The sequence below is a fragment of the Deltaproteobacteria bacterium IMCC39524 genome, from assembly GCA_029667085.1.
Lineage (GTDB): Bacteria > Desulfobacterota > Desulfuromonadia > Desulfuromonadales > BM103 > M0040.
On sequence record JARUHJ010000005.1, the window covers coordinates 115,344 to 173,014 of the forward strand.

Consider the following 57,671-nt stretch of genomic DNA (forward strand, 5'->3'; position numbering starts at 1 on the left):
CTTCACCACGGGAGGTTTTCTCCGGTGGTGGCGGAGAGTTCTTGGTCAAGGCCTGCTTGATGATCTGATAGGCCGTATAGATCAGAAAGCCGACCAGCAGATAGATAAGGGGTTTTACCAGCATACGATTACCAGCTTGTGCGCAAGGGCACCAGTTCTGCAGCACCGGGGCTGACTGCCGCCAGATCGGTGATGGTTTGGTCAAGCAACGGGTGCCTGAGGTCCGGGGCGATCTCCTTCAGGGGAACAAGCACGAAAGCACGCTCCTGGAGCCTTGGGTGTGGAATGATCAAGTCATCTTCAGCAAGGACCTGGTCTGCGTAAAAAAGGATATCGACATCGAGGGTGCGTGGTGCCCACCGGACCGGTCGCGAGCGGCCGAATTCATTTTCCGCAGCCAGACAGACCTCAAGTAACTGTCTGGGTTCAAGCGAAGTCAGGATCTCCAGGACCGCGTTCAAAAAAAACGGATTATCCGGAGGACCTCCAACAGCCTCGGTTTCATAGACCCCGGAGGCCTGCACCAGCTCAATGGCAGGAGAGTCGGCGAGGATATCGCGTCCTCCGCGCAAGAAGGCCAGACGGTTGCCGAGATTACTGCCAAGGCCAAGGTAGGCTGTGTTCATGATGACTAAAGACTCCCTCTTCTTCGGCTTGAATATAAACATAGTGGCCGATGGGCGTCAACCATACTGATACGCTTTACTGAAAACCGATTTCGCCACAACCTGATATAATTGATTCAGGATCGTCTGTTCATCATTTGCTCACTGTAAGTGCTTGCATCCGGGAGGTTGCAATGAGCAGAGCCGAGGCGAAAGTTGATGTCACAAAGGTTCTCTGGCACGCTCTTGATGACTCCACTGTTCTCGCCAGAACCAACAGCGGTCTGCATGGGCTGACAGCCCTGGAGGCAGAGGAGAGGCTGCATCAATACGGCCCGAACTGTCTGCCATCCAACCCTCCCCCCGGCCTTGGCCTTATCTTCCTGCATCAATTCCTTAGCCCCCTGATCTATATTCTGATCGCAGCAGGCCTGGTCTCCATGGCAATCGGTGAATGGACCGATGCCGGCTTCATCTTTGCGGTTATTTTACTTAACGCCGTGCTCGGTACTTTTCAGGAGTGGAAGGCGGAACGCAGCGCAGCATCGTTACAACAACTGCTGAAAACCTCCTGTCGCGTCAGACGCGACAACCACCTGTTCGACCTGCTCGCTGAAGAACTGGTCCCCGGCGACTTGGTCCTCCTCGAATCAGGCAGCCGGGTTCCGGCCGATCTGCGTCTTCTCGAAGTCCGCAACCTATCGATCGACGAGTCGCTGCTGACAGGCGAATCCCAGGCCGTTGACAAACAGCTGGGCAAGTGCGCAGAGACAACGCCGCTGAGTGAGCGACTGAACATGGCCTTTGCCGGCACAACGGTCACCAGCGGCCGCAGCCTCGGTGTGGTAGTGGCCACGGCACAGCTGACCGAGGTCGGTTCGATCGCGGTGGCGGTGGCAACAACAACTCTGGTCAAGCCGCCGTTGGTCCTGCGCATGGAGCAGTTTGCCCGTCAGGTCAGCTACCTGGTGGTCGGTTTTGTTGTGCTACTGGCGATCGTCGCTGCCGCACAGGGGACTCCTTTCAACGAAGTCTTCCTGCTGGCAGTCGCCCTGGCGGTTTCCGCTATTCCGGAAGGCCTGCCGGTGGCCATGACTGTCGCCTTGTCGATCGCCACGACGAGGATGGCAAGGCGTAATGTCATTGTCCGCAAGCTGACTGCTGTTGAAGGACTGGGCAGTTGCACCTGCATCGCCAGCGACAAGACCGGCACTTTGACCGTCAATCGCCAGACGGTTCGCACCCTCTGGCTGCCTGATGGGGCCAACTACCTGGTGAGCGGTGAAGGCTATGCCGGAACGGGTGAAGTGCTCCGCAGTGACGGCAGGCCAGCGCTGGGCAAGGAACATGACCGTCTATGCGAACTGGCTCTGGCCGGTGTGCTCTGCAACGAAGCCTCGTTACGCCTCGTGCTTGGCGAGTGGCTGCACCAGGGTGATGCCATGGACGTGGCGTTGCTGGCCCTGGCCCATAAACTCGGCCTTGACCCGGAAGTGGAAGCCGCTCAACACGCCGTACTCGGCGAAATCCCCTTTGAATCTGAACAGCGCTATGCCGCCCGTTTCGTGCATCGTGAGCACTCCCAGTGCATCATCAAGGGTGGTGTTGAGCAGGTTCTGGATTTCTGTACGACGATGAGCGGGCAGAATGGTCCAGTGCCCCTCGACATACTGGAGGTCGAAGGCGAAGCGTTAAGATTGGGCCGAGAAGGCTACCGGGTCCTGGCCGTGGCATCAGGACCGCTTCCTGAACAGGGCAAAGCATCCCTGTCATGTTCAGACGATGTACCGGAGCTGATGTTGCTCGGCCTGATCGGTTTTATCGACCCTCTGCGACCGGAAGTGAAGGATGCCCTTGGCATCTGTCGTCGCGCCGGCGTGCGGGTGGTTATGGTCACCGGAGACCATCCGGCAACGGCTCTCGGCATTGCCCGGGAGCTGGGGCTTGCCAAAGACGAGACAGACCTGGTCACCGGCCAGGAACTGACGAAAATCACCGCCGGCGGAGCGGACTGGCACGAAAGACTCGGTCGCACAGCTGTTTTTGCCCGGGTGACGCCACTGCAGAAGCTGGTGATTGTCGATGCCTTGAATCAGCAGGGGCACTTTACCGCTGTTACCGGCGATGGCGTCAACGATGCGCCGGCCTTGCGCAAAGCCCATATCGGTGTTGCCATGGGCACCGGTACCGATGTCGCCAAGGAGACCGCTTCAATCATCGTCGCCGACGACAACTTTGCTTCACTGGTGGCCGGAATCGAGGAAGGCCGCTTTGCCTACGATAACATCCGCAAAGTTGTCTATTTGCTGATCTCCACCGGCGGGGCGGAGATTGTGCTTTTCAGCCTGGCCCTCTGCTCTGGCCTGCCGATCCCCTTAGGGGCGGTACAACTTCTATGGCTGAACCTGGTGACCAACGGCATTCAGGATGTTGCACTCGCCTTTGAGGGCGGCGAACCTGGCGCTATGTCTCACCCTCCGAGGCCTCCCAGGGAAGGCTTGTTCAACCGGCTGATGGTGTCGCAGACGCTGCTCTCGGGGGTCACAATGGGATTGTTGGCCTTCTCGACCTGGGCCTGGCTGCTCGCCCAGGGGGTGGGGGTGCCTGATGCGCGCAACTTTGTGCTATTATTGATGGTATTGTTGGAGAATGTTCAGGTGTTCAACTGTCGATCGGAGCGGGTTTCGGCCTTCAGGATGCCGCTAAAACGCAACCCACTGTTGATCGGCGGGGTGTTCTTTGCCCAGGGGATTCATATCCTGGTCATGCAGTGGCCTTTCATGCAGCGGGTCCTCGGTGTTGCGCCGGTCACCCTGGGCGTATGGTTGAGCCTCTTCAGCCTGGCCGGGCTGCTACTGGTGGTCATGGAAGTCTTCAAAGCAGTTCAAAATCGACTGAAGTAAAGGGCCTTATCGCCCAAGGAGTCAATCAAACATCATGTCAAATGATCCGCGTCTTCCGGTCCTGAATGTCATCGACACTCTCGCCGACCACTATCTCAAAGGCAAGGTCCAGGCCATCAAACTGGCCATGATGTCACTCCTTTCCGGCGGCCATCTGCTGCTCGAGGATATCCCCGGCCTCGGTAAAACCACCCTGGCCCTGGCTCTTGCTCACGCCCTGGGGCTCTCTTTCGGTCGCATCCAGTGCACCAGCGACCTGTTGCCTTCCGATATCACCGGCCTGTCGATTTACGATCGTAACGAAAACCAGTTCAAATTTATTGAGGGACCGGTCTTCAACAACCTGCTTCTGGCCGATGAAATCAACCGGGCCATGCCGAAGACCCAGAGCGCGCTGCTCGAGGCGATGGAGGAGCACCGTGTCACCATCGAGGGGAAAACCTATCGTCTGCCGGACCCCTTTATCGTCATTGCCACACAGAACCCGGTTGAGCAGGTTGGCACCTACCCGCTACCAGAGTCGCAGCTTGATCGCTTTCTGATTACCACGGGCATTGGTTACCCACCGGAGTCGATGGAAAAAACCATTATCCAGACCGGCAGCATCCGCGAAGGCATTCGCGAGATTAAACCTTTGATCACCCGCGAAGAGCTTCTGCGCGCCCGTCAGGCGATCCGCGACGAGGTCCAGCTTTCAGACAAAATTACAGAGTACATCTATCGCCTGGTGGTGGCAACTCGCGAACATCCGATGTTGATGGCGGGGATTTCAACCCGTGGCGCCATCAGCCTGGCTGATACCGCACGCAGCCATGCCTTCCTGGCTGGTCGCGATCATGTCATCCCGGAAGATGTCAAAGCCCTCTACCTGCCGGTTTGCGCACATCGCCTGATTTTGCGTCCGGAGAATGAAACCCTCGATCGCAAGGAGATCCTGCTGTCGCTGCTCGACGAAAATCCGGTTCCTTTGGTCTGAAGCTGACCCGTGCCGGGTTACTCTATATCGTGATTACCCTGTTGCTCGGCTTTGCCGCCGTCAACACCGGTAACAACCTGCTCTACCTGCTGGTTTCCGCCCTGCTCGGGTTCATGTCTGTCTCCGGCGTGCTGGGTAAATGGAACCTGGCCAAGGTCGACTTCCGCTTTCTCTTGCCCGAGGAGATCTATGACGGAGTACCGACCTTGCTCGGCATCGAGCTGGTCAACAGACGTCGCTGGCTGCCGATCTTTCTGATGGAGATCAGCGTCGCCGAACGCACTGTTTTTTTTCCCCTGGTTGACCCCCTGCAGGGGCGGCAGAAAAGTCTTGAGATTACCCTCTCCGGGCGCGGTCGTCAGCAGCTGCCTGAAGCCTCCGTTCGGTCACGCTTTCCGGTTAACTTCTTTATTCGTTCACAAGGCTTGCTCATCGAGCAGGAGGCAACGGTTTTTCCGGCGCCACTGCCCTGTTCCGATCTACGCCAGGTTGATCCCGGCGGCGGGTCGGGCTCGCAGCAGAACTGGCAGAGGGGCTACGAAGGAGACATCAACCGCATCGCCGATTACCAGGGCGGTGAGCCTCTCAAGTCGATACACTGGAAGCTCAGCGCCCGCCATGATCGTCTCAAGGTCAAAGAACTCTCGGCTGCAACCCGTAAGCCCGTCGTGCTTGACCTGATGACTTTGCCCGGCTCAAGCCTCGAGCAGCGCCTGCGCCAGGCAACTTACCTGATTACGCGCTGGCTGCGCGACGGTTGGCCGGTTGGGCTGAAGGCCGGCAAACTGGAGCTTCCACCCGCTGTCGGCAGGCAGCAAAAACTTCTTTTACTGCAGGCATTGGCTCATTATGGTCAGGATCAAAAGACTCCTTGATATACTCTCCGGTGTCGTCGCCCTGCTCTGCATGGGCCCGATCCTGGCATACCTCGATCTGCCGCTGCTGCTAATCGCGCTGATCGCGATCCCGGTCGGCTTCTGGTGTGATCGCCGGGAACGTTATCCCCTGCCGGTCTGGCTGGCAACGCTGATTGCTCTGTGCGGCATGGCTTTGTATGCCATGCAGATCACCCGCGCCGAGGTTGCCATTCCGGTCGTGCACGCCATGCTGGTTCTGCTGGTTGTGCGCCTGTTGACTCCAAAGGAGAGTCGAGATTATCTGCAGATCTTCGTGCTGGCGCTCTTTATCCTCGCCGGAGCGTCCCTGATCAACCTCGAAATAGGTTTCGCCCTCTACCTGGTGCTGCTGGTCTTCGCTGTAACACTCGGTCTGGTGCTTTTAACGGTTCATGTCACCGACCAGAAGTTGCTCATGACACGTCAGGATCTGAAAAAGCTGATCAAGGTTGGCCTCGTTCTGCCGGCGATTTCCCTGCTCCTGATGTTGGTCTTCTTCGTCGTTCTGCCAAGAACCCGACATCCCCTCTGGAATTTTCTCAACCCGTCGAGCAAAGGCCAGGTGGGCCTCGCCGAGACGGTGCAGCCGGGCAGTTTCTCCCAGATTTCAGCAAATAACGCTCTGGCCTTTCGTGCAGAAGGGCCCGAGCTTGCCCCTGAAGACCGCTACTGGCGAGCCCTGGTTCTCAATCAGCCGAAAGAGGGGCGTTGGGTCCGCAGCACACCTCCTAAAACAGGGGGCAGCAGGATTGATGGCCCCGCGCCGCTGACCTTCACCATTTACCCGGAGCCACGTAGCGATCGCTACCTAATGACCCTGGATCGGCCGTTGCTCGTCGATGGCATCCGCAATAACCAGACCGTTGATCAGATGTTTATCGCCCGAAGCGCCATCGATCATCGCTTCCGCTACGAAGTACGAGCCAGCCCGGGGGCTCTGCTGAAAGTCTCCGGTGACGTGGATCGCGATTTTTATCTGCGCCCGCCTCTTGTGGTCTCTCCGCGAATGCGCGCCTTAGCCAGCAGGATTCTCACTCAGGGTGACGATGTGTCCGTGCGAATTGAGGCTTTGGCGGACTTTTTCCGCAATCAGGAGTTGAGCTACGCCCAGGATGACCTGCCGTCCGGACCCGATGCAATCGACTCCTTTCTCTTCGAGAAGAAACGTGGCTATTGCGAATTCTTTGCCTCGGCGTACATTACCCTGGCCCGACTGGCTGGCATTCCGGCACGCCTGGTCGGTGGTTACTACGGCGGTGATTACAACCCGATGGGTGGTTATTACCTGGTGGGAGAAGCAACCGCCCATGTCTGGGTTGAGGTCTTGGCTGCCGACAACAGTTGGCAGCGCATCGACCCCAGCCAATGGGCGATTAATGCCGAGACAACTCTGGGCTTGCGTGACAGGGAGCAGCTGAACCCTTTTCGGCAATTGGCCGACAGCCTTAATTACCACTGGGTGCAGGCGGTCGTTGTCTTCGACCTGAAGCAGCAGATCACGATCTTTCGAGAGACGCGAGCAAAATTACGCAACTTACGTTCAGTGCAGGCACCGGAACAGCTGGGGAAAGTGGTCGTCGCCCTGCTGCTGGGTATAGGGTTGGTTGTGTGTTCCTTTGCCTTGCGGCGAAAGCCCAAAGAGGTGCGCCTGCTGGGTGAGCTTCGCAAGAAGCTTGAACAGCGCTACGGAGCAGATATATTCCAGCCTGGTTCTGGCTTGGCGGAGATTGGTGAACAAGTGGATAGTGATATTTGTCGAGAGTTTGCCAGAATCTATTACGGTGCTATCTTCCGTGACCGCAGCTTGACGGCCCAGGAATTCAGCCAATTGAAAAACTTGTTGAAGAAGCTTTAAGATCTGTTTTAACGGAATTAGGCCGTGGCCGGCTTCTTAGGCCGTCTGCGCCGTGGCCGATGATGGGTCCGGCGGCTCGCTTGCGGCTCGGCATGACTGGCCTGATCGGGGCCTCTATGCAACGCTTTCTGCCAGACTTCCAGCTGCTCTGGATCGCCGTCAATCGCCTGATTCCAGAGGCGAAACAGCACAAAAGCACGCGCTGCTGCCGGATTTTGCAAAAAACGTTTCTGTCCCCGATGACCGAGTCCACGGGTAAAGCGATAGCAACCAACCAGCATTTCTCGCGCCTGATGGCGCAAACCGTGAGCAAGACGAAAGTGTGTGCAGTAGGGTGTTAACAGATGCCCGGCCGAGTGTAAAACTTCATTAATCGGCAGCGCCGACTGTGCCGGGCATTTGTGCCAGAAGCGATCGATAAAGAGAGCAGCCAGAATCATGCTTTCATCGACATGCCCCCCCTTCCTGAAATACTGGTTAAGGAGTTCGAGCAGCTTAAAGGTCGACTCTCCCGGTTGGTAGCCACCCATCATCGGCTGCATCAGCCCGAGATCCTGTGCACGCTTGAGGACTGCTGCCCCGACACCGTGGCGGAAGAGTTCCATCAACTCTTCACGGACCCTGGCCGGAGCGGCCGCAGAGATTAAGGGTGCCTTCTCCGAAATCCCTGCCAAGGTCTCAGCATCAAGAGAAAAATCGAGCCGGGCGCTGAACTCCAGGGCACGCAGCATGCGCACCGGGTCTTCCTCGAAGCGAACCCTCGGATCACCGATCACCCGTAACTGGCGATTCTCGAGATCCTTCAAGCCACCGACATAATCTATAATCGAAAAGTCAGCAATATTGTAGAAGAGCGCATTAATGGTGAAGTCGCGCCGGAAAGCATCCTCACGCGGTGTGCCGAACTGATTCTGAACAAAAAAGCTGTGTTCCCCGGGATCTTCCGGCAGCTCATCGGGGTGGGGGTGGCGCCGGAAGGTGGCGACCTCAATGACCAGGTCGCGACCGAACCGGACATGGGCAAGCCGAAACCTGCGCCCGACCAGGAAACAGTTGCGAAACAGCTTCTTCACCTGCTGTGGTGTCGCGTCGGTGCCGATATCGAAGTCCTTCGGCGTCCTGCCCAGCAGCAGGTCACGAACGCTGCCGCCGACCAGGTAGGCCTGGTAGCCGTGGCGATGCAATCGATAGAGGACTTTAAGCGTATTTTCGTCAATCTGTTTGCGGGAGACGCCGTGGGCTGAACGGGATAATATCACCGGGGGACCGGCTGTTTCGTTTATGTTTGATGGAGAGCCGGCCATGGAGAGTCTGTCTTCCTCGCCGCCTTCAGGAAACTCAAGGCGCAAAATAAAGTTTCCACTGTATAGCAGATTTCCACTCGCGAAGGAAGCTTGCCGGGAATACGCATTGTCATAAGCCGTCGATCCGGTTATAAATAAGCTCCTGAATACTTGTCTGCATCCTCTTCCTTTTTTGGGAGTTATCTCTTAAATGAATCTCCTTGTTCTGCTCGGGCCGACGGCTTCGGGGAAAACTCATCTGGCCGTTCAGGCCGCCCACCAGCTTGATGGCGAGATCATCTCGGCTGACTCGCGGCAGGTTTATCGTGGTCTGGATATTGGCAGCGGCAAGGACCTCGAAGAATACGGATCAACACTCTATCATCTTATCGATATAACCAATCCCGGCTACGAGTTCAGTCTGTTCGACTTTGCCCAGGCTTTCAGCCAGGCGTTTAGCGAGATCAAGAGCCGCAATCATCTACCGATCCTGTGCGGAGGGACGGGTCTCTACCTTGACGCCGTGCTGCAAGGATATGAGTTGGTGAAAGTCGGTGAGAACAAGGTATTACGTCAGGAGCTGGAGCCTCTGCCCCTTGCCTCTTTGCAAGAACGATTACAAGCCCTGCGCCCGGAGCAGCACAACACAACGGACCTCGAGGACCGCTGCCGCTTGATCCGGGCGATTGAAATCGCGGTCGGTGAAGAGCAGGCGACGGCCAGGGCCCTGGAACTTCCTGATTTAAACCCCAGAATTTTCGGCCTGCGCTGGCCACGGGAGCTGTTGAGGAAACGTATCACGCAACGGCTGCGGCAGCGTCTCGAACAGGGCATGATCGAAGAGGTCGAGGGCCTGCATAAGGCTGGCGTCACCTGGGAGACGTTAGACTTTTACGGCCTGGAATACCGTTTCGTCGGCCAGTACCTGCAAGGGCAACTGAACCGCAACGACCTTTTTCAGAAGTTGAACAGCGCCATTCAACAATTTGCCAAACGTCAGGAGACCTGGTTTCGTCGCATGGAACGTCAGGGTGTTGTGATCCACTGGCTGGAGGGTGAAGCCGATCCCGTCGCCGAGATGCTCGCCGCCTGTCAGGATTATGCCAGATGAGCCATTTCCCTGCAGCTGTTCAGCGTTACCTGGACAAGCGTGTCGCCAAAGGCCCCTGGACTGTTACCGGCGCTGAGAACAGCTCTTTTACCGGCGCCGTAGTGATTCCGTCTCTGGCAGAAGCGGACAGTCTCTTTGCCACATTACAAAGTCTGGAGGCGAACCCGGCACAATGGAGAGACTCTTTCCTGGTGCTGGTGGTTGTCAATCATGGCGAGCAGGCTTGCAATGAAGAGAAGCAACAAAACCTTCAGGATTTGACCCGACTTATCGAATACTCTGCAGAGTCCACGCTTCCCCTGGCCTGGATTGACGCCGCCAGTCCAGCCCTTGAAATCCCGGCCAAGCAAGCCGGTGTGGGCTTTGTCAGAAAGCTGGGGATGGATCTTGCCCTAACCTGTCTGGACTGGCAGAAGGAACCACTGTTGGTCTGCCTCGATGCTGACACCCTGGTGGAGCCGAATTACCTGCAGACCATCGTGACTCATTTCCAGCAATCACCCCTGGGTGCGGCTGTCCTGCCCTTTCGCCACCAGAAAGCAGAAGACGCTCTGCAACAGGCAGCGATCGAGCGTTATGAGCTGTTTATGCGCAGCTACGTTTATGGTTTGCGCCTGGCCGGATCACCCTATGCCTTCAACAGCGTAGGGAGTGCTATCGCCTGTCGGGCAGAGGCTTATGTGCGCTGCGGCGGGATGAACAATCGAAAGGCTGGAGAAGATTTCTACTTCTTGCAAAAACTGGCCAAAACCGACGGCGTTGACCGGATGACCGGCACCAGGGTGTTTCCGGAGCCGCGTGTTTCGTCGCGGGTCCCCTTCGGTACCGGCCGCAGCATGGGCCGCCTGCTGGAGGGGGACACAGAAGGCGTGCTCTTTTATCCTGTTGCTGCGTTCGAGGTTCTGTCGGGCTGGTTGCTTAACGTCACGCAGAATCTTGCCGCTGATGCGAACCTGCTGTTCAGCCGTGCCGAAAAGATCTCTGCTGTCCTGGCTGATTATCTTGTGCAGATCGACTGGCATGCAACCTGGCCGAAATTACAGAAAAACCACCCGACTGAAAAAGGGCGCGCAGAAGCTTTCCACTCCTGGTTTGATGGTTTCCGGACCCTGCGACTGATTCACCTGCTTTGCGATGCAGGCTTGTCGCGCGGTGAACCGCAAGAGATGCTGCCTGATTTTTTCACCTGGGATGGTCGCGACTGCCCAAAAACTGTGCCCGCCATGCTGGAAGAGCTGCGCCTTTGCGATCAGCCTTCGTTTACAACCTCAGATAACGACTGACAAGTTTTAAAAAAAATCTAAAAAGCTGTGCTATTATTGATACGAATGACACCAAGCTCTGGCTGAGAGCCCACGGGGAAGAAGAGATGTCGATGAGTGAGTCTGAAAACACCGATTACACCGAGGAACAGAAGAACAAACGCCGGGCCGTAAGGGCACCGTTAATCGTGGAAAAAATCCCCTGTGGAGATGGTTACAAAACCCTCTTCGGCTACGCCAAGAATGTCAGCCGCGGGGGTCTGTTCATCACGACGGTGAAGCCTCGAGAGCCAGGAGATACATTCCTCATCGAGTTGACCTTGCCGACCAAACCGCCATGCAAGGTGCGTTGCCAGTGCGAAGTGGTCTGGAAACGCCTCTTCAAGCGCAAGGACCACCATGAACCTGGAATGGGCCTGCGTTTTCTTGATCTTGCCAAGGGCGATGGTGACAAAATTGAAGCATGGGTCGAGGAACAGACGACGAAGTTTACAGGGTAGTCTGTCACTTGTAGAGCATGAATAACTTTTGCTCGGCATTGTGATTTTCCCTTGAGCGGCCCCCAGGTGCTGCAAAGAAAGGAGAGTGTTATGCCCCAGGAAATGAAAATGATTGAGGCGATCAAGATGGCTATCCAGACCGAAAAAGACGTTATGGATTTTTATCTCAAAGCAGCGGCCTTAACGGAAAACGAACGTGGCAAGAAGGTGTTCGAGCAGTTGGCCAGTGAAGAACGCGAGCATGCCGGACATTTTTTCAAGATCTACACCGGCAGTGATCTTGGTTCCTTTGAAGATTTTATGGCTCAACCGCCTTCAGCCAGCCATTCCATGCTTAAGCAACTGGAGAAAGCTCTTGATGAAAATGTCCATGAGCGCAAAGCGATGGAACTGGCCATGCAGGAAGAGGAGGATCTTCTCAAAAACCTGCGCATGACTGCTTCCCGAATTGTTGACCCCGGCGTACGTGCCGTCTTCGACCGCATGGCCGAGGAAACGGAAAATCACTACGCTATCATTGAATCGGAGTATGCTCACATGATGGGCATGGTCCACGAAACGGATATTGATACCTATGTACGAGAATAATTATTTGCAAAGTCTGCTTTTGCTGGCGGGGCTATTGCTCCTGCCTGTTACCGCTATTGCTGTGCCGGGGGCTGTGCATGATGTACATCGTCTCCCCGCTAATGACGAGTTCCAGAGTACGATAGAGAACCGTTGCACCATCTGCCACACCCGTGGCCGGGTCGACAAGGCCCTTGGGCAGGAGGAAGACCTGGATGTCCTGCTCCAGCGCATGATCGAACGTGGGGCCATTATCAGCGAGCGCGACCGGAATGTGCTTGGGACCTTCTGGGGTTCACCCCTCAAAGAAGAGGAGCCTTCTTCTCCGCCTACACAATAAAACTTTCCTCTTTAACTCCAAGAAACAAAAAAAGTCCGCCTCACATATGAGGCGGACTTTTCGGTTTTTAATTGAAAATCTCAGGCTCTACACCAGACCTCTCTTCTGTGCATAAAGTGTCAGATCAACGCGATTGGTAATGCCCAGTTTACGGTAAATATTGTGGACATGAATCTTAATCGTACCCTCACGGACAATGAGCTTTTCTGCAATCTGCTGGTTACTCAGACCGCCGGCGACACAGCGCATGACCTCAGTCTCCCGGGCCGTGAGAATTGTCGCAAGACGCCTCATCCCCGCCTCTCGATGCAGCATTTTCTCAAAGGCATGACCAATAGACTCTTTCTCCATCCACAAGCCCCCGGCAGCCACTTTTTGCAGACACTGCAACAACAGGTGGGCGGGCATGTCCTTCAGGACCACACCTTTGACCCCATAACGAAGGGCATCAATCGTCTGATCTTCATCCATGGCCGTTGTCAGGATAACGACCATGACCTCAAGCGAGCTGTTTTTCAGCTCGTTTATCAGATCAAGTCCTTTGCGATCAGGCAGGTTGATATCAAGAAGCAGGATATCAGGTTGCTCTTTCCACACCGCCTTAATGGTCTCTGCCGCTGTCGTGCAACTGGCAAGAAGCTCAAGTCCAGGTTCTGATTTCAATAGCTGGGCCAAACCGAGAAGAGAGAGTGGGTGTGGATCCGCAGCAACCAATTTAATGGCCATATAAACTCCAAAGGGACATCGCAGTTAAGGAATCGGCAACCAAGTCTAACTCAATTTCGAGAATTTGACAAAGAGAGAGGGTCGAGAAGCTCAAGCGGGCCATCCCCTCCGCCCCTTTGCGAAGGGCGTTAAAAAACAATAAATTCTTATGTTTCAGGCTCTTTTCAAACAAAAGTATAACCAATGTTATAGGTAATACAATCTATGGATAAATTGTTACTAAACGAAAAAAGGATAAAATTGGTAACCATAAGGAGAAGACTATGACCCATCCCTCAGAAAAAAGAGCTTCGCAGCGTATTCAGGTTGAGGTTCCAGTTTACATCGGACAAGAGAAAGCCGTTACGCGTGACGTCAGTTGGACGGGGATTTTTTTCCTGACTGATCAAGCCTTTGTTCAAGGGGGGTCGTTAAATTTCTCATTGGATCTTAGTTATGCTGTGCCGGGAAAGCCGATCAAGTTGGACTGCCAGGGCGAAGTTATTCGCATAGAGCAGTTCGGCGAAAAGTTTGGCATCGCAGCAAGGATAAATGATTTTCAGTACCTTCACTAAAGACTGCAACAAATATTACCCGCAAGCAGGGTTAAGGGAGATAGAGCCATGGCAAACGAAGACACCACCAATACCCAAGCCGAAACAACAGCAGCCAACACGGTTGTCGTACCGGTCCCCGAACCAGGGCAAGTTCTGACCGTCACGGTAGACGCAGAGCAAATTCCTCAACTCAACTTCGACCCAGGCACAGAGAGCACCCAGGAATTTGTGGGCACTGATCTCGTTTTCACATTGGACAATGGTGCGGTTCTGACCTTCGAAGATTTTGCTGCAAGCATCAACGACGGTGCAGTCACTTCCATCATGCTGGAGGATGGCAGCATCATTCCGATCGATGCATTGATTGCGGCCTGGAACCTCGAGGTTCCGGAGACGGCAGCGGGCGAAGCGGCTGCGAGTGGCGGCGGCAGCGCATACGGCGATGACATGGGTGATGCGCTTGGTGGCATCGATAAGCTTGGTACTCAAAACCCGGACCCGTTTGGTGCGGCAGCCCTGGCTCCTGTTGAGGATGAGCAGACACCTGTATTGGACCCCGTGAACCAGCCACCGGTTGCCCTTGACAACATCTACAGGATTGAAGCCGGGGGAAAGTTCGACATCGATGAATTCATGGGGCTCCTTACCAACGACTACGACCCCGACGGAGACCCTATAAGCATTACCTTTGCCGAGGCCCCGTCTAATGTCATGGTTAATCTTGCAGACGGTTCACTGAAGATCGACGCTAATGGCGCAAGCACTTACGAAGAGCTTGACGAAGGTGACACGGTCGAGATCGAGTTCCCCTACACCATCACTGATCCGAGTGGTGCGACATCCACAGCGACCGTTACCATCATTATTGAAGGCGTGAACGATCCTCCTGTAGCAACCGACAATGTGAATGAAGTCATCGCCGGGAGCACTTTTTATTATGGTGAAGGCAGTGAGCAGTCTTCCGTGGAAATTGCCGAAGCACCATTTGTTGAAGGCGATATGATCGCCGACGATGATGGTTTTGGCGCCGACAGTGACCCTGATGACATCGTTCCTGATGAAGTTCCTGTCACGCAAATCTCTTTTGAAGGAGGCGCAGCAGTTCCTACCTCAACAGGCAGCATTGATGGTAATTTCGGCACATTGACCTGGAACCCGGATGGCTCATATCGATACACCGTTGACCCTGAGAAAGTTGCTGAGTTTGGCGGCAATGACTCAGAGGAAGAAGTATTTACTTATACGATCACTGATGATAATGGTGCGAGCAGTCAAGCGACTCTCGTTATCACAGTCTATGGAAACAACGACCCACCAGCAGTCGACCTGGATGGTTCGGCAGACGGAACAGGATTCTCCACAACCTTCACCGAAGGCAACGGCGCGGTAACCATCGCGGATACCGATTCTGACATCACTGATGTCGACAGTGCCAACCTGACACAGATGACTGTCACTCTGACCAACGCCCTAGATGGCAGCGCAGAGAGCCTCTCCATCGCTGCAGACGACGTGCCAGATGGCATGACAGCCACACCAGCAGTCGACGGTCACAGTATCACTTTCTCCGGTTCCTTTACTCTTGATCAGTACGAGTCTGTTCTTGAAGCAGTCAAGTACGATAACAGCAGCCAAGACCCGGATACGACAACCCGCACAGTCAACGTTCAGGTTACCGACGACACCAACCTGACCTCCAACATCGCCGTCGCCTCCATCGCCATGACACCCGAGAACGACCCACCAGCAGTCGACCTGGATGGTTCGGCAGACGGAACAGGATTCTCCACAACCTTCACCGAAGGCAACGGCGCGGTAACCATCGCGGATACCGATTCTGACATCACTGATGTCGACAGTGCCAACCTGACACAGATGACTGTCACTCTGACCAACGCCCTAGATGGCAGCGCAGAGAGCCTCTCCATCGCTGCAGACGACGTGCCAGATGGCATGACAGCCACACCAGCAGTCGACGGTCACAGTATCACTTTCTCCGGTTCCTTTACTCTTGATCAGTACGAGTCTGTTCTTGAAGCAGTCAAGTACGATAACAGCAGCCAAGACCCGGATACGACAACCCGCACAGTCAACGTTCAGGTTACCGACGACACCAACCTGACCTCCAACATCGCCGTCGCCTCCATCGCCATGACACCCGTTGACGATGTCCCATCAATTATGGCAGACGACACAACTGTCTCAGAAGAAGGACTCGACGGCGGCAACAAGGACACTCTACCAGATGATAACGATCCTCCAGTCTCTGCCAACGACAATATAGACTTGGCAGCCAACTCCGGAACCATCACGGTCACGGATGTTGACACAGCCTATACAGTTGACAACATCACCCTAGCGCTGTCTGCCAACCAATCACTGAAAACCGCAGATGGAGACGATGTCGTCTTCAACTGGGTCGAATCTCAAGATGCACTGATCGGAACCCGGGACGGCACGACAGATGAAATCGTTCGCATATCTATCGACAGTGTACAAACTCCTCAGACGGGTGACGAATATGTCTTTAACTACACCGTAGAGCTCTCTGAACCGGTTTATCACTCCGACTCAAGTGTTGAAGACGAGCTCTCCTTCTCACTTGATGTCACCGCCGGCAGTAAGACCTTCACAGCTGCCGTGTTAATAACCATTGAGGATGACAGCCCGCTGATCGAAGGGACTTTCGACGGATTGATGGCGAATGTTGCCGGCAATAGCCTCACCGCTGATCTCGGCATCGAATATGGGGCCGACGGCCCAGAAAGTGCCCAAATAACTGGCTACAACGACGGAACGAACGATGTTGATCTTACGGGCCTGGTCGATGGAGTAATTTCAGATATCGCTGTACTGGGCAATGATGGAAATCAACTCACCGCCGATGGCATAGGCCTGGTCTACAAGTTGTCAGGTGGCACCCTTCAAGCAGTTATGGATCCGGACTTCACTCCACCAGAAGGCAGTACATATGTCGACACTCACGTTGCCTTCACTGTCTCCCTCGACTCCTCTGTAGGGACCTACTCGGTAAGCATCGTAGACGGCCTCGACGGTGGGCCTGTGACAACGACCGTCGGGTTGGCATCAGGAGGAGTCCCTGGAAACACTTCTTCCGGCGGAGAGTACTACCTTGAATTCAATGACAACAGCGTACTTGTTGTTGCGGGTGACACAGATGGGCAAGACACTGTAAACAGAAACATACATGGGATGGGGGCTGGCAACCCATTCGTAGACGTTGGCGACAAATTAACAGTTGAACTCTATGACACCCCAGGAGGCACAAGGATTGATTTTGGCACCGTTACAGTAGGAACATATAAACTGCTTGCCGGTGAGGAAGGATTTTACCAGCTTTACAATGATGGTGTTGCCGTTACAGGTGAGATCGCATTCTCTCACTCAACCGCGAATTTCACACAGGACCCGAATGACTCCAACTTGGGAGAACTGACCATAACTAACAGCGGTGACTTCGACGGAATAGTGTTCGGCAGCACTATTGGTGAATACACACTTTCGACCTTTAGCGCGACCGACACCTCTGCGGCTTATGACAATTCTGTTACGTATAACTTCTCCGCAACTGACAGCGACGAAGACTCTACAACCGGAACCTTCGATGTAACCTTTGATGGCGATGGCACCCTAGAACTCCCAACTGGGGCCGACTCCTTGGCTCTCAGCAACGGAGACGACGTTATCGACCTTGGCGACATTGCCGGTGCAAGCATCACGATAGATGGTGGCGCTGGTTTCGACACTGTCGCTTTTGATAATGATCTCGATTTAGGTGACGGACCGCTGTCGCTGACCAACATTGAAGCTCTCGATTTCACCGGAACGGCTGGCAACACCTTAACAATAAACTACCAAGACGTTTTGGATGCCACGGAGGAAGGAGATACGAGCTTAGAAATCTATGGCAATGCCGACGACATTGTAAACTTGGTCGATCCAGAGGAAGGGGATCTCGGAACATGGGTCGAAGGTGACCCAGTCGACAACGGAACGGCCTGGCACTATGAGAGTGGCAACGACGTGTTAGCGACGGTGGTTATCGATGACGCTATCCTGAGTATTAACACCGACAACATCCCATAAAAAACCGTAAAAGAAGCAGGGGCAACAAAGGTTGCCCCTGCATGTGCTCTACTAGAGCAAGCTATTACCAACAAGCAGACCCTGTTGGCAATAGCTGCACAATAGTTTCACTGAAGCTAACAGCAAGGTATAACGGCAAGGCAGAAAACAACCCAGAGGGAAAGAAATGGTTAACAATCCTCATGGACCTGTTCAAGCTGAGGCAGAGACAACTGGAGACTATACCCTGAGAAGCTCACAAGGTTATTGTCACCACCCGTCACACGCTACGTGTTATTAGTATTTCACCTCAACCCGATAACTCAGCACTGAATCGCCTTTAGCAGGAACCTTAATCTTCCAAAGCGCCGTACCTGCCGAAGGCTTGCTGTGCTTATGGCTCTCACTGAGCATACGCCAATCACCAGGCACCGGTTCAGCAACAGTCACCGTCACCTCTTCATCCTTGGCATTTTTGAGCGTAATCTCATAGGCACTCTCAAATTGATAATTGTAACGACTATCACCACCCAACTTACGAAAGTCCGTCTGCTTGCGATCTGCAGTCACATCAAAAGCATCACCAAGTTTGAGGCGCACCGTTTCGTTTTCCGGGGTGTGGTCGATATGGTCTTCGCCAACAAACTGAGGACTGCCTGACTTATCCTGCTTGTAGACCCGCACGATGCCCTTTGGTAGCGGCATGCCGAGGTTATCCTCTTTACGATTGTCAACTTCGACAAAAACCCCGACTTTGAGTTTCTGCCCCAAATCACCTTGCTTGCCACGATAGTAATAAGGGCTGCCCTGGAGACGGAATTCTTTGTGCACAGGAACGCTGGAAGCATTTAGGAGGGAGACCTGCTTGGTTTGGTTATTACGAATTGTGGTCGGTCGCTGCAGTGAGTAAAGATGATATTCGAAGAGACTTTCTTCCCGCATCGGCGCTAACGCCGCCATGGAGACAGCATCCTCCATCATCACCGCCTTGCGAACCCGCATTTGCTCCTGCACGCGATTGACATCACCGGCAACCAGTTGCAGTAAGGCGTTGCCATAAGTTGTGCCGCTCTGATTCGTCAAGGTAACCCAACCGGACAGATCCAGTGCGGTATCTTCAGCATTCAGTTCGGCAACATAGTCCGCCCGCCAACCCAGACCGCTGGTCAGGTAGCTGAGCTCCAGTGTCTGCTGACCGGCCTGTTCATTATCGAGCGAAACGACCAGGGTCGGACGATCACGCAGATTTTTCGGCACATCAGGAAAAACCAGTCGACCAGGGGCTCCCGTCTCGATACGATCGCCAACCTGCAGAACGACACCACTATTTGCTGAGAGAACACGGGCCGTTTCAAAAATATCCTTGCCCGTCTCGGGGTGCGTACGGACCAGTTGCACGTCTTTACCGACATATTTTTCCAGTAGTTTTCCTGGTGTCAACAAGTCAAAATCAAAGTTCTGCTCCAGAATCGTCAAGCCACCGGGGCGCGTCAGACTACTCAAAAGAGCCGTCTCCGGACGAATACGGGCACTGACTTCACGCAGCGCCAGGTCAATAGTTCCTTCCGGTATATCAACTTGACGTTGATCACGAACCAATGCCAGGTCCTCGTTGTAAATGGTGACCGCCACTTCCTTCTGGTCAACCATGGCGCTGACAATTTCATCGGCAAAAACGACTGCGCCTGTCAGAAAAATTGATAGACAAGTCATCGCAATAGTACAGATCCACTTCGACATAACGACCTCCAAAATAGTTGATCAGCTTATTTTAACGCAAAGACGCAAGGGTTAAAGAAAAAGACGCAAAGAAAAAGTTTATCTCAAAAAAGATTTACCCTTTGCGCCTTTACTGGCTTTTCTTAGCATCTTTGCGTTACGCAATTGCTTTAAACTTCAGGCAGGCTCAAGTCCGGCAAACTTGACAAGGAGTTTCTTCGGACCAAAACGGTGGAAATAAATCGTGACCTTCTGGTTGTCGCCCTCTCCCTCGATGCGACGAACGGCACCGACACCAAACTTGATGTGTCGAACCTGCAAGCCGATACGCAGTCCCTCTTCGGCATCAGGCACGATACGAACGTCATCGTCATCGATAAAGGGGTCTTCTTCTGAAAAATCAGGTTCAGACTGGTCGAAAAGGGAGGCAAGGTTGTGGCTGGCCGGCTTCTGCAAGCCGCTTAAGGCAGGCTGAGCAAGCAATTGATCAGGGATTTCAGCCAGAAAACGACTGGGTGGGTTGAACTGGTAATCACCAAAGATCCGTCGGCGACGGGCGTGGGTCAGGTAGAGCTTCTCCATGGCACGGGTCATGCCGACGTAGCAGAGGCGGCGCTCTTCTTCGAGCTCTTCCGGGCCATTGGCGGAACGGCTATGGGGGAAGAGGTCCTCTTCCATGCCAACCATGAAGACCAGGGGAAACTCAAGGCCTTTAGCCGCATGCAAGGTCATCAAGGTCACCCGGTCGAGACTCTGATCATAAGCATCGAGATCGGTAATCAACGCGACCTGCTCGAGGTAATCCTGCAAGGTGCCTTCTTTGGCAAAGTGTTCTTCCATGCCCGCCAGAAGTTGCTGCAGGTTGTCCATGCGGTTGCGCGATTCTTCGGTTTTCTCCGTGCGCAACTGCGGACCGTAACCCGTCTCTTCGATCAATTCAGCGGTGAGCTGCGGATAGGGGGTTTCGATGGCGCGTTGTTGAAAGTCGTCGATCAGGTCAACAAAAGCTTTGACCTTGGTTGCGGCAGCGCCTTTTAAAGCACTGCGCTCCAAAGCCTTTTTGCAGGCAGGCAAAAAGCCTCCGGCTTCTGTTTCAAAGGGAGCGATCTTATTGACGGTAACACCACCGATGCCACGCGCGGGAACATTGATGATGCGCCGGGCCGAGACCGAATCCGCCGGGTTACTGATAATCCTCAGGAAAGCGAGGATATCCTTGATCTCCATGCGCGAGTAGAACTTCACCCCGCCAAACATCACGTAAGGAATCCGCTCGTTGCGCAACGACTCCTCGATCACCCGCGACTGGGCATTGGTGCGATAGAAGACAGCGATGTCGCGCAAGTGCCTGCCGTTGAGCTTAAGGCGATTGATTTCACCGGCCAGGTAACGCCCTTCTTCGAGGTCGTCAGGCAGGGTTTCGAGGGTCACACCTTCTCCGACATCATTCTCGGTCCAGAGCTTCTTTATCTTGCGGCCGGTGTTATTGGCAACCACGGCATCAGCAGCATCAAGAATCGTCTTGGTTGAGCGGTAATTCTGTTCGAGGCGGATCGTTTCACAACCTGGATAATCGCGTTCAAAACCGAGGATGTTGCCGACTTCGGCGCCACGCCAGCGATAGATCGACTGATCATCATCACCGACCACGCAGAGATTGCCGTGTCCTGAGGCGAGCAGATGCACCAACCGGTACTGCACCTGGTTGGTGTCCTGGAATTCGTCAACGAGGATATAGTGGAAACGCTGGCGATATTTTTCCAACACCTCGGGATGATCTTCGAAGAGCCGGACCACCTGCATCAACAGATCACCAAAGTCGAGCGCATTGGCCTGCTTCAGGCGCTCCTGGTAAAGAGCGTAGATGCGAGTGATCTGCTCCGCCTGGTAATCACCGTCATCCAACTGATCCGGCCAGACGCCACGGTTTTTGGCCCGGTCGATGGCGGCAGCGACCGCCCGCGGCTTGAGGGCCTTATCGTCGATGCCGAGTTCCTGCAGCAGGGTTTTCAGCAGACGTTCCTGATCCTGATCATCGTAGATCGTGAAATTACGCTTGAAACCGAGAACCTCGATCTCCTGGCGCAAAATCCGCACACAGGTCGCATGAAAGGTGCTGACCCAGAGTCCCTTGGGATCACCGAGCAGTTCTTCGAGACGCTCCCTCATCTCACCCGCGGCCTTGTTGGTAAAGGTCACGGCGAGGATCTGCCAGGGGTCAACCTTGTATTGGGTAATCAACCAGGCGATCCGGTGCGTGAGGGCACGGGTTTTACCGGAACCGGCCCCGGCCAGCAACAGCAGCGGGCCGGTATCGTGTTTGACCGCCAGCTGCTGCATCGGGTTGAGTTGGGCGAGAAGATCTGTCACTTTGCTAGCCTGTAAAGCATAACGTTTGCTGCCTATTTTTCCTCAAAGGTACGGGACATCAGAGCCCGGTTATACGCGGCGACAATGTCGCGCCGTGAGATAATCCCCACCAGCTTGCGGTGAGTTTCGCGGTCGACCACCGGCACCTGTTCAATATTGCGGTAACCGATCTTGCGCATGGTCTGATCAAGATCCTCATCGGCATGGGCCGTGATCACCTTGGTCGTGGCCAACTCCTTGACCACGACCAGATCCATCAGGTCGTGCTCAAAAACCACACCCATAAAATCCTGCACCGAAATGATGCCGGTCAGTTCACCCTGGGTATTCACCAGGGGGAAATTGGTGTGCTTGGTCTGCTCTATAAAGCTGGCAAACTGGCCCAGCGTCATATGCTCAGGGATGGTCTCTACTTCACGAACCATGACGTCGCCAACCTGCAGCGATTTCATAATATTTCGTTCTTTACCTGCCTCAAGATCAATTCCAAGCCTGGAGAGCTCAACGGTTTCCAGGCTGTCCTTTATGAAATGCCGCGCAACAGCTGTGCCAATCACACAGGTCAGCATGATCGGCACGATAACTTCGTAGGAGTCGGTAATCTCAAAGAGGAGGAAGATCGCCGTCATCGGTGCGTGGGTCGCTGCCGCAAGGAACGCCCCCATGCCGACCAGGGCGTAGGCCCCCGGGGTAATACTAGCGGCCGGAAACAATTTGGCAGCGATATGTCCGAAGGCGCCACCGGTGACCGCACCCAGATAAAGGCAGGGCGCGAAGAGTCCGCCCGGCAGCCCTGAGCCGAGGGTAATCGAGGTTGCAATTGCTTTGGCGACAACCAATCCTGCCAGCAGGTACCAGGTCTCCTTGCCAAAGAGGACATCCCCCATAAATTCGTAGCCGTTGCCGAAGACCTGGGGGAAACCAAGACCGATAATACCGACCAGCAGGCCGCCGATGGCCGGCTTGGCCAATCGGTGGATTTTCAGTGCTGCGAAGCGGTCCTTGATCTTGAAATGGGTATCAATGAACAGCGCCGCCAGGGCGCCGATCAAAAGCCCAAGCAGAACATAGAGAACCAGCTCCCAATAGTTTCGCACCATGTAAGCCGGGGCGAGGAGTTCCGGCACGTTCCCCAGCAACGCCCGGGAAACAACCGTCGCCATACCGCTGGCGATAACAATCGAGGTAAAACTGGAGAGTTCAAAAGAAGAGAGCAGGACGATTTCCTGGGCAAAGAAGACCCCGGCGATCGGCGCGTTAAAGGTGGCCGCAACACCGGCCGCGGCACCGCAAGCGACCAACACCTTGAGACGGTCACCGCTCATCTTGAAGAGCTGTCCGAACTGAGAACCGATCGCACCACCGATCATGGCTATCGGGCCCTCCTGTCCAGCCGAACCACCGCTGCCGATGGTCACAGCAGCGCCGAGGCCACGGGTAAAGATAGGCCGCAGACGCAATTTGGCACCACGCAGGTTGACACGCTCGAGAAAAGCCGAGAAGCCCCCTTTAAGATCTTCACCAAACCAGTACCAGATCGGGATAACCAGCAAACCACCGATCAATGGGCAAAAGATCACAGCCAGGCGTGACCAGCTCCATTCCTCGAGGGAATAGCCGAAAAAGTGCTCACTCTGTTCGAAAACCCCCCAGTGAATCAGTTCAATGGTTTTACGGAAAGCATAGTTTCCCAGACCACCCAGAAGGCCGATCATAACGGCCAGAATGATCAGGAAAGTATTTTCGCTGATGCGAAAAGAACGTTGCAACGCGATCAGGCGAAGGCGCAAACGTTCAAAAAGTTTTTTCTTGTAAGTCAACAGCTACTCCACGGTAACGCTTTTGGCGAGGTTACGGGGTTGGTCAACGTCGGTGCCCTTAAGAACGGCGACGTGATAGGAAAGCAACTGCAGAGGAATTGTGGTCAACACCGGCATCAGGTCATCGATAGTCTGTGGAACGACCAGAACGGTTTCTGCTTTGTCCGCCAGACCGGTTTCCGCCTGATCGGTAATCGCCACAACACGGCCACCGCGTGCCTGCACTTCTTCCATGTTGGCGGCCACTTTCTCAAAAGTTTCATTGTGTGGAGCAATCACCACCACCGGCAGCTGTTCATCGATCAGGGCAATTGGACCATGCTTCATCTCACCCGCAGGATAACCTTCAGCATGGATGTAGGAAATTTCCTTGAGCTTGAGCGCCCCCTCCAGAGCAATCGGATATTGGTTGCCGCGACCAAGATAAAGGAAATCTTGAACATGCATAAGTCCGTGTGAAGCTTTCTCTATGGCTTCGTCCAACTCGAGACATTGCTCGACCTTGCGCGGCAGGCTGATCAGTTCATCAAGCATCTGGCGGCAGGCTTCCTGATCCAGCAGACCACGAACGCGCCCGATATGGAGAGTAAAGAGATAAAGAGCAATCAACTGGGTGGTAAAGGCCTTGGTCGAGGCGACCCCGATTTCCGGCCCGGCGTGGGTATAGATGACGCCATCACTCTCACGGGCAATTGAAGACTCGACCACATTGCAGATAGCCAGAACCTTGCCGGCCTTGCCATGGGCTTCACGTAGAGCAGCCAGAGTGTCAGCCGTTTCACCACTCTGACTGATCAGGATCGTCAGAGTCCGTTCGTTGACCAGAGGGTCGCGGTAACGGAACTCGCTGGCAATATCGACTTCGACGGGAATCCGGGCATGCTTTTCGATCATGAACTTTCCAACCAGGGCCGCATGCCAGGAGGTGCCGCAAGCTACGATATAGATGCGCTCCAGACCTTTCAGGGTGGCATCATCGAGGTTGAGGCCTTCGAGAAAGACTTCGCCATGGTCTTCACGGATACGCCCGGCAATGGTGTCGGCAATCGCCCGCGGTTGCTCATAAATTTCCTTGAGCATAAAGTGCCGATAGCCGTCTTTTTCGGCCATGACCGGACTCCAGGTGATGGTCTTCGGGGTTTTCTCAACCGGGATCCCATCCAGGGTCGTAATTTCCATCCGCTCGGCGGTAAACACCACCAGCTCGCCATCTTCGAGAAAAATCATCTCTCGGGTATGCGAGAGCATGGCCGGAATATCAGAGGCCACAAAGTATTCACCCTGGCCTTGTCCGACCACCAGGGGTGAGCCCTGCTTGGCGGCGATCAACTTGCCGGGTTCTTTTTCAGAGAGAATCGCGACGGCATAAGCCCCCCGAACGTCAGAGAGTGCATTACGCACAGCCGCTTCAAAATCACCACAGTCCTGATAATGTTGCTCCACCAGGTGAGCAATAATCTCTGTATCCGTCTCAGAACTGAAATTATGACCCTGCTCACGCAGTCTGCTTTTAAGGTCAAGATAGTTTTCAATGATGCCATTATGGACAACGACAAAACCACCGGCATAGTGAGGATGGGCATTGATCTCAGAAGGGCGCCCATGGGTCGCCCAACGGGTATGACCGATACCGGTCTGCCCGGTCAGGGGCTTCTCGCGCAACTTCTTTTCCAGGTTGATCAGCTTGCCCTCGGCACGAGAGATATTAATTTTACCCCGATCGAGGGTTGCGATTCCGGCGGAATCATAACCACGATATTCAAGCTTGCGCAGACCGTCCAGAACGATGGGGGTTGCTTCCTGGGGACCTATATAACCAACAATGCCACACATAAAAACCTCGTTATGATGAATGTGAAGAGACGTCTATTTTTTCTGCTTCTGTAATTTTTGACGATTCCGAATCGCCCAACCGGCGACGTTTTTCTGCTCAGCCCGGGTAATCGCAAGAGCATCCTCGGGGACATCCTTGGTAATCGTCGATCCGGCGCCGATCAAGCTGCCGCGACCGATAGTAACCGGGGCAACAAACTGGGTGTCACTGCCAACGAAAACATCATCACCGATAATCGTCTGATGTTTGTTAACACCATCGTAGTTGCAGGTAATTGTGCCACAGCCGATATTGACATTTTTACCAAGGCTGGCATCGCCGATGTAGGTTAAGTGACTGGCCTGCGACTTCTCGCCAAACACGGCCTTCTTGGTTTCGACAAAGTTGCCGATCTTGTTATTGCCGTTCAGAACCGTTCCCGGACGCAGGTGCGCCATCGGCCCCACGGCACAGGAGTCACCCAGGGAAGATTCACTGAGTACGGAACCCGGCTTTAAGTGGACCTGATCTGCAATGCTGCAATCGGTCACCACAACGCCAGGCTCGATTTCACAACCGCTGCCGATGGTCGTCTTGCCACGGAGATGAACATTGGGGTGCAGCAGGGTGTCAGGGCCGATCACCACATCCGGCTCGATGTAGGTCGTCGCCGGATCAACCAGCGTCACACCAGCCCGTTGATGCCCCTCGTTGATCCTCTGCCGCATGATGGCTCCGGCTTCGGCCAACTGCACACGATCATTGATACCCATGGCTTCCGCGGCATATTCAATCAGCAGAGCTTCAATCCGCTCGCCGGCTTTGCGGGCCGCAGCGACGATATCGGTTAGATAATATTCCCCCTGGGCATTGCTGTTATCCAGACCCCGCAAGAATTCAAACGCTTCCGGTGCACGAAAGACGTAGATGCCGGTGTTGATCTCATCAACCTGGCGCTCGCTTCTCGATGCATCCTTCTCCTCAACGATCCGCTCAACCCCGTTCTCGCCGCGGATAATGCGTCCGTAACCGGTGGGGTCTTGCATTTGAGCCGTCAAGATGGTGACACTGGCAGCCGTTTTTTGATGATGCTGCAGAAGCTCCCGCAAGGTGGTTTCGCGCAACAATGGGACATCACCACAGAGCAGGAGCAGGTCTCCTGTAAAGCCTTGCAGAGAGTCTTCCGCGCAGAGTAAGGCGTGCCCCGTTCCCAACTGTTCTTCCTGCAAGGCAAAGGTCAGTGGCTCTTCGGCAAGAACCTGTCTCACCTGCTCAGCGCCATGACCAATCACCGGGACAATCGGCGTAGCACCAAGGGAGCCGGCCGTTTTGACCACGTGGCTCAGCATCGGCCTGCCGGCAACAGGATGAAGAACCTTTGGAAGTTGCGATTTCATACGAGTTCCCTGGCCTGCAGCCAGGATTACAGCAGCGAGTTTTTTTGACATTTGTTCCCTCCATTATCTCAACTCGCCATTATTTCGAAATGCCTCGTAAAGGTCAAGCTGAGACAAGGTGAAATCACAGTATTTCAAAGGAAAATGCAGCTTAACAGAGATTTAAGGTTTCTCTTTACCTTCCCGCACGGCCTCCAGTATATTGGTCGGGCAAATTCACAAGGAGGTCGAACTGAGAAAATGGGCAGCCGGGAACAAATAACCGAACTTCTAAATCAGCTGACGCATGACTTAAAGACCCTTGAAATTGCTTATGAGAAGTATTTTCTCGGCACGGAAAAACGTGCCCCCGAAAAGGAACGGCAGAAGATCACTTTGCGGATGCGCAAAATGATCACGCACTATATTCCGCAAACTGACCTGCGCTACAAGCTGCAAAGTATTGCCAGTCGATTCAACAGTTACTGCGGCTACTGGGATCGCATCCTGCGTCTGATTGACGAAGGCAGGTACGAACGCCACACCTCACGGATCCATCGCTCTGAAAGCTTTAAGCCGCCGACAGATACCGTTTCAGCAGAAAAAATCGGCAACCCCGTGGACAACCTCTACGAAGAGCTGGTGACTGCTCACAGGGATTGCGAGCTTCGTCCTCCCAACAGAGAACAGGTTGCCAGTTTCCTGTCCAAGCAGAAAGAAGCCATCCAGAAACGCTTTGGTGATAAAGAGGTCGACTTTGTGGTCGTCACAGAGGCGGGTAAACCCAAGATCAAGGTACGCGCCAAACGGTGAGTTAAGATCATGAACGAGCAACGCAGCAAAACAGCTATGGTTCTGGCCGGCGGCGGCATCATGGGCGCTGCGTACGAGATCGGTTGCCTGTCCGCCCTCGACCGTCTTTTCAACCCGGGCTTTTCCACCCGCCGCTTCGACACCTACATCGGCATCAGCGCCGGTTCTGTGATCGCCGCCCTGGTCGCCAATCGCATTGATCCCGGCGGACTTTTCAGAACAATCGCCCGCAATGAAAGCACGGTTTTCAACTGGCGGCGACGTGATGTTTATCGCGTTGACTGGTGGGCAACGATTCATTCTCTCGCAGGCTTGCCATTCAATATTCTGCGGGTCCTCAAGCACTATCGAAAAAATAACTGGCAAGTTAGTCTGAGTGATTTGCCACATCTCATCCATGAACAGTTTCCAGCGGGGCTCTTTTCTCTGGAGCCTCTACAATCCTACCTTTGTAAAGCCTTTCACGATGAAGGCCTCTGCGACGACTTCAAAGAACTCTCCTGTGAGCTCTTTATCCCGGCTTACGATCTTGATTCCGGAGAGCGCATCATCTTCGGCAAGCCCGGGCACCAGGAGATGCACATCTGTCAGGCCATCACAGCATCCAGCGCTATTCCTTTCTTCTTTCAGCCACACCGGATTAACCAGCGCGCTTACCTTGATGGCTCGACAGGCAAAATGACCCATATTGACATCGCCATCGAGAATGGCGCTAAACTGATTGTTCTGATCAATCCCCGGGTCCCTTTCTGCAACGATCAGATCACGACCTGCCTACCATCTCTATCCTACGGCAAATGCTCACAGATTGATGAGCTTGGCGTGCTCTTTACATGGGAACAGGCAAAACGGATCGAGAGCCGCGAGAAAATGATTATGGCTCTCGAGCACTATCGCCATAAACATCCCGATGTCGATATTCTGCTCTTCGAACCTGCGGCTGACGAAGCACTCCTTTTCTTCCAGGGACCCATGTCGATTACGGCGCGCAACCAGGTGATGCAACGCGGTTACCAGTTGACCCTCGAAGGCCTGAAGAACAACTACGACGAGCTTTCCGGAATCTTCTCCAGGCATGGTATTCAGACAACAAGCAAGAATCTTGGACAGGCGTCCCCCTCTTGATTTCAATCAGGCCTGGGCTGTGCGCTGGTTGACGAAGGCAAGGCTGGCCGGTAAAGTTAATTCACGGCGGGATCTTTATGAAAATTGTATTTTGCACCCTCCACGTTCGCCGCTCCACTCAGGCTATTTCACTGGCAGCCGGCTGTCTGGCCTCCGCCCTGCCTGAACCCTTATCTCAAACCAGCACCCTGGTTGACGCTTTTCCTGACCAGTCCGACCAGGAAATTCTCACCATGATTTTACAGACACAGCCGGACGTCGTCGCCTTCCCGGTTTATGTCTGGAACCGTTTGCGGCTCATCGTAATCGCTAAAAAGCTGCATAAACAGGCACCCCATATTCGCCTGATCGCCGGCGGCCCTGAAGCAACCGGCGATGCCAACGGCCTGCTTGCGGCAGCCCCCTGGACGGCGCTCGTCCACGGTGAAGGGGAAGCCGCATTTAGTGGACTGATTAATGCCCTGGCAGAAAACCTGCCTGCGCAACCGTTACCCGGTGTTAGCTGGGTGTCGCAAGAAAACATCTTTTCCGGCCCGGAGTGTTGTCCGCACGACCTCGACAAAGCTCCCTCGCCCTGGCTCACCGGCGCCCTCAAGCCTGAAGCCTCTGGTGGCGTTCTCTGGGAGGTTGCCCGGGGCTGCGCTTTCTCTTGCGATTACTGCTTCGAAGCACGCGGCCATGGCGGAGTCCGTGGCATCGAACGAAAACGCCTGGAAGAGGAGCTTGCTCTCTTTGTCGCTGCCGGAGTCACCCAGGTCTGGGTTCTTGACTCAACCTTTAATCACCCTCCGCAGCGCGGCATTGCCCTGCTGGAACTCCTGCTCGAACATGCACCACATATGCACTATCACCTGGAAGCCAAGGCGGACTTTATAGATCGCCGCACCGTGGCCCTGTTAAGCCAGCTGAACTGTTCCGTGCAACTGGGTTTGCAATCGATACATGAGCAGGTCCTGAAAGCAGTCCATCGCCCCCTTGGCCTGGACACTCTGACCGAGAAGGTCCGCCTCCTTGCAGCAGAAGGGATCATCTACGGCTTCGATCTTATCTATGGCCTGCCACAGGACAATTACGCAGGCTTCCGTGACAGCCTTGATACCGTGCTCAGCTTTGCACCAAACCACATTCACATTTTCCCTCTGTCGATACTGCCTGGAACCCGCCTGGCACAACAGCGTGACCGTTACGGCATCGAAGCTCAGTCGGAGCCTCCCTATGAGCTGACTTCATCAAGCAACTGGACAGTCGAAGAGATGGAGCTCTGTCGCCGGCTTTCTGCAGCCGTCGACCTCTTCTATAATTCCGGGCGAGCCGTCGCTTTCTTCCCGGCGATCATGCACGCCCTGCAAATTCCACCCAGCGAACTCTTCGAGGATTTTTTCAAGTGGGTTTTACAGCAAGAAGGTGTCGAATACCATGACCTGATGCTCACCGATCGGTGGGCCGCCGATGATGTCTATCGCATGCTGCAGGGCTATCTCTGCAGTCAGCTGGAAAGAACCGGACAAGGTCACCTGACCAGTGTTTTTCTTGACCTGCTCTGCTATCACTTTCATTACGCAGAGACGATCCTTGGGGAAGAGCTGCTCCCGCCCCAGGAGCCGTTCGAGCCACAAACAAACCTCTGGGAAACCCCCTGGCAGCGTTCCAGCAAATGCCGCCTGGTACCCTTTGCATATGAGATTCTGGATCTGCTGGAAGTCGAAGAGATGCAACTGGACGAATTCGCCAGCCTGTTCCGTCCGGTTGGCTCGGTGGCTCTATTTATGCGGCGTGACAATGAAGTTTTTTGTGAATCATTGAGCGAAGAGATGTTGAAATTACTGCGAGAGAGCAACAGCGGGCTCAGCCCGAAAGACATTTTCGCCGGCAGCCTGTCGCAGGCAACCGGGGAAGAACTGGTCGAGTTTGCGGTTTATGAAGGATTGTTACAGCCGGTTCAATAGTCGATCAAGACCGACAACCAAAACAACAGTAAGAGCTAAAATCAAAAGCCCAACGCAAAGACGCTAAGAAAAGCCAGGAAAGGCGCAAAGGGTGTCTATTCTCGCTTTTTGAAGTTGTTTTCTTTGCGGGCCTTCTCTACCCATCTGCGTTCCTTGCGCCTCTGCGTTAAACAATTTTTTTTGGATTATAGAACATAAACGAAAGGGGTCCTGCAGAACAGGACCCCTGATTAGGTAAATGGTTGTAAGATTTTAGAGGGTTTAGGCAACCTCTTTCATGCGCTCAACATAGCGAGGCCGTTCAACAATAAATGACTTGATTTCATTGACCTCGGGAACCCTTCCGGCAATACGAACGATATCGTCAATCACCAGGGCAGGAGCAACATAAACACGATTATCGACCAGCTTGCGACGGTCGCAAAATAGATGAACTTCAGCACGCACATCCAGCTCGTTAAGAACTTCACGGACATTGGCAAGAACAAGTTCACAGCGTTGACCGCCGTCTGGGTTACAAAGAATATCTATTCGCATGGTGACTTCCTTTCTGTTAATTGTGACTCTTTTGGTCAATTATATAATTCTAAATAAAAAAGGCAAGCATTTTCTGCTTGCCTTAAATTTATTGGATTGGATGAACAGGAGGTTAACGGGGAGGAGGACTGGTCCCGTAAATAATCCGCAAAGCGTGCCTGATACGCGCCACCAGGCGAACCGGGTTGATCGGCTTGGCAATGAAATCGAAGTAGCCCATCTCGAGCAACTTGGCTTCTTCCTCTGCCGTGGATTTTGAAGAGAGGGCAATGACGGGAATATGCTTGATCTCAAGGTTGGCTTGAATCGCCCGGAACATTTCATAACCGTCCATACGCGGCATAACCGTGTCGGCAATCACCAGGTGAGGTTTCTCCTGTAAAGTCACCTTAAGGCCATCAGCGCCATTGGCGGCTTCAAGCAGATTATAGCCTTCCCGTTTCAGGGCTGCAACAGCCGCAGAGCGAACCAGGGCCTGATCATCAACGACCAGGATTGTCCACCATGCTTCCGGCTCATGACTCTGCTCAACGATCTTCAGATAATGCCGGTTAACAGCAGATTGAATCTCCGAAGGTGTCGTGACACAGGGAATAACCCGCAGGCCATTCTTGAACGAAAGGTTTTCGATGACTTCTATATCGAGGGGGTTGACCATGGCCAGGAAGAGAGTTTTCCCTTCCTTTTTCAGCGGAAAGAGCATCTTGTTTGAGGCCGTGTCGCTGTCGAAAAGACCAAGGAGTTCGGCGCTGAAGCTGGCACGGGCAATGTTGGTAACGGTTTTGAAGCCGAATTGACGGGCTAGCGCCGCTGCGATATCACGCTCGGTGACGACACCCATCTGCTCCAGAACCTCGCCAAGGCGACGGCCCGTCCCTTTCTGCTTTTCCAGGGCACGATCCAGCTGCTGCTCATCGACAACTTTGGCGTCAACAAGAATTTCACCGAAACGTTTACGCTTAGCCATAAAACCTCACCTGCGCAGAAGACACCCCTCACTTTTTCAAACCATCTGGCATGTTAGCAAGGTTTAAACAAAAATCCTACTATTTCAGGAAATTGTACCATTTCCACGGTTCGAGAGTACGGTCTTTTTTTAGCGGTTCTATAACACCAAAAAATGTTTAACGCAGAGGAAAAACTCTTAAAACTTTTAAGATATGGTTCGATTTTGACTATTGCTCTCTGCGTCTTTGCGTTAAAAATAGCCTGAGTTTGCATTTTGGTTATAGGGCCGTTTTTTAACCAGAACAGACCCGCCTCAAGGAGTTGCGAATTGAACGCTTAGAGCTCCAGCCTCCTCGGTCACATTGATCATTCCTCCATCAACCACCTCTGCAGCAATCATGGCACGCCCGATCCTGGTTTCCAGATGATGCTGAAGATAACGCTTCAGCGGCCTCGCGCCATACACAGGGTCATAGGCCGCCCTGGCCACAAAACGGCGGGCTTCCGGAGTCAAATTCAGAGACAAACCACGAGCGGCCAATCGAGATCGCAACTCTTCAACCTGCAGCTCGACAATCTGTTCCGTCTCCTCCAAGGTCAGTGGCTTGAAGAGGATGATGTCATCAACCCGGTTGAGGAACTCGGGACGAAAGCCACTGCGCAATTCACGCATGACCGCTGCACGTGCACCTTCGACGATCTCTCCTTGGTCAGTGACGCCTTCAAGAAGGTGCTGAGAACCGACGTTGGAGGTCATGATAATCACCGTGTTCTTGAAATCAACGGTGCGGCCGTGGCTATCGGTGATACGCCCGTCATCAAGAACCTGAAGCAGGACATTAAACACGTCGGGATGGGCTTTTTCGATCTCATCAAAAAGCACCACACTGTAAGGACGACGGCGAACGGCCTCGGAGAGCTGCCCCCCCTCTTCGAACCCAACATATCCCGGTGGCGCCCCGATCAGACGACTGACCGCATGCTTCTCCATATATTCGGACATGTCGATGCGCACCATGTTCTCTTCACTATCAAAGAGGGCTTCAGCCAAAGTTCTGGCCAGCTCGGTTTTACCGACCCCGGTCGGACCAAGGAAGATAAAGGAACCGATCGGGCGGCGAGGATCCTTGATCCCTGCCCGGGCACGGATCACCGCGTCAGCAACCAGCTGTACGGCTTCATCCTGACCGATCACACGCTGGTGCAAGAGTTTGTCAATCTTGAGCAGCTTCTCCTTTTCACCTTCAACCAGCCGGGAGACGGGGATACCGGTCCAGTTTGCGATAATGCTGGCGATCTCATCTTCCGTCACTTCCTCGCGCAACAGACGCGAACCTTCATCAGCATCATTCAGCCTGCGATCTTCCGCCTGAAGTTGTTGTTCAAGCTCAGGCAGCTGACCGTGCTTAAGCTCTGCGGCGCGATTCAGGTCATATTCGCGCTCTGCTATGGCAATCTGCTGACGGACTTTTTCAATCTCTTCGCGCAAAGACTGAATTTTTTTAATCTCCTCTTTTTCCGTCTCCCACTGAGCTCGGTAAGTATCCGATTGATGACGCAGATCTGCCAACTCCTTGCGCAGTTGCTCCAGGCGAAGCTGGCTCGGCTTGTCTTTCTCCTTCTTCAACGCAGCCTCTTCAATCTCCAACTGCATCACCCGTCTCGACACCTCATCAAGTTCGGCAGGCAAGGAGTCGATTTCGGTGCGGATCATTGCGCAGGCCTCATCAATCAGGTCAATGGCCTTGTCGGGCAGGAACCGATCAGCAATATAGCGATGGCTCAAAGTTGCTGCGGCAACCAGAGAATTATCCTGGATACGCACGCCATGATGAACTTCAAAGCGCTCTTTCAGACCGCGCAGAATACTAATGGTATCCTCGACCGTTGGCTGCTCAACCAGGACCGGTTGGAAACGTCGCTCGAGGGCAGCGTCCTTCTCTATATACTGACGATATTCATCAAGGGTTGTCGCACCGAGACAATGCAGCTCGCCCCGCGCCAACATCGGCTTGAGCATATTGCCGGCATCAATGGCCCCTTCTGCCTTGCCCGTACCGACGATCGTATGGAGTTCATCAATAAAGAGTAGAATCCGGCCATCACTCTCACGAATTTCGCTGAGAACCGCTTTCAGCCTCTCCTCGAATTCACCACGGTATTTGGCTCCGGCAAGCAATGAGCCCATATCCAGAGAGAAAACCGTTTTATCTTTCAAACCCTCCGGGACGTCTCCCAGCACGATCCGTTGCGCCAAGCCCTCAACAATTGCTGTCTTGCCAACCCCCGGTTCGCCGATCAGGACCGGGTTGTTCTTGGTCTTGCGCGAAAGGATACGGATCACCCGACGAATCTCGGTGTCCCGGCCGATGACCGGATCAAGCTTGCCTTGCTGGACCTGTTTAACCAGATCGACTCCGTACTTATCCAGAGCTTCGTAAGTCGCCTCAGGATCAGCGCTTGTGACTCTCTGATGCCCACGCACTGCGGTCAGAACCTGCAGCAAACGATCTCGGGTCAGGTTGAATTGCTGAAGGATTTTGCCCGCGGCAGTCTTGCCACCCTCATCAACGAAAGCCAGAAGCAAATGTTCAACGCTGACGTAATCATCTTTCAGCCGCTTGGCTTCCGCCTCAGCCTTCACCAGCAATTGGTTGAAACGCTGGGTGATATAAATCTTGCCGGGCTCAACACCGGGACCGGAAACCGCAGGTAACCTTTGGACTTCCGTGCGCAACGCTTCAGTAACGGTTTCGGGATCAATGTCGAGGCGCTGGACGAGACGCGCAACCAACCCTTCGGCCTGTTCAAAGAGAGCCAGTAGCAAGTGCTCGCCATCGACCTCAACATGGCCAAAGCGGGTTGCCAGAGCCTGCGCGGCCTGGATGGCTTCCTGGGATTTTTGGGTCATTCGGTTCATATCCATGAGCAGTTCTCCTTATAAAAAACTTCATGCAGAACAAGTGGCGACGACGCTTCCGCTGTAGCTAAAAGCATGGACCTGACTGAGCTGTTTCCCAAGTCTGCGCTCTCAATGTAGTAACGGCAAAGGCCTATTACAAGAATAGCACCACGAATAAATTGCGCAGGATTATGCAACTGAAAAGTTGGCAAGGAAACAAAACCTCCAACGCCGCATACTGAGCCCCTTACGAACGCGACTCGAAGCCCGGCAAAGATCTCGACCAAAGTGACTTAAACAAGATGCAGAATTCACGTAACCTGCTATAAATATAGGTATTAAAGTTTTCACCGGAGAGAGAAACCATGAAAAGTCGCAAACAGATCCTTGATTATGAATTCTCGGAAGTCCTCGATATCAAAACCCGAGAACTGATCAGGGTTGCCTGTGCCGTGGCGGTCAACTGCCCGGACTGACTCACCAAGCACTTCGCGGTCGCGAAGCAAGCCGGTGCCTCTGAGGATGAATTGCGTGAAGCAATGGCTTACGGAATTATCGCGCCATCGGGCCGCGCCAAGAACTTCGTTAAACGTATGCAACCAGAACTGGACGGCGAAGAATAGATTGCCACGGGAGAGGATATAATGAGCAGAAGAGTGAGCCAGCAGATGTTAAACAAACAGATTGTCAGCAAGGAGCAACTCAACGAAGCCTCCAACCGCCAACGCATGCACGGTGGTCGCTTGGGCCAGAACCTGGTTGCCTTAGGCTATATCAGCGAAAACCAGCTTGAGTCCTTCTTCAAACGCACGCCTCCGACCCCGGAAACCGTTGAGGAGACGGGCCTCGACCTGAACTTTATCGCCGACCTGTCTCTGAAACATCTTGTCTCCATGGGTGAATTTCGTCTGGGCGACCTGTCAAAACGTCTCGGATTACCAATCAACATTCTGGACGAAGCCATTGAGCTGCTACGCCGCGAGAAGTTGGTGGAAGTGCGTGGCGCAAGCCAGTTCGTTAAGTCTTCTTTTAACTTCGTTGCAACTGCAACCGGTAAAAGAATCGCCGGCGAGCTGATGGAAGTCTGTCGCTACGTAGGCCCGGCCCCTGTTGTTCTCGAAGATTACAAGGAGATGGTTGAAAACCAGTCCATCCAGAATATCACCGTCGATGAGGTCGTCGTGCAGGCGGCGTTTTCCCACATCGTCATCAGCGACCATATGGTCAACCGCCTGGGCCCGGCGATCAGTTCCGGTGCTCCCATGTTTATCTACGGGCCTGCCGGCAACGGCAAGACCACTATTGCCGAAACCATCGGCCAGGTCCTGCCGGGAACAGTTTTTGTGCCTCACGCCCTCTACGTCGGCGGCCAGATTATTACGGTCTTCGATCCGGTCAACCACGTCGTGGTTGCAGAGCTGCCGGGTGATGACACGACCCCTGACAGCATCGACCAGCGCTGGGTCAGGGTGCAACGTCCCATCGTCATGGCCGGGGGAGAGCTGACCTTGCGCATGCTCGACCTCGAGTTCAACTCGATCGCCAAAATCTACGAAGCCCCCTTACAGATGAAGGCCAACAACGGTCTCTTTATCATTGATGACTTCGGCCGCCAGCAGATGGACCCACAAAGCCTCTTGAACCGCTGGATCATCAACCTCGACAGGCAGATCGATTTCATGTCCATGCACACCGGCATGAAGTTCGAAATCCCCTTCGACCAGCTGGTTATTTTCGCCACCAACCTCGACCCCAAGAGCCTGGTTGATGAAGCCTTCCTGCGCCGCATCCGCTACAAGATAAAGATTGAGCACCCCACAGAAGCCGAATTCAAGCAGATCTTCGAGCGCGTCTGTGAGATGAACCGGATTGAATTCAAAGCAGACGTCTACGAGCACCTGCTTGAGCACTGGTATCGCCGGCACAACATTGCCTTCAACGCCTGCCACCCACGGGACCTGGTTGCCCACGTCACTGACCTGGCCCGCTTCTTCGATGAACAACCGGAGTTGCACAGGGCCAGCATCGACCATGCCTGTGAGAACTACTTTGTCGACGTATAACGCATTCAGCGTACCAGCATAAAGTTAGACTCCAAGGCTCCATGAGAAAGAATCCCTCTTTGCGGCTTTCTTGGTTTTTTTTCGGGCTTATGACCCAAACAAAGGCTGTAAGTATTTAACGCAAAGGCGCGAAGAGGGAAAGAAAGTCCGCAAAGAAAACCACTTCAAAAAGCAAGGATTGTCACCCTTTGCGTCTCTCCTGGCTTTTCTTAGCGTCTTTGCGTTAATTTTTACCGTTTTTCTTACTTACAGTCCTTCTCTCGCAAGAACACATAAGAGCCAACATTTCACGCTGACCCCCTATGCATAAAATATATCCAGAAAGTCTTTCCACAAATGAGCCGGCGTCTCTATAATGCCTCTCACTTATGGATAAATTTCTCTCGGCAAGATCACAGGAAAAGCTCAGACAGGAAATTCTCGAGTCTGGCGGCAACGAAGTCTTCTGCATTGGCCAGACCGATACAGACCAACTTGTCGTGGAGGTGGAAATCCTGGCCCGCGGTAGCCGTGACGCAGTTCCAGCCATCCTCCAGACCTGTCGGCCGGGTGATGTGATCATCCACAATCACCCGAGCGGCCACCTGGAACCTTCCGAGCCGGACCTGGCAATCGCCGGAAACCTCGGCTCCATGGGGGTCGGCTTCTATATCGTCAACAACCAGGTCAGCAAGCTTTACCGGGTCGTCGAAGCCTTCAAGCCAACCGAGAACGCAACCGTCGAACATCAGCAGGTTGCAGACATGCTCGGCCCCGGCGGACAGGTCTGCACCAGCCTCTCGGGGTTCGAAGATCGCCCCGAACAGATGCGCATGGCCTTCGCCGTCACAGAAGCCCTCAACAATCACAGCATTGCCCTGGTCGAAGCCGGTACCGGCACGGGGAAAAGCCTGGCCTACCTGGTCCCGGCAATCCTCTGGACCCTTGCCAACCGCGAACGCCTGGTGGTCTCAACCAACACCATCAATCTGCAGGAGCAGCTGATCCGCAAAGACCTGCCTTTCCTGCAACGGGCCACCGGCCTCGATTTTCGGGTTGAACTGGTCAAAGGCCGCTCGAACTATCTCTGTAAACGCCGGCTGGAAAGTGCCACGGCTGAACCCGGCCTGTTTGATGATGAACACGTCGGTGAGCTGACATCCCTGCGAGAATGGGCCGAACAGACAGGAGATGGCTCACGCGAGGACCTCTCCTTCTTGCCCCATGCCACGCTCTGGGATGAAGTCTGCTGCGAAGCAGACCAGTGCAGTCGCAGCCAGTGCCCCTTTTTTGGCAGCTGCTTTTTTCACCAGGCCCGGCGCAGGGCCTCTCGTGCCGACATCCTGGTGGTCAACCACGCGCTACTGCTCGCAGACCTTTCCTTGCGCCAGCAGACCGACAACTACTCAGCGATGGCTGTGCTGCCGCCATTTTCCCGGTTAGTGATCGATGAAGCTCACCACCTCGAAGAAGTCGCCACGCGCTACTTCAGCACCCAGGTCACCCGCTTCGCCTTCGCCCGCACACTCAACAGGCTTCGACACCCGCGCAAACCACAGCGCGGACTGCTGCCACGACTCATTATCCAACTGGGAAGATCTTTGCAGGATGATCAGGATGCTCTCTACCGTGAACTGCATGAGCGCATAGAAGCTTTGATCGGCCAACGCCAGGAGCTGCTTGATCGCTCAATAGCAGACCTGGAGCAGTCAGGGACAGTGCTGGCAAAAGAACTCGGCGCGGAGATTCGTTCAACAGAAGAGATTCGCCAACGACTGGTGCCGGCCTTTGTCGAAAAAGCGGCCTGGGAAAGAACCGAAGGCGTATTGCGCAGCCTGTCGCGCAGCACCAGTGAGTACAGTGAGTCGCTGCGAGAGCTTCTCAAGGCCTTACGCAAACTCCCTGATGAAGCGGCCGAGGCCTGCCGCTCACTCGGTACCGACCTGGTGGGCGTCAGTGTGCGACTGCAAGTGCTCGCCGACAACCTGCAGACCTTTGTCGCCAGAGACCCGGGGACCTGCACCTGGTTTGAAGTCACCAAAGGGCGCATAGGCCGGGGTGAAGGGATTATCACCCGGCTTTGCACCGCACCCCTGGTGGTCGCGCCTCTGTTGCGACAGACCCTGATGGAACGCATGCAGACCGTCGTCATGACCAGCGCGACCCTGACTGTGGCCGGTCGCTTTGACTACCTGCGCCACCGGGTCGGCCTGAATGAGTTAGAGCCGGGCCGGCTGACGGAACTGCTCCTGGAGTCTCCTTTCGATTTCGAAAAACAAGCCTTGCTCGCGATCCCGACCGATATCCCCGAACCGGGTCGTCCCGGCTACGCTGAGGCCGTACGTGACCTGACTGAGCAGGCCTTGCTGGCAGCCGATGGGCGCAGCTTTGTGCTTTTTACCGCCTACAGCCTTTTACGCCGCATTCACGGCGAGCTCTCGCCGACCCTGGCTGCCCGCGGCTACCAGGTCTTGCGCCAGGGGGAAACCACCCGGCACAACCTGTTGCAGAAGTTCAGCAAAGACCCGACCAGTATCCTCTTTGCCACCGACTCCTTCTGGGAAGGGGTCGATGTGCCCGGCCGTTCACTTGAGCAGGTCATCATTGCCCGTTTGCCTTTCCGGGTACCGACTGAGCCGGTTCTTGAAGCACGCGCCGAAGCCATCACCAAGGCAGGCGGAGATCCCTTCATGGAGTACACGGTTCCGCAGGCTGTGATCCGCTTTCGTCAGGGCTTTGGCCGCCTGATCCGGCAGCGCACTGATCGTGGGGTGGTCCTGATTCTCGACAGCCGGGTCGTCAGACGTGGTTACGGCCGACTCTTCCTGCACTCTTTGCCTAATGTCCCCGTTTTAACCAAGCCTCAAAACGAGCTTACTGAAGCCATCAAGGAGTTCTTCAAGAGCACAGATCCGGGCGTTACAGAGGATTAAAACACAGGGAAACAAACAACTATTGATTGACAAAAAATATCAGCCATGATAACTGACGAGACTCATAATTAAGCAACGGGGAAACACATGTTCAAAGCAACCAATATCACCGCAGCAATCAAGGCAGCGCGAGCGAATAACGCGGCTGCAGCGGCGGCCGCTTGCCATGAACTTGTCCATTGCCTTGAAAACTGATTCAAACTCTTAATTGATCAAGGCCATGGGCAAACGCTCATGGCCTTTTTATTTACCCTGAAGCAGATAACCGCAGGCAGATTCAGGATTAACGGGAAGGGAAAAACTCATGCGCAACAATATCGTTCATATCGGTGCCGGAGAGCTGACCTACGAGATCCGCGCTATCGTGGAGATCGCCGACAAACTCAGATCGCTCGGCATCAAAACCAACATGGAGAATATCGGCGACCCGATCGCCAAAGGCGAGATCATTCCCCAGTGGATGAAGCAGATCGTCGCAGATCTCGCCATGAAGGACTGCTCCTACGGATATTGTGCGACCAAGGGTGTGCTTGAAACCCGCGAGTTCCTTGCCGAGATGACCAACAGACGCGGCAAAGCGCAGCTCACCCCAGATAACGTTATTTTCTTCAATGGTCTGGGTGACGCCATTCAGAAGGTTTACGGCCTGCTGCGCCGTGAGTCCCGCGTCATCGGGCCATCACCGACCTACTCCACGCATTCCTCCGGTGAAGCCGCCCATGCCGGACAGAAACCGATCTGTTATCGTCTTGACCCGGCCAACAGCTGGTTCCCAGACCTTGACGATCTGCGCCTGTCGATCAAATACAACCCGACCATTTCCGGCATTCTGATCATCAACCCGGACAATCCTACCGGCGCCGTCTGGCCCGAGCGGATCCTCAAGGAGATGGTGGCGATCGCCAAGGAATATGACCTCTTCATTATTGCCGACGAGATTTATCAGAACCTGGTTTACAACGGCCAGTCGACCAAGCCGATTTCCGACCTGATCGGCGATGTCCCAGCGATCTCAATGAAAGGGATCAGCAAGGAATTGCCCTGGCCCGGATCCCGTTGCGGTTGGATCGAGGTCTACAATGCAGACAAGGACCCGATGTTCCAACGCTACATTCAGAGCATCGTCGACTCGAAGATGGTCGAAGTCTGCTCAACGACCTTGCCGCAGAAAGCCATTCCGCCCATTCTCAGCCATCCGGAATATCCCTCCTGGCTCGAGGAGCGGATCAGACGTTACGAGAAGTTCTCCAATATCGCTTATGAGATTCTCAATAAGGTTCCCGAGATCAAGGTCAACCGAACAAATGGTGCCTTCTACATGAGCGTCGCCTTCCAGGAGGGACAACTCAACGACAAGCAGACCCTGCCGATAGAACTTCCCGAGGTCCGCGAACTGGTCGAGAATCTCGTCAACCAGCCGGACGTGTCACCGGACAAACGCTTTGTTTATTACCTGCTGGCCTCGACCGGGATCTGTGTTGTGCCCCTGTCTTCGTTCTTCACTCCGGAGCAAGGCTTTCGCATCACTTTGCTTGAACGTGACGAAGAGACCTTCACCCGTATCTTCGAGAACATCTCGGAAAACATCACGAAATACCTGAGATCAGCGAACAGAAGAAAATAAACAGACAAAGGGCCGGCAATATAATGCCGGCCCTTTGCTATACTGAACTTAAACAACAGTTTTAATCTTTTTAGGGCTGCTCCAGTACCTGCACCTGCCACTCAAGCCCCCGGGACCTGCATGCTCATTCCGAACAAAAACAAGCGTAACGAGCTGATTACTTCGCGCGATCAACTGATCAGCTTCCTTAGTGCCGGAGCCCGCCCTGAAAGCGATTGGGGCATTGGCGCCGAGATGGAAAAGCTGGTCCTTGATATCCACACCGGAGAAGCCGCAGAATTTCACAGGGTCGAAGCACTGCTCTCTGCCTTGGCAAAAAGCGGTGACTGGCAGGAGGTCCGTGAAGGCACAAGACTGATTGGCTTGCAGGGAGAACATTCCTCCATAACCCTCGAACCCGGCAGTCAGTTGGAACTTTCAGGGCAACTCTGTGCCGACCTCTTCTGTAACTGCAATGATTTTTCCAAGCATATCGTCAACGCCGTCGCCGCCTGTAACGATCTTGGCTTGATTCTGGTCGGATTGGGAGTTCAACCATTCACGCCCCTCGATAAAATTGAGTGGGCACCGAAATCCCGTTACGAGATCATGGGGCCCTACATGCTGAAGACTGGTGACATGGGTCAACGTATGATGAAGCAGAGCGCAGGACTCCAGGTTAACCTTGATTTCTGCGATGAAGCAGACTGCATGAGAAAGCTGCGCCTTGCCCAGGCGCTCTCGCCGCTTATCTACGGGCTGTTCGCCAACTCACCGCTCCTTGAGGGAGAAGCGAGCGGATTTTTGACCACACGGGGAGAAATCTGGTCCCGCACAGACCCGGACCGTACCGGCCTCTTGCCTTTCCTGGACAATCCCGGCGCAGGATTCAGTGATTATGTCGATTACGCTCTCGACGTGCCGATGTACTTTATTATGCGCGATGGCCAATATGTCGATCTGACCCAACGACCTTTCTGCTTCCGCGAGTACCTTACGTCGGGTTACAAGGGCCATCAGGCAACCATGGCCGATTGGGACCTGCACCTGTCCACGCTCTTTACCGAAGTCCGCCTGCGACCGCAGGTCGAAGTCCGCTGCGCCGACAGCCTGCCACCTCACCTGGTCCTGACCGTCGCCGCCCTGCTCAAAGGCCTGATGTACGATGAAGACTCCTTCCAGAAAGCCTGGGAGCATTGTCGTCCCACCTCCTCTGCAGAGGTCACACAAACTTCCCGACAGGCATGGAAACTCGGGCTGAAGACTCCCTGGAGAGAGGGAACCCTGCAGGACCTGGCACGGACCTGCCTGACACTCGCTCGTGACGGCCTCGACCGTCAGCAATCACGACGCTGCCAGGAACGCAGCGAGAGTTACTTCCTTAATGGCCTTGATAGCTTGATCGAAGGCGGCGTGACCCTCGCCGAACAACTCTTACAGAATTGGCACGGCAGTCGGCAGGACAAGGTCAAAGCGTTGATTCAACATTGCGGCTTTTTCGACGTCGCCTCAAACCGCACGGACGCAAACTGCAGCAATGAGCAGTTCAAATCTTAAACTATTTATGACAGCAAAGACGCGAAGTCGCTGAGATAAGCCTTAAGTATGGAACCTTTCTTCGCTTGCTTTTCTCTGCGCCTTGGCGTCTCTGCGTGAAATATGCTTTTGATTATCGGGTTATCCACTGCACTCCAGTAGCTGTTGTCAGGATTAATAATTCTCTTCACCACTCGTTCGTTTCTCTCACTAGAGACACAGAGATGACCTGATTTTTTTGAATTTCTCTGTGTCCTCTGTGTCTCTGTGGCGAAAGGTTTTCTCTGAACGACCCTCACTTAAGCGAGATTGATAACCAGATTTCATCGCATTTCCGCTTGTCTTGCCGGCGGCGGGTCAGTATAGTGACCTCTTCAATAAAACCGTTATCCGAGGAGCTTTTTAATGGCACAAACACTAGACATGCAACAGGCCCAGAGGGCCATCGACACAATCCGCCTGCTTTCCGCCGACATGGTTGAACAGGCCCAGTCAGGGCATCCCGGCACCCCCATGGAAGCCGCCCCGATTGCCTACCTGCTGTACAAAAAGTACATGCGTTACAATCCAAAAAACCCGGATTGGGCAGGGCGTGATCGATTCATCCTCTCCTGCGGCCATGCCTCGGCGCTCCTTTACAGTATGCTGCACCTCTCAGGCTACGAACTCTCGTTGGACGACCTGAAAAATTTCCGCCAGATCGACAGCCCAACCGCCGGCCACCCGGAATTCGGTCACGCGCCCGGCATCGAAACCACCACCGGACCTCTCGGTCAGGGTATCTCGGTTGGCGTCGGCATGGCCATGGGTGCTCGCTTCCTGCAGCAACGCGTCAACCAAGAGCTGTTCGACTATACGACCTACGGGATCTGCTCCGATGGCGACCTGATGGAAGGCGTCGCCTCCGAGGCCGCTTCGCTGGCAGGCCACCTGCGTCTGGGCAACCTGGTCTATCTCTATCTCGACAACAAGATCACCATCGAAGGCGACACTGACCTGGCCTTCACCGAAGAGGTTGCCACCCGCTACCTCAGTTACGGCTGGCACGTTCAGCATGTTGAGGGTGAAAACGTGCAGGATCTTGACCGGGCCATTGCCAAGGCCAAGAGTTCACCCCGTCCTTCTCTGATCATCGCCCGCTCGCACATCGGCTTCGGCGCACCGAACAAGCAGGACACTCACGACGCCCACGGCGCGCCACTCGGTGCTGAAGAGTTGAAGCTGACCAAGAAGTTCTTCGACCGCGACCCCGAGGCAACGTTCGTTGTCCCTGCAGACGTTATAGAGCACATGGGCGAAGCCATCAAGCGTGGTGCCGAACAAGAGGCAGAATGGCAGAAGGCTTTTGCCAAAGAGCTTCTTCAGAATACCGATCTTGCCGCATGGCAGAAAGTTGCGGCAGGGGAGCTTCCAGAAGGCTGGGACGACCTGCCCAAGTTCGCTGCCGGGGAAAAGTTGGCGACCCGCCAGGCCAGCGGCAAAACCCTGAACGCGATTGCAGGCAAACTGCCTTTCCTGCTCGGTGGTTCAGCCGACCTCGGCCCTTCCAACAACACCACCCTCGTGGGCGAGGATTCCTACACACCGACCACCGTTGGCCGCAACATCCACTTCGGTGTTCGTGAGCACGGCATGGCTGCCATTCTCAACGGCCTGGCGCACACGCCCGGGTTGATCCCCTTCGGCGGCACCTTCATGATCTTCGCCGACTACATGCGACCACCGATGCGCCTTGCAGCAATGATGGGGCTACAGACTGTTTATGTCCTCACCCACGACTCTATCGGCCTGGGCGAAGATGGCCCGACCCACCAACCGATCGAACAACTGCCCAATCTGCGAGCGGTCCCTAACCTGACCGTGATCCGCCCCGGCGATGCCAACGAAACCCTTGAAGCATGGAAGGCCACGATTGCCAATCAGCAGGGTCCAACGGCTTTGATCCTGACCCGTCAGGGTCTGCCGACTCTCGATCGCACCCAGCTCGGTGCAGCAGAAGGCCTCCACCAGGGCGGGTATGTCCTCTCCAAAGAACAGGGCGATCTGCAGACGATCATCATCGCCAGCGGCTCTGAAGTGCCTCTGGCATTGGACGCACAGAAGCAATTGCAAGCGGATGGTATCGGCACACGCGTTGTCTCCCTACCTTCATGGGAGCTGTTTGAAAAGCAGACTCAGGACTACCGCGACCAGGTTCTGCCTCCGGCTTGTCTGAACCGTGTTGCTGTTGAGGCGGCTTCGAGCTTCGGTTGGGAGCGTTACGTTGGTTTCAAAGGCAAGGTCGTCGGCATGCAGGGTTATGGTGCCAGCGGCCCGGCTGGTCAGCTGATGGAGAAGTTTGGTTTTACCGTCGACAACGTCGTTGCTAAAGTTAAAGAACTTTTGTAGTGGCGTGATGCACGTAGCGCGTAGCGCGAAATACGTTTAAACCTTAAGGGGGCCGGAACTAAATTCCGGCCCCCTTTTATTTTTCAAACTCACAATCCACAAAGCCTGGTTTTCCTTTGCGGCCTTTTCGCCTTTGCGTTAAATATCATTCTTTTTATTCACGACTTCAGCACTTTCTTGTCCGACTGAATCAGCCCTTTAAGCTCATCAATCAACTCCCCAACCAAACCATACCCCTGTGCCCAGAAATCCGGATCCGCAAGATCAATCCCCAACGGCTTAACCAGAGCATCAGGCCTTACAGAACCACCGGCACGCAGGATCTTCATGTACGCAGGAATAAAGCTAGCCCCTTCCGCACGGTATTTCTGATAGAGCGCAAGCACCAGGAGTTCACCAAAGACATAGGAATAGCAGTAGAAGCGAGCATGGATAAAATGGCTGATATAACTCCAACCCCAACGATACGAAGGGATCATCTCAACGTCATCGCCGAGCAGTTTGGCATTCTCGGCAAGCCACAGTTCACAGATCTCGTCAGCGGCCAGAAGGTCCTGTCCACGCCTGGTGTGTGCCGCCAACTCAAAACGGGTCAAGACCGTCTGGCGAAAGGTTGTGGCGATTATTTCTTCAATTTTTGTGCAGAGCAGGCTTATGCGGGTCTGCCGATCCGGTTCACCCTCCAACAGCGCACGGGTCAGTAGCATCTCGCCGAAGACACTTGCCGTCTCAGCCAGGGGCAAAGGTGCATGATAATGAAAAAAGTTCTGTTCTCCAGAGAGGACATAATGAACCGCATGCCCTAATTCATGGGCCAAAGTAGAGACATCACGGAGGGTGCCGGTGAAATTGAGAAGCACATAGGGATCAGCGCCGGGGTAGAGGCCCATGCAGAAGGCGCCACCTGACTTGCCGGAGCGGGGGGTGACATCGAGTTTGCCCTCGACGACCAGGCGTTCAACAATCTCAGCCATTTCTGGGGAAAAACCGCGAAAAGCATCAATCACCAGGTCAAGGGCTTCAGGAAACGTATATGTCCTGGGCTCTACCCCCACGGGAGCGTAGAGATCGGTGTTCTTCAGTTTGTCGAGCCCGAGCAAGCACCGCTTCAACTCAAAATATTCCTGGGCCAGCGAGTAGTGCGCTTCAGTCACGGTCAACATCTGCTCGACCATCTCCGGGTCAGTTTCACTGCTCAGGTGGGTTGGTGTCATCAGGTCAGGATAATGTCTCAGCTCTGCTTCCTTACCGTGATCAAGCAGCAGGTTGTTAAAGCAGCTGGTCAGCACCAGCGCATTGTCAGCATGCTTGGCGAGAAAGGTCGCAAATGCCGTTTCGCGAACCTGACGATCCGGGTGGTAAATCAGCGACAGCAACTCCTCGCCTGTGGCCTCGCGTTCTTCCGTTTCGCCTGGAAACCGATAAGCATAGGAAAAGCCGGAGGTCAGTTCATCAAAAAGCTGCACGAACGCCTCTTTGCCGGAGAGGTCCTTGCGTTTCAGGGCCTGCTCTACGGCTTCGCTCTGGGTATATGCAGCATGAGCCCGGACCGTTGACAGGTAGTGAGCAAACGGGACAACTGCTGCATTTTCCAGGAGAGTTCTATACACATCCTCCTCAAGGGCGAGGATTTCCAATTCAAAAAAGAGCGTCAGTTCGTGAATCGCCTGCCAGGCTTCACGCACCCTTGCCACGAGAGAGGTATGTCCCGGGTTATCGCTCTCAGAATAGAAGAGGAGCTGTGCAAAAAGGTAGGGCTTGAGAACTAGAAGTTGCAGAGCCTCATATTCTTTTAAGGCCTGACTGAAGCTTGCAGGATTTATTTCCGGATGATCGATCCTGCCGTGGAAAGCGTCCCGGAACTGTTCTGCCTGTTGGTGAGCAGCACCCAGATCTGCTTGCAGCTTTTCATCATCGAGGTCGGCATAGAGTGAGGTGAGATCCCAACGGATTTTATCTGGTGATATTTGTGACATGGTTGCTCCTTGGGGTTTGTGATAGTGACCGGTATTTTAACGCAAAGACGCAAAGAAAAGCCAAGAAAGTCGCAAAGGGGAAGGCATTATCGAACGAAGATAACTTCTGATAAAAGTTGATCAAGGTCAGCGCTTAACAACTTAACCTCATGCAGTTGGTTTTCTTTGCGACTTGCCTCTCAACTTTGCGCCTTTGCGTTAAGCGTTAAGTAAACCATTTTGAATCCTGCTCGTCTAACCAACAAAGACAGCCATCAGGAGAAACACGTGCCATCAACTACGGCAGCAATCGTTGACACGCCAGCGGGGAGTCGCTACCCTCGGCGGATGGTCAACACCGATGAAAAAGCCCTGCTGGAAAGAGTCCTCAAGGGTGACGAATCCGGTTTCGAGGAGATCGTCAGGGAACATACCGGCAAGCTTGTCGGGCTGGCCTGGCGCCTGGTCGGCAGTCGTGAAGATGCCGAGGAACTGGCCCAGGAAGCTTTTTTGCGACTACATCGCTCCTTGCCTGGCTTTCGAGGAGACAGCCTTATCGGCACCTGGCTTTATCGGACGACGACCCGGCTGGCCATCGACTTTCTGCGCAGGGAGCGCATCAAGCGCAAAGTCTTCTTCTTTCGCCAGGACAACGACTCTGCCGATCCGGTGGAACTGGCAAGAGATGGCCGTCAGACTCCGGGAGAAATTTTCCAGACCCAGGAGGCCATGCGAACGCTGAGGAAAAGCCTGCAGAATCTTTCCTCACGGCAACAGGTTATTTTTATGTTACGCCACTACGAAGGCTTGGCGTTGAAAGAGATTGCCGAACATCTTGGCCTGGAGACGGGAACCGTAAAAGCGCACCTGCATCGAGCCGTAACCCAATTACGCAAAGACCTGGTTCAGTTTCGCGGGGGAGATCATGAATAACAAGCATTGTTTGAGTGAGCAGGACCTGGTCCTGCACTATTACCAAGAGTTTTCCGAGTCAAGTGCAGAGACCTTGCACCTGGCCAACTGCCCGGAGTGTGAAGAACGTCTGAACGCTCTAAGCAGGGAGATGGCAGACCTTCCGGACTTGCCAGGGGTTATCGATCCGCACGCGGCAACACGCATGGCGGCTCGCGTCTCAGAGCAGCTCAAGCGCCCCCGCAAGAAGTGGTTGCCTGCCATCGGCACAACCGCTATTGCCAGTGTGGTCTTGGCCCTCGCCATCACGCTCTGGAGTCCACAACAGGAGCTGCTTCAAACGTCCAGCATCATCTCAGGACCACTGGCAGACAACCTTGATGGAGAAATGTCTGATATCGATTTTCTTGAGGACCTGGAACTGCTCAAAGAATTGGAGCTTCTGAGCCAGATTGAGGGAGTCTGACATGACACGATTGAGTATTATTATCAAAGTTACGACCCTACTCGCCTTCACCTGCCTTATTACAACTCCCGCCTTTGCGGGTAAAGGCCCGGGCAAGCATTCAGGCCAGGGTGATCTGCAGCAGTGGTGGCAAAGCCTGCCACAAAATGAGCAGCAGATGCTTCGCGATCGCTACGAAATATTCAAGAGCCTGCCGGAGGAAAAGCAGCAACGCCTGCAGAAACGTTGGCAGGACTACCGGGATTTGCCACCTGAAGAACGCAAGCAGATGCACAAGAAGTTCAATCGCTGGCAGGATATGGATCCGCAAGAACGTGAGCGACTGCGCGGAACCTACCGCAAATTTCAGGACCTGCCGAAAGATCGACGCAGGCAATTAAAGGAAGAGCTTTATCAGCTGCGCGGCCTTCCTCCCGAAGAGAAAGAACAACGTCGCAGGGAGATCCACCGACGGTATTTCCCGGAATAATACCCGCGAGTTAACCCTTCAAAAAAGCCAGCAAATTCACCCGATATGCTGGCTTTTTTACGCCCTCATCTTTACAAAGTATCACGACATGATAGAAGTTTATTGGTGTTAAGGATGAACTTTCACTTGAATCAAAGCCATCACTTTCTACCCCCGCACTTTCAAGCTTAAGAGACAGTTTTAAATATTTGCAGTCCGGGTGTGAGGAAGCATGTTTTTCATTTTTAAAAAATACCTTATGTCTACGTCGTACCGATGTGATTTTATATCGACACTTAACCGGGTACAGGAGGTAACTCCATGAGACGTGTTTTCTGCAATTTGGTATTTGCCATAACGATAACCGGGTTCATAATCGTTAACTCCATTCAACCCGCCGCAGCCGCCAGTATCGATGAAAAGCTCGAGCGACTCGAGAAACTACTCCAACAACAGCAGCAACAGATCGAATCACAATCCCGAACGATTCAACAATTAGAGAACAAACTGGGGAAGATGACAACATCATCTCCCGCAGCCACTGGCACGGCTGAACAGCAAACAACTCATTCGGGCAAGCCAGCCGTACAATCCGGCAACGAGAAGGTCAGTGTCAAACTGTATGGCCAACTCAACAGAGGCGTACTGCTGGTGGATGACGGCGACAGCACCAACACCTACCAGGTCGACAACGACAACTCCTCGACCCGCGTTGGTCTGCTAGGAAGCGTGAGCACCATTAAAGATTGGACGATTGGTACCAAGTTCGAGCTCGAATTCGAATCTAACTCCAGTAGTGCTGTTAACCAGGACGAGCAGAACGGCGTCGGCGGCGACAGCTTCAACGAACGTTGGGCAGACATTTTCATCAATTCCCCCTACGGCATGCTCTCTCTGGGCCAGGGAGACACGGCGTCGAACAACACTTCAGAAATTGATCTTTCAGGAACGACTGTGGCCGGCTATTCTGATCCCAACTCCCAGGCCGGTGGGCATTTCTTCTATGACAACTCGACAAAAAGCCTCGATAAAAACACAAAAATCAAGGACGTTTTCAGCAACCTTGACGGCCTCAGCCGCGATGACCGTATCCGCTATGACACTCCCGAATGGCGTGGTCTGAAACTGGCAACCTCGGCAACTTCTGGAGATGGTGGCGACGTAGCCTTGTTCTACACCTACAAGTCAGATACGCTCAAGTTGGCTGCGGGTGCGGCGTACTCCAACCCGGGCAACACCTCTTCAGCAATTGACGAGACGATAAACGGATCGGTGTCACTGTTGCACTCAAGCGGAGTGAACTTGACCTTAGCCGGTGGCGTTCGTGAATTGAAAGATTCACAACGGGACGATCCGACTTTTTTCTACACCAAGCTGGGCTACAAGAACACCTTTTGCACACTTGGCGAAACAGCGATGTCTATCGATTTTGGCATTAACGAAGATGTCAATCTCGATGGCGATGAAGCACAAATATTCAGTGCTCAACTGGTACAATATATCTCACCCTGGGCGACCGATTTCTACCTGACCTACCGTAATTATGAACTGGATCGCTCCGGCACCGATTTCGAGAACATTCATGCTGTACTGTCCGGCCTGCGGGTCAAATTTTAATCGAGCATTATGAAGAGTGTAGCTGCCATAGCCCATACCTTTTTCTTGGCACTGTCCATCTTGACGCTCACGGCCTGTGCTTCCGGCTCGGAGTCTTTCGTCTACACCGCGGCCGACGACCCCAGGCCGGGGCCAGGTCTATTTTCAGGACCTGATGGTGTATTTACGGTCTATAAAAGTTCAGACACGGAAGAAAGTTCAGACTCAAACAAAGAGCTATAATCAAATCCTCAAAAAATACTGGTCAGAGCATAATCACCTTAAACAAAAAAAGCCCCACATCTCCTGATGTGGGGCTTTTCAATAATCTACAGGCGGTTCAATCAATAGCCCGTCTGTCTATGGCGTCGAGCTAAAAACATAAAGGTGCGCCATAATAAGGCGCATTTTATTCAAGTTCATAGGTCACAATAGATGACCGGGCATCCTCAAGCACGTTCTTGGTCCGGAAGCGGATCGCCTGGACCAGTTCTGGGCTGCCGTCATTATCGGCATCGGCGACCACGAAATCAGCGAGATAACCAGACTGACTGGCAGTCCGCCAACTTTCCAGCAGAGAATAACCATCCCAGCCCAGGGCAACGAGACGACTTCTCTTGAACTGGCTCAATTTTTTCATGACACGCTGACCATCATTTTGGGCAACCAGGATTTCACCGCCAGGCATCAGGGTCATCCGCTGTGGCACACAGATCGGCCACAACATTTCATCCTTGAATTCGGCGCGAGGCAAGTAACAGGTATCCGAACCGCCAAAATAATCGGCAGAGTCCCAAAGGGTGTCTCCTTCAGCTGAAGCCACCTTGAGATAATCGCCCTGGCTCAGGTAGGCATAGTTGAGTTGTTGTTTTTCATCCATAAAGGGCAGAAAATTGAAGATATTCAGTTTCCTGGGAAGTGACACTTCATCCCCTTTAAGCAACTGATTGCCCTCGCGTATGACTTTAAAAATACTGCCATAGAAGGAGTCTACCTCCGCTACTTTTCTCTGGGCAAACAAGAGGGCTTCTTGCTGTCCGGGAAAGGCAATAGAGCGAAACAACCAGCGGACCCGCCTGACAACAATTTCATAGTTTTCACCGGTATACTCGACAACCAAAGATTCTGCGTCAAATTTATTCAGTGCAGACAGGTAAAGTTCTGCCCGGCCATTGCCATCGAGGTCAACGGCATCCATGGTCAGGAATTGCAATCTTTTGGGCAGTTCGAGTTCAGCAAGTTCAGTTAATTCCTCGTCAACGATACGCGTAACCAGGAGCTTGTTGTCGAGAAGAACGGCTGTCTCCTGCTGGCCGTCTCCATCCAGGTCGGCCACCGAGACCGCTCTCACCCGGCCGACAAGACCTGGCCCCATCCAGATGCCCTCGCGATCCATCTGTTTCTGACGGAGAATAGCTTCATCCATTTCAGCAAAGCGGCTTTCGTTGCCCCCACCGAAGGTCCCCATGACATTGTTAGCGAGTTGCTGAAGCAACTTCGGCTTAGGTTTAACCTGTCGTGCTGCAGTACCACTGGGCGTGGTGCTGACAGTACCGGTAAGTTGCTCGTCAGCAGTGACCATGTACTTATGTAATTGCTCACCCTGCTGGTTATGGATCGTGAGGGCCTTCTCCTCCAGAGTGAACGTCAGAAGAGCGCTGTCAGCTTCTCCAGCCGCCAACCATTTAAACTGGGGCAGGTCAACCTTAACCTGTTGAGCCAAAGCGCTGGCCTCTTCCGAGTTATCAACAAAGAGTGCGGGAACCTGCTCGAAGCGCTTAATCGGCGCACCATCTTCCAGTGCCAGGTTTTCACTGAGGACCTTGGCGTAGGAATAACCGGAATAAATACGGGTGACCTGGAGGAAACCAAGGACATTGTCTATGGAACCAAGCACCTTGCCCGTCTCAGGGTGGAGGATCTTTTTCCCGGGAGCAACAACAGTCAGGATATCGCCAATGTTCAGGTTGTTGCGGTCATCGAGATCAACGATGTACTCCTCGTTGATCGGCATAACCACGGTACCGCTAACTACGGAGAAATCGGCGGCGACATCAGCAGAAATCTCAGCGTAAGCCATTATTGGCAGGCAAAGAAAGACTAGCACGAGCAATTTTACAGTGAATTTCATAAGTATTCCCATTGCGTAGACATCTTCATAATTCTTTCTTATTCGAGTCCGCATTTTATCGGCTTTTAAGGCAAAAGCAAAGCGCTAAACGGTAAATTACAGAGACATAATCACGATTGTCACAAAGCCACTTCTACGGATTAAAAAATGGAAAAGCCCGCTGCGTTAGCAGCGGGCTTTTCAGGTCGAGCTTGTAACGTGTCGCGCTCTAAAGAATCTTAGAACTTGACGAACAGGCCTGTACCAAATTCGGTAACATCACCGTCAGTATTGGACAGGTCGTCGTCGACTGAAGTGAACTGAGCTTGCGCCTGGAAGGTGGTGTTTTCCATCACAGGGTAAACCAGACCGATAGCAAAGGCTTGAGCCTCAGCTTCAGTGAACTTGTCTTCCTCAACTTCCAGCCATGCAGCGGATGCGGCTACCTTGGCATCTCCCAGCATCATGCTGGCATAGAGACGACCGCCAACAACACCGGCACTCTTGCCAGAGAAGTCAAACGGGCTGGGGCCAGAAAGGCCCTTGTTGTCGTTCAAACGCATGTTCTCGTTGCTCAAGCTGGTGCCGACATCATAGATTGGATCCCAACCACCGAACTTGGTGCCGATACCGCTGTACTGCGTGTCTTCGTCATCGCCAAGAGCGTAGAAGAGCTGACCACCGACGGTAAAGGTGTCTGAAACAGCGCCAGAAAGGTCGAGAAAGAGCTGGGTACCGAAAGCATCAACAGTATCAGTTGCATCACCATCGAAGAAATCCGCTTCAGCATCGAGCTTAAGAGGACCTAAATCGAAAGAACCGCTGGCACCAATCACGAAGACTTCCTCGCCTTCGGCGTAGTAATCAGTCTGGCCGGCAACAAAGACATTAACGTCTTTGATCGGCTTGACATGAGCACCGAAGATGAATGCATCCGTGGTGTCTAAGCCAGAGTTACCAGCAGAAGCAGCAGGATTAGCAACGATTGCGCCTGTGGTTTGATCGATAATGAAAGCAGGCGCAGCTGCCTGAGCATTGTCGTCAATCAGGAATGCGAAGACATTGACAGGCACGTCGCCCTTAATGTCAAAAGAGAGACCGTTGCTCTGTACGTCAACAGCATAGGTCTTGCCATAGGCTTTGAACTGCTGACCGGCACGCAGGTGGAAGTTGCCTTTGGTGAGGTCGATGTGAGCACGATCCCAGTGCTGGGACTGGAAGTTGCTACCGCCGACAGAAGTACGACCGGAACCGTTTGCGTTGCCGCTACCCCAACGAGACTCAGTGATGTCAGTACGGAAAGTGATGCTGACGCCTTCAGCAACGGCAATCTTGCCGCCGATACGCAGACGCTGGTCACCATAGGTGTCAGTACTGTCGTTTTCGTTGTCGGTGTCTACATACCAACCACGAACACGCATTTCGCCGTTCAGGCTGAGACGATCTTCCGCGATGACTGGAGTCACCATGGCCACCATGACCAATGCTGCCAATACTACCTTTAACATTTTCATCTTTTTGCCTCCTGAATGTAATTACTCTCAGTTTACAACCTGCACCCACTACCACAGTGAGCCAAGCCTTTTAAAATAAAACTGCTTAAGTTTACTCGGTCGGTGCATCAAATTCATAGCCACAGGCCGGACACTTGACGCGAATCTTCTGATCACCACTTGTGCCAGCGCATGCTACCAAAGAGAGGATCATCATAACCGCAAGTGCTCCGGTAAAAACCTTCTTCATTCACTTACCTCCTTTCGTAGATTTATTTGATTGCACCATTAAAACTGTTGCGACTTTTAAAGATTATATCTTTTCGGGCGCACAGCCCGACTAGTTGCAATACTTCAACAATGATGCCAATTTAGCTAATGCTACACAAGATAACCAAAGAAGCCCTCAATTCCAAGCATTTTCTAACTTTGGTAACGAAATAACGTTATTTTTTCTGCTCGTTCCCCAGCAAAAGAGTGTTGCGGCGCAACCACACTGTCGCATTTTTCACACGGCTTTGACCGAAACCAAACAAGCATTCACTTTTTCATTCCATCTTCCCTGAAGTCTCTTGTGCCAGAGGATGATTGTACTCCTGAACCATGGCACGAATATCGTCAGCCATCACGTTACGGCCGGAGCTGTCAAAACGTACAACCTGCTCTTTATCGACAACCAGGAATCTCGGGATCAGGTAAACATTGTAAGCTTCATAAGCCTGGCCATCATCGAGCAAGGCATGAAAAACCATGGGCGGCTCATGATCACCTAGATACTCGAGAATCGTCTCCTTGCTGTCCTGAACAAAAACTTCCAGGACCACAACATTCTGTTCCTTAAGAAAAGGACCGACTTTTCTGATCTCTGCCGATAGGAGCTTGCAGGTCGGGCACCAGGTGGTTGCCAGCTTGAGCAGAACCAGGCTTCCTTTGAAGTCGGAAAGGGAGACCTCTTCGCCCGTCAGTGACTGTAGCTTAAAATCTGGAGCAGGCTCGCCCGCCTCGATGGCGAAGCCAAGGGTTGGAGCCACAGAAAAAAGCGCCAGAAGAAAAACAGCACACAGCCACTTAACAGGTTTTAAATGATCAACGCACAAAGGTCAGCTTCCCCTTCTCACAATAGAACAGCTTTTTGCAGTGTAGAAACGTTGTTTTTATTTGTCAAGCGCAAACAACTCAGGGCCTTCATTTAGTGTCCTAGATTAGAGTAGGCCTAATAAGTACACAGCAATAAAACATCGTTACTTTTTTGGGCAAGGCCCCCGAAGAAGCCTTTCACCCGCGACAGCAGCCCGGTGTTCAAACTCAACCTAATGATCGCCGGGCTGGCAAAGCTCGGTCAATACGCCACCGCTCGCCTTGGGATGCATGAACGCTATTTTCGTTTTATGGGCCCCGGTACGCGGCGTCTCATCAATCAAACGCACACCCTCAGCCTTGAGCTGCACCAGCCGCGCCTGAAGATCCGCAACCTCATAAGCCACGTGATGCACTCCCGGACCGTTCTTTTCCAGGAACTTGGCAACCGGCGAATCGTCAGAGGTTGCCTCCAAAAGCTCAATGCGGCTTTCACCAACCACAAAAAAAGCGACCTTGACCTTCTGCTCTTCGACGACTTCCGTACCTTCAAACTCCATCCCGAGGACATCCCGGTAAAAAGCTGTGGACTCTTCGATGCTCTTGACGGCGATACCGATGTGACTGATTTTTTTTGGCATAAGTATAAACCTCTTTAAGTTAGTCTTAGTTAAATCTCTAAAACATTATTCAACACGGAGGCGCGGAGACGCGGAGGTTGTCTTTTGGGGAGAGTTCATTAATGACACGACGCACGCCTTGCCTGACTTGTGTCTCACCGAAGTTTATCAGCAAACCAACATTCAGTTGAGTCAAGCGCAGATACGTTAGCAGTTGAGATTCAAACAACTTAGATGCTTTTTCAACCGCTTTGACTTCAATTATCACACGGCCTTCAACAAGGAGATCCAGGTAATGCTGCTTCTTGATATTATGGCCTTTGTATAGCACTGGAACAGCAACTTGCCTCTGAACGCTCAATCCCCGTAATTCAAGTTCACAAACCATTGCTGATTCATAAATTTCTTCCAGCAGCCCTGGCCCACCTAATTCACGATGCACCTCAATCGCAGCGCCAACAATCTCCCCCGTTAAAACATTCAGTTCCATTTGCCCCTCCATAAAATCTCATAATAATATTTTCAGCGCCTCCGTGCCTCCGCGTTGAATAAATTACAACTATTAATTCCTCTTAAACGCCTCCAGCAATCTCCGAGCTGCGGCGCTGGGTGTCGTCACACCCATCGCAACGGCCTCCTGCACCTGCTCCACCAGGCTCTCAACGTTTCTGTCGCGCAGGAACATCTCTTTCAGGTCGTCTAAGAGCAGCGTCCACATCCAGTCGCTGGCCTGCAGGTTTCGTTTCTCTTGCAGTTCGCCCGTCTCGCGCATCCGGGTTCCGAAGTCTTCGATGGTGCTCCAGACTTCGTCAACGCCTTCATTGTGCAGGGCACTGCAGAGGAGAGCGGGGACTTGCCAGTTGAGGCTCTTTGGCTTGAGCATGTGCAGGGCATTGGCGTACTGCTGACGGGCCAGTTCGGCACGGGGACGGTTCTCCCCTTCGGCCTTGTTGACGACGATGGCGTCGGCGATCTCCATGACTCCGCGCTTGATGCCCTGCAGTTCATCACCGGCGTTGGGGATCTGCAGCAGAAGGAAAAAATCTACCATGGATGCGACGGTAATCTCGGACTGGCCGACACCGACCGTTTCGACGATGATGACATCGTATCCGGCCGCTTCACAGACCAGCATTGTCTCGCGGGTCTTGCGAGCCACGCCACCCAGGGTTTGCCCTGCCGGAGATGGCCTGATGAAGGCGCCATCCTCCCTGGCAAGCTCTTCCATACGGGTTTTGTCACCGAGGATGCTACCGCCGGAAATTTGAGACGAGGGGTCAACGGCCAACACCGCAACCTTGTGGCCGAGGCTGAGCAGATACATGCCAAAGGCTTCGATAAAGGTACTCTTGCCTGCACCGGGGACACCTGAGATACCGATACGAATCGAGTTACCGGTGTCTGGAAGAAGCTCGTCGAGTAGCGTGGTCGCAGCCAGAGAGTGATCGAGGTTGCGGCTTTCGATCAGGGTGATGGC

Annotated in this window: 44 protein-coding genes (2 of these 44 cut by a window edge); 24 read left to right on the top strand and 20 right to left on the bottom strand. The window is 53.6% G+C overall.

The window, feature by feature from the left end; translation table 11 throughout:
* Positions 1 to 124: the beginning of a hypothetical protein gene (locus P9J64_13230; protein MDG5469285.1), read on the bottom strand. The gene continues 128 nt to the left of window position 1, outside the view; only the first 124 of its 252 coding nucleotides appear in the window; it begins with the start codon at positions 122 to 124; the stop codon falls past the left edge of the window.
* 4 nt (positions 125 to 128) lie between these two features.
* A complete protein-coding gene (folK, locus tag P9J64_13235) occupies positions 129 to 626 on the bottom strand; it encodes a 2-amino-4-hydroxy-6-hydroxymethyldihydropteridine diphosphokinase (GenBank protein MDG5469286.1) in 498 nt (165 codons plus the stop codon).
* Positions 627 to 799: 173 nt separating this feature from the next.
* Here folK and P9J64_13240 point away from each other — a divergent pair, with 173 nt between their 5' ends.
* Genes P9J64_13240 through P9J64_13255 form a run of 4 tightly spaced genes read left to right on the top strand, consistent with a single transcriptional unit; the run spans position 800 to position 7,235 of the window.
* Positions 800 to 3,508: an HAD-IC family P-type ATPase gene (locus P9J64_13240; GenBank protein ID MDG5469287.1), complete on the top strand. Its 2,709-nt coding sequence runs from the start codon at positions 800 to 802 to the stop codon at positions 3,506 to 3,508.
* Between the two features lie 34 nt (positions 3,509 to 3,542).
* On the top strand, positions 3,543 to 4,484 hold the full coding sequence (locus P9J64_13245) for an AAA family ATPase (protein MDG5469288.1): 942 nt from the start codon (positions 3,543 to 3,545) through the stop codon (positions 4,482 to 4,484).
* A 29-nt stretch (positions 4,485 to 4,513) separates the two neighbouring features.
* Entirely contained in the window at positions 4,514 to 5,359 is an 846-nt protein-coding gene (locus P9J64_13250) for a DUF58 domain-containing protein (protein ID MDG5469289.1), read from the top strand.
* Complete coding sequence (locus P9J64_13255; GenBank protein ID MDG5469290.1) at positions 5,334 to 7,235, top strand: DUF3488 and transglutaminase-like domain-containing protein; 1,902 nt, start codon at positions 5,334 to 5,336, stop codon at positions 7,233 to 7,235. The genes P9J64_13250 and P9J64_13255 overlap by 26 nt, the downstream gene beginning before the upstream one ends.
* Positions 7,236 to 7,252: 17 nt before the next feature.
* Here the strand turns inward: P9J64_13255 and pcnB are convergent, their stop codons facing one another.
* Positions 7,253 to 8,584 carry a polynucleotide adenylyltransferase PcnB gene (gene pcnB / locus P9J64_13260; GenBank protein MDG5469291.1) on the bottom strand — a complete coding sequence of 444 codons (1,332 nt, stop codon included), beginning with the start codon at positions 8,582 to 8,584 and terminating at the stop codon, positions 7,253 to 7,255.
* A gap of 145 nt (positions 8,585 to 8,729) precedes the next feature.
* Here pcnB and miaA point away from each other — a divergent pair, with 145 nt between their 5' ends.
* The 5 genes from miaA to P9J64_13285 all read left to right on the top strand — a co-directional run bounded on the left by miaA (position 8,730) and on the right by P9J64_13285 (position 12,298).
* Complete coding sequence (gene miaA, locus P9J64_13265) at positions 8,730 to 9,629, top strand: tRNA (adenosine(37)-N6)-dimethylallyltransferase MiaA (protein ID MDG5469292.1); 900 nt, start codon at positions 8,730 to 8,732, stop codon at positions 9,627 to 9,629.
* Complete coding sequence (locus P9J64_13270) at positions 9,626 to 10,912, top strand: glycosyltransferase family 2 protein (protein ID MDG5469293.1); 1,287 nt, start codon at positions 9,626 to 9,628, stop codon at positions 10,910 to 10,912. Before miaA ends, P9J64_13270 begins: the two co-directional genes overlap by 4 nt.
* A 92-nt stretch (positions 10,913 to 11,004) precedes the next feature.
* Positions 11,005 to 11,391: a PilZ domain-containing protein gene (locus P9J64_13275; GenBank protein ID MDG5469294.1), complete on the top strand. Its 387-nt coding sequence runs from the start codon at positions 11,005 to 11,007 to the stop codon at positions 11,389 to 11,391.
* A 90-nt stretch (positions 11,392 to 11,481) separates the two neighbouring features.
* Positions 11,482 to 11,979: a ferritin family protein gene (locus P9J64_13280; protein ID MDG5469295.1), complete on the top strand. Its 498-nt coding sequence runs from the start codon at positions 11,482 to 11,484 to the stop codon at positions 11,977 to 11,979.
* Positions 11,966 to 12,298 carry a hypothetical protein gene (locus P9J64_13285; GenBank protein MDG5469296.1) on the top strand — a complete coding sequence of 111 codons (333 nt, stop codon included), beginning with the start codon at positions 11,966 to 11,968 and terminating at the stop codon, positions 12,296 to 12,298. Before P9J64_13280 ends, P9J64_13285 begins: the two co-directional genes overlap by 14 nt.
* A gap of 87 nt (positions 12,299 to 12,385) precedes the next feature.
* On the opposite strand, the gene P9J64_13290 is transcribed toward P9J64_13285, so the two are convergent.
* Complete coding sequence (locus P9J64_13290; protein MDG5469297.1) at positions 12,386 to 13,024, bottom strand: response regulator transcription factor; 639 nt, start codon at positions 13,022 to 13,024, stop codon at positions 12,386 to 12,388.
* A 263-nt stretch (positions 13,025 to 13,287) separates the two neighbouring features.
* On the opposite strand from P9J64_13290, the gene P9J64_13295 reads away from it, so the two are divergent.
* Both P9J64_13295 and P9J64_13300 read left to right on the top strand, forming a co-directional pair.
* Positions 13,288 to 13,578, top strand: a complete 291-nt coding sequence (locus P9J64_13295) for a PilZ domain-containing protein (protein MDG5469298.1) — start codon at positions 13,288 to 13,290, stop codon at positions 13,576 to 13,578.
* A gap of 48 nt (positions 13,579 to 13,626) precedes the next feature.
* Positions 13,627 to 17,667, top strand: coding sequence for an Ig-like domain-containing protein (locus P9J64_13300; GenBank protein MDG5469299.1), 4,041 nt, complete (start codon positions 13,627 to 13,629; stop codon positions 17,665 to 17,667).
* Between the two features lie 276 nt (positions 17,668 to 17,943).
* On the opposite strand, the gene P9J64_13305 is transcribed toward P9J64_13300, so the two are convergent.
* The 5 genes from P9J64_13305 to glmU form a co-directional block, all read right to left on the bottom strand.
* Positions 17,944 to 19,359, bottom strand: coding sequence for a DUF4139 domain-containing protein (locus tag P9J64_13305; GenBank protein ID MDG5469300.1), 1,416 nt, complete (start codon positions 19,357 to 19,359; stop codon positions 17,944 to 17,946).
* Between the two features lie 183 nt (positions 19,360 to 19,542).
* Positions 19,543 to 21,705, bottom strand: a complete 2,163-nt coding sequence (locus tag P9J64_13310) for a UvrD-helicase domain-containing protein (GenBank protein MDG5469301.1) — start codon at positions 21,703 to 21,705, stop codon at positions 19,543 to 19,545.
* 62 nt (positions 21,706 to 21,767) lie between these two features.
* Positions 21,768 to 23,555: a chloride channel protein gene (locus tag P9J64_13315; GenBank protein ID MDG5469302.1), complete on the bottom strand. Its 1,788-nt coding sequence runs from the start codon at positions 23,553 to 23,555 to the stop codon at positions 21,768 to 21,770.
* 3 nt (positions 23,556 to 23,558) lie between these two features.
* Positions 23,559 to 25,388 carry a glutamine--fructose-6-phosphate transaminase (isomerizing) gene (gene glmS, locus P9J64_13320; GenBank protein ID MDG5469303.1) on the bottom strand — a complete coding sequence of 610 codons (1,830 nt, stop codon included), beginning with the start codon at positions 25,386 to 25,388 and terminating at the stop codon, positions 23,559 to 23,561.
* Between the two features lie 33 nt (positions 25,389 to 25,421).
* Complete coding sequence (glmU, locus tag P9J64_13325; GenBank protein ID MDG5469304.1) at positions 25,422 to 26,816, bottom strand: bifunctional UDP-N-acetylglucosamine diphosphorylase/glucosamine-1-phosphate N-acetyltransferase GlmU; 1,395 nt, start codon at positions 26,814 to 26,816, stop codon at positions 25,422 to 25,424.
* A 189-nt stretch (positions 26,817 to 27,005) separates the two neighbouring features.
* On the opposite strand from glmU, the gene P9J64_13330 reads away from it, so the two are divergent.
* From P9J64_13330 to P9J64_13340, 3 genes are all read left to right on the top strand, one after another.
* Positions 27,006 to 27,557: an MXAN_5187 C-terminal domain-containing protein gene (locus tag P9J64_13330; protein MDG5469305.1), complete on the top strand. Its 552-nt coding sequence runs from the start codon at positions 27,006 to 27,008 to the stop codon at positions 27,555 to 27,557.
* 9 nt (positions 27,558 to 27,566) lie between these two features.
* On the top strand, positions 27,567 to 28,682 hold the full coding sequence (locus P9J64_13335; protein ID MDG5469306.1) for a patatin-like phospholipase family protein: 1,116 nt from the start codon (positions 27,567 to 27,569) through the stop codon (positions 28,680 to 28,682).
* A 77-nt stretch (positions 28,683 to 28,759) separates the two neighbouring features.
* Positions 28,760 to 30,628: a DUF4080 domain-containing protein gene (locus P9J64_13340; protein MDG5469307.1), complete on the top strand. Its 1,869-nt coding sequence runs from the start codon at positions 28,760 to 28,762 to the stop codon at positions 30,626 to 30,628.
* 261 nt (positions 30,629 to 30,889) lie between these two features.
* Here the strand turns inward: P9J64_13340 and P9J64_13345 are convergent, their stop codons facing one another.
* From P9J64_13345 to clpB, 3 genes are all read right to left on the bottom strand, one after another.
* Positions 30,890 to 31,165, bottom strand: coding sequence for a thioredoxin family protein (locus tag P9J64_13345; protein ID MDG5469308.1), 276 nt, complete (start codon positions 31,163 to 31,165; stop codon positions 30,890 to 30,892).
* Between the two features lie 112 nt (positions 31,166 to 31,277).
* The gene (locus tag P9J64_13350; GenBank protein MDG5469309.1) at positions 31,278 to 32,132 is read right to left on the bottom strand and encodes a response regulator; all 855 of its coding nucleotides are present in this window, start codon (positions 32,130 to 32,132) and stop codon (positions 31,278 to 31,280) included.
* A 294-nt stretch (positions 32,133 to 32,426) separates the two neighbouring features.
* A complete protein-coding gene (gene clpB, locus P9J64_13355) occupies positions 32,427 to 35,039 on the bottom strand; it encodes an ATP-dependent chaperone ClpB (GenBank protein ID MDG5469310.1) in 2,613 nt (870 codons plus the stop codon).
* 341 nt (positions 35,040 to 35,380) lie between these two features.
* Between clpB and P9J64_13360 the strand changes: the two genes are divergently transcribed.
* From P9J64_13360 to tkt, 6 genes are all read left to right on the top strand, one after another.
* Positions 35,381 to 35,638 carry a GSU3128 family (seleno)protein gene (locus tag P9J64_13360; protein ID MDG5469311.1) on the top strand — a complete coding sequence of 86 codons (258 nt, stop codon included), beginning with the start codon at positions 35,381 to 35,383 and terminating at the stop codon, positions 35,636 to 35,638.
* A 21-nt stretch (positions 35,639 to 35,659) separates the two neighbouring features.
* Positions 35,660 to 37,078 carry an ATPase gene (locus P9J64_13365; GenBank protein ID MDG5469312.1) on the top strand — a complete coding sequence of 473 codons (1,419 nt, stop codon included), beginning with the start codon at positions 35,660 to 35,662 and terminating at the stop codon, positions 37,076 to 37,078.
* A gap of 368 nt (positions 37,079 to 37,446) precedes the next feature.
* Positions 37,447 to 39,990 (top strand): helicase C-terminal domain-containing protein, encoded by a 2,544-nt coding sequence (locus P9J64_13370; protein ID MDG5469313.1) that lies wholly within the window; start codon positions 37,447 to 37,449, stop codon positions 39,988 to 39,990.
* A 304-nt stretch (positions 39,991 to 40,294) separates the two neighbouring features.
* Positions 40,295 to 41,614, top strand: coding sequence for a pyridoxal phosphate-dependent aminotransferase (locus P9J64_13375; GenBank protein ID MDG5469314.1), 1,320 nt, complete (start codon positions 40,295 to 40,297; stop codon positions 41,612 to 41,614).
* A gap of 120 nt (positions 41,615 to 41,734) precedes the next feature.
* The gene (locus tag P9J64_13380) at positions 41,735 to 43,150 is read left to right on the top strand and encodes a glutamate-cysteine ligase family protein (protein MDG5469315.1); all 1,416 of its coding nucleotides are present in this window, start codon (positions 41,735 to 41,737) and stop codon (positions 43,148 to 43,150) included.
* 384 nt (positions 43,151 to 43,534) lie between these two features.
* On the top strand, positions 43,535 to 45,517 hold the full coding sequence (tkt, locus tag P9J64_13385) for a transketolase (GenBank protein ID MDG5469316.1): 1,983 nt from the start codon (positions 43,535 to 43,537) through the stop codon (positions 45,515 to 45,517).
* A gap of 158 nt (positions 45,518 to 45,675) precedes the next feature.
* Here the strand turns inward: tkt and P9J64_13390 are convergent, their stop codons facing one another.
* A complete protein-coding gene (locus P9J64_13390) occupies positions 45,676 to 47,493 on the bottom strand; it encodes a M3 family oligoendopeptidase (GenBank protein ID MDG5469317.1) in 1,818 nt (605 codons plus the stop codon).
* A 267-nt stretch (positions 47,494 to 47,760) separates the two neighbouring features.
* Here P9J64_13390 and P9J64_13395 point away from each other — a divergent pair, with 267 nt between their 5' ends.
* The 4 genes from P9J64_13395 (at position 47,761) to P9J64_13410 (ending at position 50,915) form a co-directional block, all read left to right on the top strand.
* Entirely contained in the window at positions 47,761 to 48,405 is a 645-nt protein-coding gene (locus tag P9J64_13395; protein MDG5469318.1) for an RNA polymerase sigma factor, read from the top strand.
* Complete coding sequence (locus tag P9J64_13400) at positions 48,398 to 48,850, top strand: hypothetical protein (protein MDG5469319.1); 453 nt, start codon at positions 48,398 to 48,400, stop codon at positions 48,848 to 48,850. The genes P9J64_13395 and P9J64_13400 overlap by 8 nt, the downstream gene beginning before the upstream one ends.
* 1 nt (position 48,851) lies before the next feature.
* Positions 48,852 to 49,319, top strand: a complete 468-nt coding sequence (locus P9J64_13405; protein MDG5469320.1) for a DUF3106 domain-containing protein — start codon at positions 48,852 to 48,854, stop codon at positions 49,317 to 49,319.
* Positions 49,320 to 49,619: 300 nt separating this feature from the next.
* Positions 49,620 to 50,915, top strand: coding sequence for a porin (locus P9J64_13410; protein ID MDG5469321.1), 1,296 nt, complete (start codon positions 49,620 to 49,622; stop codon positions 50,913 to 50,915).
* A gap of 388 nt (positions 50,916 to 51,303) precedes the next feature.
* On the opposite strand, the gene P9J64_13415 is transcribed toward P9J64_13410, so the two are convergent.
* The 7 genes from P9J64_13415 to meaB all read right to left on the bottom strand — a co-directional run.
* Positions 51,304 to 53,025, bottom strand: a complete 1,722-nt coding sequence (locus P9J64_13415; protein ID MDG5469322.1) for a hypothetical protein — start codon at positions 53,023 to 53,025, stop codon at positions 51,304 to 51,306.
* A gap of 218 nt (positions 53,026 to 53,243) precedes the next feature.
* Positions 53,244 to 54,518, bottom strand: coding sequence for a hypothetical protein (locus tag P9J64_13420; protein ID MDG5469323.1), 1,275 nt, complete (start codon positions 54,516 to 54,518; stop codon positions 53,244 to 53,246).
* Between the two features lie 91 nt (positions 54,519 to 54,609).
* Positions 54,610 to 54,747, bottom strand: coding sequence for a hypothetical protein (locus tag P9J64_13425; GenBank protein MDG5469324.1), 138 nt, complete (start codon positions 54,745 to 54,747; stop codon positions 54,610 to 54,612).
* A 298-nt stretch (positions 54,748 to 55,045) separates the two neighbouring features.
* Positions 55,046 to 55,528 carry a redoxin domain-containing protein gene (locus P9J64_13430; protein ID MDG5469325.1) on the bottom strand — a complete coding sequence of 161 codons (483 nt, stop codon included), beginning with the start codon at positions 55,526 to 55,528 and terminating at the stop codon, positions 55,046 to 55,048.
* Positions 55,529 to 55,807: 279 nt separating this feature from the next.
* Positions 55,808 to 56,215: a methylmalonyl-CoA epimerase gene (gene mce, locus P9J64_13435; protein ID MDG5469326.1), complete on the bottom strand. Its 408-nt coding sequence runs from the start codon at positions 56,213 to 56,215 to the stop codon at positions 55,808 to 55,810.
* A gap of 49 nt (positions 56,216 to 56,264) precedes the next feature.
* The gene (locus P9J64_13440) at positions 56,265 to 56,684 is read right to left on the bottom strand and encodes a GxxExxY protein (GenBank protein ID MDG5469327.1); all 420 of its coding nucleotides are present in this window, start codon (positions 56,682 to 56,684) and stop codon (positions 56,265 to 56,267) included.
* A gap of 72 nt (positions 56,685 to 56,756) precedes the next feature.
* Positions 56,757 to 57,671: the 3' portion of a methylmalonyl Co-A mutase-associated GTPase MeaB gene (meaB, locus tag P9J64_13445; protein MDG5469328.1), read on the bottom strand. Its footprint extends 63 nt past the window's final position; 915 of the gene's 978 nt are visible here — the last part of the coding sequence; the start codon falls outside the window, past its right edge; its stop codon occupies positions 56,757 to 56,759.

What these genes read in the sequence shown, in the direction of transcription:
- folK (MDG5469286.1), bottom strand. Translation starts at nt 626, where the DNA reads ATGAACACAGCCTACCTTGGCCTTGGCAGTAATCTCGGCAACCGTCTG.
- P9J64_13240 (MDG5469287.1), top strand. Translation starts at nt 800, where the DNA reads ATGAGCAGAGCCGAGGCGAAAGTTGATGTCACAAAGGTTCTCTGGCAC.
- P9J64_13245 (MDG5469288.1), top strand. Translation starts at nt 3,543, where the DNA reads ATGTCAAATGATCCGCGTCTTCCGGTCCTGAATGTCATCGACACTCTC.
- P9J64_13255 (MDG5469290.1), top strand. Translation starts at nt 5,334, where the DNA reads ATGGTCAGGATCAAAAGACTCCTTGATATACTCTCCGGTGTCGTCGCC.
- miaA (MDG5469292.1), top strand. Translation starts at nt 8,730, where the DNA reads ATGAATCTCCTTGTTCTGCTCGGGCCGACGGCTTCGGGGAAAACTCAT.
- P9J64_13270 (MDG5469293.1), top strand. Translation starts at nt 9,626, where the DNA reads ATGAGCCATTTCCCTGCAGCTGTTCAGCGTTACCTGGACAAGCGTGTC.
- P9J64_13275 (MDG5469294.1), top strand. Translation starts at nt 11,005, where the DNA reads ATGAGTGAGTCTGAAAACACCGATTACACCGAGGAACAGAAGAACAAA.
- P9J64_13280 (MDG5469295.1), top strand. Translation starts at nt 11,482, where the DNA reads ATGCCCCAGGAAATGAAAATGATTGAGGCGATCAAGATGGCTATCCAG.
- P9J64_13285 (MDG5469296.1), top strand. Translation starts at nt 11,966, where the DNA reads ATGTACGAGAATAATTATTTGCAAAGTCTGCTTTTGCTGGCGGGGCTA.
- P9J64_13290 (MDG5469297.1), bottom strand. Translation starts at nt 13,024, where the DNA reads ATGGCCATTAAATTGGTTGCTGCGGATCCACACCCACTCTCTCTTCTC.
- P9J64_13295 (MDG5469298.1), top strand. Translation starts at nt 13,288, where the DNA reads ATGACCCATCCCTCAGAAAAAAGAGCTTCGCAGCGTATTCAGGTTGAG.
- P9J64_13300 (MDG5469299.1), top strand. Translation starts at nt 13,627, where the DNA reads ATGGCAAACGAAGACACCACCAATACCCAAGCCGAAACAACAGCAGCC.
- P9J64_13305 (MDG5469300.1), bottom strand. Translation starts at nt 19,359, where the DNA reads ATGACTTGTCTATCAATTTTTCTGACAGGCGCAGTCGTTTTTGCCGAT.
- P9J64_13310 (MDG5469301.1), bottom strand. Translation starts at nt 21,705, where the DNA reads ATGCAGCAGCTGGCGGTCAAACACGATACCGGCCCGCTGCTGTTGCTG.
- glmS (MDG5469303.1), bottom strand. Translation starts at nt 25,388, where the DNA reads ATGTGTGGCATTGTTGGTTATATAGGTCCCCAGGAAGCAACCCCCATC.
- glmU (MDG5469304.1), bottom strand. Translation starts at nt 26,816, where the DNA reads ATGTCAAAAAAACTCGCTGCTGTAATCCTGGCTGCAGGCCAGGGAACT.
- P9J64_13330 (MDG5469305.1), top strand. Translation starts at nt 27,006, where the DNA reads ATGGGCAGCCGGGAACAAATAACCGAACTTCTAAATCAGCTGACGCAT.
- P9J64_13335 (MDG5469306.1), top strand. Translation starts at nt 27,567, where the DNA reads ATGAACGAGCAACGCAGCAAAACAGCTATGGTTCTGGCCGGCGGCGGC.
- P9J64_13340 (MDG5469307.1), top strand. Translation starts at nt 28,760, where the DNA reads ATGAAAATTGTATTTTGCACCCTCCACGTTCGCCGCTCCACTCAGGCT.
- P9J64_13345 (MDG5469308.1), bottom strand. Translation starts at nt 31,165, where the DNA reads ATGCGAATAGATATTCTTTGTAACCCAGACGGCGGTCAACGCTGTGAA.
- P9J64_13350 (MDG5469309.1), bottom strand. Translation starts at nt 32,132, where the DNA reads ATGGCTAAGCGTAAACGTTTCGGTGAAATTCTTGTTGACGCCAAAGTT.
- clpB (MDG5469310.1), bottom strand. Translation starts at nt 35,039, where the DNA reads ATGGATATGAACCGAATGACCCAAAAATCCCAGGAAGCCATCCAGGCC.
- P9J64_13365 (MDG5469312.1), top strand. Translation starts at nt 35,660, where the DNA reads ATGAGCAGAAGAGTGAGCCAGCAGATGTTAAACAAACAGATTGTCAGC.
- P9J64_13370 (MDG5469313.1), top strand. Translation starts at nt 37,447, where the DNA reads ATGGATAAATTTCTCTCGGCAAGATCACAGGAAAAGCTCAGACAGGAA.
- P9J64_13375 (MDG5469314.1), top strand. Translation starts at nt 40,295, where the DNA reads ATGCGCAACAATATCGTTCATATCGGTGCCGGAGAGCTGACCTACGAG.
- P9J64_13380 (MDG5469315.1), top strand. Translation starts at nt 41,735, where the DNA reads ATGCTCATTCCGAACAAAAACAAGCGTAACGAGCTGATTACTTCGCGC.
- tkt (MDG5469316.1), top strand. Translation starts at nt 43,535, where the DNA reads ATGGCACAAACACTAGACATGCAACAGGCCCAGAGGGCCATCGACACA.
- P9J64_13390 (MDG5469317.1), bottom strand. Translation starts at nt 47,493, where the DNA reads ATGTCACAAATATCACCAGATAAAATCCGTTGGGATCTCACCTCACTC.
- P9J64_13400 (MDG5469319.1), top strand. Translation starts at nt 48,398, where the DNA reads ATGAATAACAAGCATTGTTTGAGTGAGCAGGACCTGGTCCTGCACTAT.
- P9J64_13405 (MDG5469320.1), top strand. Translation starts at nt 48,852, where the DNA reads ATGACACGATTGAGTATTATTATCAAAGTTACGACCCTACTCGCCTTC.
- P9J64_13410 (MDG5469321.1), top strand. Translation starts at nt 49,620, where the DNA reads ATGAGACGTGTTTTCTGCAATTTGGTATTTGCCATAACGATAACCGGG.
- P9J64_13415 (MDG5469322.1), bottom strand. Translation starts at nt 53,025, where the DNA reads ATGAAATTCACTGTAAAATTGCTCGTGCTAGTCTTTCTTTGCCTGCCA.
- P9J64_13420 (MDG5469323.1), bottom strand. Translation starts at nt 54,518, where the DNA reads ATGAAAATGTTAAAGGTAGTATTGGCAGCATTGGTCATGGTGGCCATG.
- P9J64_13425 (MDG5469324.1), bottom strand. Translation starts at nt 54,747, where the DNA reads ATGAAGAAGGTTTTTACCGGAGCACTTGCGGTTATGATGATCCTCTCT.
- mce (MDG5469326.1), bottom strand. Translation starts at nt 56,215, where the DNA reads ATGCCAAAAAAAATCAGTCACATCGGTATCGCCGTCAAGAGCATCGAA.
- P9J64_13440 (MDG5469327.1), bottom strand. Translation starts at nt 56,684, where the DNA reads ATGGAACTGAATGTTTTAACGGGGGAGATTGTTGGCGCTGCGATTGAG.